Annotated in this window: 51 protein-coding genes (2 of these 51 running past the window's edge); 27 read left to right on the top strand and 24 right to left on the bottom strand. The window is 64.9% G+C overall.

Translation table 11 applies throughout. From position 1 onward, the window contains the following. Positions 1-506, bottom strand: partial view of a methyl-accepting chemotaxis protein gene (locus tag ACEN8U_RS11645; protein ID WP_310109464.1) — the 5' end (the start) only. 1,036 nt of this gene lie to the left of the window's left edge; only the first 506 of its 1,542 coding nucleotides appear in the window; its start codon is at positions 504-506; its stop codon lies beyond the left edge, outside the window. Positions 507-1,117: 611 nt separating this feature from the next. Here ACEN8U_RS11645 and aepX point away from each other — a divergent pair. Genes aepX through ACEN8U_RS11630 form a run of 3 tightly spaced genes read left to right on the top strand, consistent with a single transcriptional unit; the run spans position 1,118 to position 5,090 of the window. Next, entirely contained in the window at positions 1,118-2,842 is a 1,725-nt protein-coding gene (gene aepX, locus ACEN8U_RS11640) for a phosphoenolpyruvate mutase (protein WP_310109461.1), read from the top strand. Then, complete coding sequence (gene aepY, locus ACEN8U_RS11635; protein WP_310109458.1) at positions 2,839-4,002, top strand: phosphonopyruvate decarboxylase; 1,164 nt, start codon at positions 2,839-2,841, stop codon at positions 4,000-4,002. Before aepX ends, aepY begins: the two co-directional genes overlap by 4 nt. A 20-nt stretch (positions 4,003-4,022) precedes the next feature. Next, positions 4,023-5,090 (top strand): 2-aminoethylphosphonate aminotransferase, encoded by a 1,068-nt coding sequence (locus ACEN8U_RS11630; RefSeq protein ID WP_310109457.1) that lies wholly within the window; start codon positions 4,023-4,025, stop codon positions 5,088-5,090. A 356-nt stretch (positions 5,091-5,446) separates the two neighbouring features. On the opposite strand, the gene ACEN8U_RS11625 is transcribed toward ACEN8U_RS11630, so the two are convergent. From ACEN8U_RS11625 to ACEN8U_RS11595, 7 genes are all read right to left on the bottom strand, one after another. Then, complete coding sequence (locus ACEN8U_RS11625; RefSeq protein ID WP_013591672.1) at positions 5,447-5,599, bottom strand: hypothetical protein; 153 nt, start codon at positions 5,597-5,599, stop codon at positions 5,447-5,449. Between the two features lie 168 nt (positions 5,600-5,767). Beyond that, positions 5,768-6,472, bottom strand: a complete 705-nt coding sequence (locus ACEN8U_RS11620) for a PIG-L family deacetylase (protein WP_013591673.1) — start codon at positions 6,470-6,472, stop codon at positions 5,768-5,770. Positions 6,473-6,720: 248 nt separating this feature from the next. Further along, on the bottom strand, positions 6,721-8,274 hold the full coding sequence (locus ACEN8U_RS11615; protein ID WP_310109455.1) for a DUF4130 domain-containing protein: 1,554 nt from the start codon (positions 8,272-8,274) through the stop codon (positions 6,721-6,723). A 165-nt stretch (positions 8,275-8,439) separates the two neighbouring features. Then, positions 8,440-9,027 carry a nucleotidyltransferase family protein gene (locus ACEN8U_RS11610; protein ID WP_310109453.1) on the bottom strand — a complete coding sequence of 196 codons (588 nt, stop codon included), beginning with the start codon at positions 9,025-9,027 and terminating at the stop codon, positions 8,440-8,442. An 84-nt stretch (positions 9,028-9,111) separates the two neighbouring features. Continuing rightward, positions 9,112-11,334: a xanthine dehydrogenase family protein molybdopterin-binding subunit gene (locus ACEN8U_RS11605; RefSeq protein ID WP_310109451.1), complete on the bottom strand. Its 2,223-nt coding sequence runs from the start codon at positions 11,332-11,334 to the stop codon at positions 9,112-9,114. Beyond that, positions 11,331-12,332 carry a xanthine dehydrogenase family protein subunit M gene (locus ACEN8U_RS11600; protein WP_310109448.1) on the bottom strand — a complete coding sequence of 334 codons (1,002 nt, stop codon included), beginning with the start codon at positions 12,330-12,332 and terminating at the stop codon, positions 11,331-11,333. The genes ACEN8U_RS11605 and ACEN8U_RS11600 overlap by 4 nt, the downstream gene beginning before the upstream one ends. A gap of 13 nt (positions 12,333-12,345) precedes the next feature. Then, positions 12,346-13,083: a 2Fe-2S iron-sulfur cluster-binding protein gene (locus ACEN8U_RS11595; protein WP_310109446.1), complete on the bottom strand. Its 738-nt coding sequence runs from the start codon at positions 13,081-13,083 to the stop codon at positions 12,346-12,348. A gap of 156 nt (positions 13,084-13,239) precedes the next feature. Between ACEN8U_RS11595 and ACEN8U_RS11590 the strand changes: the two genes are divergently transcribed. The 3 genes from ACEN8U_RS11590 (at position 13,240) to ACEN8U_RS11580 (ending at position 16,553) form a co-directional block, all read left to right on the top strand. Then, on the top strand, positions 13,240-15,342 hold the full coding sequence (locus ACEN8U_RS11590; protein ID WP_310109443.1) for a D-(-)-3-hydroxybutyrate oligomer hydrolase: 2,103 nt from the start codon (positions 13,240-13,242) through the stop codon (positions 15,340-15,342). A 131-nt stretch (positions 15,343-15,473) separates the two neighbouring features. Then, complete coding sequence (locus ACEN8U_RS11585) at positions 15,474-15,719, top strand: hypothetical protein (protein ID WP_310109638.1); 246 nt, start codon at positions 15,474-15,476, stop codon at positions 15,717-15,719. 24 nt (positions 15,720-15,743) lie between these two features. Then, positions 15,744-16,553 (top strand): exodeoxyribonuclease III, encoded by an 810-nt coding sequence (locus tag ACEN8U_RS11580; RefSeq protein WP_310109441.1) that lies wholly within the window; start codon positions 15,744-15,746, stop codon positions 16,551-16,553. Positions 16,554-16,557: 4 nt separating this feature from the next. Here ACEN8U_RS11580 and motB read toward each other — a convergent pair whose 3' ends face one another. Together motB and motA are read right to left on the bottom strand one after the other, a co-directional pair. Then, positions 16,558-17,544 carry a flagellar motor protein MotB gene (gene motB, locus ACEN8U_RS11575; protein ID WP_310109439.1) on the bottom strand — a complete coding sequence of 329 codons (987 nt, stop codon included), beginning with the start codon at positions 17,542-17,544 and terminating at the stop codon, positions 16,558-16,560. Further along, positions 17,544-18,428 carry a flagellar motor stator protein MotA gene (gene motA / locus ACEN8U_RS11570; RefSeq protein ID WP_013591683.1) on the bottom strand — a complete coding sequence of 295 codons (885 nt, stop codon included), beginning with the start codon at positions 18,426-18,428 and terminating at the stop codon, positions 17,544-17,546. Before motA ends, motB begins: the two co-directional genes overlap by 1 nt. Before the next feature lie 296 nt (positions 18,429-18,724). Here motA and ACEN8U_RS11565 point away from each other — a divergent pair, with 296 nt between their 5' ends. Further along, positions 18,725-20,137 carry a DUF2252 domain-containing protein gene (locus tag ACEN8U_RS11565; protein WP_310109436.1) on the top strand — a complete coding sequence of 471 codons (1,413 nt, stop codon included), beginning with the start codon at positions 18,725-18,727 and terminating at the stop codon, positions 20,135-20,137. A gap of 21 nt (positions 20,138-20,158) precedes the next feature. Here the strand turns inward: ACEN8U_RS11565 and ACEN8U_RS11560 are convergent, their stop codons facing one another. Next, positions 20,159-21,013, bottom strand: a complete 855-nt coding sequence (locus tag ACEN8U_RS11560) for a polysaccharide deacetylase family protein (RefSeq protein WP_310109434.1) — start codon at positions 21,011-21,013, stop codon at positions 20,159-20,161. Between the two features lie 203 nt (positions 21,014-21,216). On the opposite strand from ACEN8U_RS11560, the gene ACEN8U_RS11555 reads away from it, so the two are divergent. The 6 genes from ACEN8U_RS11555 to ACEN8U_RS11530 all read left to right on the top strand — a co-directional run bounded on the left by ACEN8U_RS11555 (position 21,217) and on the right by ACEN8U_RS11530 (position 26,355). Further along, complete coding sequence (locus ACEN8U_RS11555; RefSeq protein ID WP_310109432.1) at positions 21,217-21,981, top strand: SDR family oxidoreductase; 765 nt, start codon at positions 21,217-21,219, stop codon at positions 21,979-21,981. Positions 21,982-22,085: 104 nt separating this feature from the next. Continuing rightward, on the top strand, positions 22,086-22,397 hold the full coding sequence (locus ACEN8U_RS11550; RefSeq protein WP_310109430.1) for an oxidoreductase-like domain-containing protein: 312 nt from the start codon (positions 22,086-22,088) through the stop codon (positions 22,395-22,397). A gap of 49 nt (positions 22,398-22,446) precedes the next feature. Continuing rightward, positions 22,447-23,334: an NAD-dependent protein deacetylase gene (locus ACEN8U_RS11545; protein ID WP_310109427.1), complete on the top strand. Its 888-nt coding sequence runs from the start codon at positions 22,447-22,449 to the stop codon at positions 23,332-23,334. A 62-nt stretch (positions 23,335-23,396) separates the two neighbouring features. Further along, the gene (locus tag ACEN8U_RS11540) at positions 23,397-24,032 is read left to right on the top strand and encodes a DUF938 domain-containing protein (protein WP_310109423.1); all 636 of its coding nucleotides are present in this window, start codon (positions 23,397-23,399) and stop codon (positions 24,030-24,032) included. Positions 24,033-24,343: 311 nt separating this feature from the next. After that, a complete protein-coding gene (gene gndA, locus ACEN8U_RS11535; RefSeq protein WP_310109421.1) occupies positions 24,344-25,753 on the top strand; it encodes an NADP-dependent phosphogluconate dehydrogenase in 1,410 nt (469 codons plus the stop codon). Positions 25,754-26,028: 275 nt separating this feature from the next. Next, on the top strand, positions 26,029-26,355 hold the full coding sequence (locus ACEN8U_RS11530) for a DUF4148 domain-containing protein (protein ID WP_013591691.1): 327 nt from the start codon (positions 26,029-26,031) through the stop codon (positions 26,353-26,355). 176 nt (positions 26,356-26,531) lie between these two features. On the opposite strand, the gene ACEN8U_RS11525 is transcribed toward ACEN8U_RS11530, so the two are convergent. Then, positions 26,532-27,371, bottom strand: a complete 840-nt coding sequence (locus ACEN8U_RS11525) for a DUF2968 domain-containing protein (RefSeq protein ID WP_310109418.1) — start codon at positions 27,369-27,371, stop codon at positions 26,532-26,534. 186 nt (positions 27,372-27,557) lie between these two features. After that, on the bottom strand, positions 27,558-27,875 hold the full coding sequence (locus ACEN8U_RS11520) for a hypothetical protein (protein ID WP_310109415.1): 318 nt from the start codon (positions 27,873-27,875) through the stop codon (positions 27,558-27,560). Between the two features lie 289 nt (positions 27,876-28,164). Between ACEN8U_RS11520 and ACEN8U_RS11515 the strand changes: the two genes are divergently transcribed. The 3 genes from ACEN8U_RS11515 (at position 28,165) to ltaE (ending at position 30,674) form a co-directional block, all read left to right on the top strand. Beyond that, positions 28,165-28,476, top strand: a complete 312-nt coding sequence (locus ACEN8U_RS11515) for a cupin domain-containing protein (protein ID WP_013591694.1) — start codon at positions 28,165-28,167, stop codon at positions 28,474-28,476. Positions 28,477-28,590: 114 nt separating this feature from the next. After that, positions 28,591-29,415, top strand: a complete 825-nt coding sequence (locus tag ACEN8U_RS11510) for a peptidoglycan DD-metalloendopeptidase family protein (protein WP_310109413.1) — start codon at positions 28,591-28,593, stop codon at positions 29,413-29,415. A 251-nt stretch (positions 29,416-29,666) separates the two neighbouring features. Next, positions 29,667-30,674 carry a low-specificity L-threonine aldolase gene (ltaE, locus tag ACEN8U_RS11505; protein ID WP_041746670.1) on the top strand — a complete coding sequence of 336 codons (1,008 nt, stop codon included), beginning with the start codon at positions 29,667-29,669 and terminating at the stop codon, positions 30,672-30,674. Positions 30,675-30,848: 174 nt separating this feature from the next. On the opposite strand, the gene ACEN8U_RS11500 is transcribed toward ltaE, so the two are convergent. Beyond that, complete coding sequence (locus tag ACEN8U_RS11500) at positions 30,849-32,216, bottom strand: MFS transporter (RefSeq protein ID WP_309586366.1); 1,368 nt, start codon at positions 32,214-32,216, stop codon at positions 30,849-30,851. An 825-nt stretch (positions 32,217-33,041) separates the two neighbouring features. Here ACEN8U_RS11500 and ACEN8U_RS11495 point away from each other — a divergent pair. Further along, complete coding sequence (locus tag ACEN8U_RS11495) at positions 33,042-35,495, top strand: glycogen/starch/alpha-glucan phosphorylase (protein WP_310109410.1); 2,454 nt, start codon at positions 33,042-33,044, stop codon at positions 35,493-35,495. A gap of 68 nt (positions 35,496-35,563) precedes the next feature. Here the strand turns inward: ACEN8U_RS11495 and ACEN8U_RS11490 are convergent, their stop codons facing one another. Both ACEN8U_RS11490 and ACEN8U_RS11485 read right to left on the bottom strand, forming a co-directional pair. Next, positions 35,564-36,673 carry a hypothetical protein gene (locus ACEN8U_RS11490; RefSeq protein ID WP_310109408.1) on the bottom strand — a complete coding sequence of 370 codons (1,110 nt, stop codon included), beginning with the start codon at positions 36,671-36,673 and terminating at the stop codon, positions 35,564-35,566. 354 nt (positions 36,674-37,027) lie between these two features. Beyond that, positions 37,028-37,429: a DUF6232 family protein gene (locus tag ACEN8U_RS11485; RefSeq protein ID WP_028360286.1), complete on the bottom strand. Its 402-nt coding sequence runs from the start codon at positions 37,427-37,429 to the stop codon at positions 37,028-37,030. 181 nt (positions 37,430-37,610) lie between these two features. Between ACEN8U_RS11485 and ACEN8U_RS11480 the strand changes: the two genes are divergently transcribed. The 4 genes from ACEN8U_RS11480 to ACEN8U_RS11465 all read left to right on the top strand — a co-directional run bounded on the left by ACEN8U_RS11480 (position 37,611) and on the right by ACEN8U_RS11465 (position 41,901). Further along, positions 37,611-37,958 (top strand): hypothetical protein, encoded by a 348-nt coding sequence (locus ACEN8U_RS11480; RefSeq protein WP_310109637.1) that lies wholly within the window; start codon positions 37,611-37,613, stop codon positions 37,956-37,958. 90 nt (positions 37,959-38,048) lie between these two features. Further along, positions 38,049-38,963 (top strand): LysR substrate-binding domain-containing protein, encoded by a 915-nt coding sequence (locus tag ACEN8U_RS11475; protein ID WP_310109406.1) that lies wholly within the window; start codon positions 38,049-38,051, stop codon positions 38,961-38,963. A gap of 179 nt (positions 38,964-39,142) precedes the next feature. Then, positions 39,143-40,441: a dicarboxylate/amino acid:cation symporter gene (locus ACEN8U_RS11470; protein WP_310109403.1), complete on the top strand. Its 1,299-nt coding sequence runs from the start codon at positions 39,143-39,145 to the stop codon at positions 40,439-40,441. A gap of 8 nt (positions 40,442-40,449) precedes the next feature. Further along, the gene (locus ACEN8U_RS11465; RefSeq protein WP_374725923.1) at positions 40,450-41,901 is read left to right on the top strand and encodes an aspartate/glutamate racemase family protein; all 1,452 of its coding nucleotides are present in this window, start codon (positions 40,450-40,452) and stop codon (positions 41,899-41,901) included. 30 nt (positions 41,902-41,931) lie between these two features. Here the strand turns inward: ACEN8U_RS11465 and ACEN8U_RS11460 are convergent, their stop codons facing one another. Beyond that, on the bottom strand, positions 41,932-42,903 hold the full coding sequence (locus ACEN8U_RS11460) for a LysR family transcriptional regulator (RefSeq protein ID WP_310109399.1): 972 nt from the start codon (positions 42,901-42,903) through the stop codon (positions 41,932-41,934). Positions 42,904-43,003: 100 nt separating this feature from the next. Here ACEN8U_RS11460 and ACEN8U_RS11455 point away from each other — a divergent pair, with 100 nt between their 5' ends. From ACEN8U_RS11455 to ACEN8U_RS11430, 6 genes are all read left to right on the top strand, one after another. Further along, the gene (locus ACEN8U_RS11455; RefSeq protein ID WP_310109397.1) at positions 43,004-44,077 is read left to right on the top strand and encodes an ABC transporter ATP-binding protein; all 1,074 of its coding nucleotides are present in this window, start codon (positions 43,004-43,006) and stop codon (positions 44,075-44,077) included. Positions 44,078-44,143: 66 nt separating this feature from the next. After that, on the top strand, positions 44,144-44,854 hold the full coding sequence (locus ACEN8U_RS11450; RefSeq protein WP_310109395.1) for an HAD-IA family hydrolase: 711 nt from the start codon (positions 44,144-44,146) through the stop codon (positions 44,852-44,854). 4 nt (positions 44,855-44,858) lie between these two features. Next, on the top strand, positions 44,859-46,208 hold the full coding sequence (locus ACEN8U_RS11445) for an FAD-binding oxidoreductase (RefSeq protein WP_310109393.1): 1,350 nt from the start codon (positions 44,859-44,861) through the stop codon (positions 46,206-46,208). Then, positions 46,205-47,116: an ABC transporter permease gene (locus ACEN8U_RS11440; protein WP_310087426.1), complete on the top strand. Its 912-nt coding sequence runs from the start codon at positions 46,205-46,207 to the stop codon at positions 47,114-47,116. Before ACEN8U_RS11445 ends, ACEN8U_RS11440 begins: the two co-directional genes overlap by 4 nt. After that, complete coding sequence (locus ACEN8U_RS11435) at positions 47,113-47,907, top strand: ABC transporter permease (protein WP_310109391.1); 795 nt, start codon at positions 47,113-47,115, stop codon at positions 47,905-47,907. Before ACEN8U_RS11440 ends, ACEN8U_RS11435 begins: the two co-directional genes overlap by 4 nt. 31 nt (positions 47,908-47,938) lie before the next feature. Continuing rightward, on the top strand, positions 47,939-49,366 hold the full coding sequence (locus ACEN8U_RS11430; RefSeq protein WP_310109387.1) for an aldehyde dehydrogenase family protein: 1,428 nt from the start codon (positions 47,939-47,941) through the stop codon (positions 49,364-49,366). 3 nt (positions 49,367-49,369) lie between these two features. Here ACEN8U_RS11430 and ACEN8U_RS11425 read toward each other — a convergent pair whose 3' ends face one another. The 7 genes from ACEN8U_RS11425 to ACEN8U_RS11395 form a co-directional block, all read right to left on the bottom strand. Further along, on the bottom strand, positions 49,370-51,070 hold the full coding sequence (locus tag ACEN8U_RS11425) for a GMC family oxidoreductase (protein ID WP_310109384.1): 1,701 nt from the start codon (positions 51,068-51,070) through the stop codon (positions 49,370-49,372). Between the two features lie 101 nt (positions 51,071-51,171). Then, complete coding sequence (locus ACEN8U_RS11420) at positions 51,172-52,182, bottom strand: ABC transporter substrate-binding protein (RefSeq protein WP_374725926.1); 1,011 nt, start codon at positions 52,180-52,182, stop codon at positions 51,172-51,174. 309 nt (positions 52,183-52,491) lie between these two features. After that, a complete protein-coding gene (locus ACEN8U_RS11415; protein ID WP_310109381.1) occupies positions 52,492-53,202 on the bottom strand; it encodes an RNA polymerase sigma factor in 711 nt (236 codons plus the stop codon). A 13-nt stretch (positions 53,203-53,215) separates the two neighbouring features. Continuing rightward, positions 53,216-53,590, bottom strand: a complete 375-nt coding sequence (locus tag ACEN8U_RS11410) for a cupredoxin family copper-binding protein (protein ID WP_310109379.1) — start codon at positions 53,588-53,590, stop codon at positions 53,216-53,218. Continuing rightward, positions 53,583-54,116, bottom strand: coding sequence for a DUF4142 domain-containing protein (locus ACEN8U_RS11405; protein WP_310109376.1), 534 nt, complete (start codon positions 54,114-54,116; stop codon positions 53,583-53,585). Before ACEN8U_RS11405 ends, ACEN8U_RS11410 begins: the two co-directional genes overlap by 8 nt. A 98-nt stretch (positions 54,117-54,214) precedes the next feature. After that, a complete protein-coding gene (locus tag ACEN8U_RS11400; protein ID WP_310109372.1) occupies positions 54,215-55,525 on the bottom strand; it encodes an MFS transporter in 1,311 nt (436 codons plus the stop codon). A 180-nt stretch (positions 55,526-55,705) separates the two neighbouring features. After that, positions 55,706-55,927, bottom strand: partial view of a tartrate dehydrogenase gene (locus tag ACEN8U_RS11395; RefSeq protein ID WP_310109369.1) — the 3' portion only. Its footprint extends 873 nt past the window's final position; the window shows 222 of its 1,095 coding nt (coding positions 874-1,095); its start codon lies off the right edge, out of view; the stop codon is at positions 55,706-55,708.

Here is a 55,927-nt window from a genome sequence, read left to right as displayed (position 1 = left end):
GTGACGAGATACCAGTCCCACGGCTGGAAGTGCAGCGAGTAGCTGGTCTTGGCCACCGGTTTGTCGCTGCCCGGCTTCGCCCACAGATAGTCGACAAAGCCGCCGCCTTCGCGATTGCCCGCGTTGACGATATCTACGAACAGATGGTTGCCGGCCGGATCCGCGAATTGTGCGAGATTCTTGCCGACCATCTCTTTCTTGAACGGATGCATCAGCATGACGGGCTGCGAGTCGTTGACGGAGATGTAGCCGTCCTTGCCGTAGCGCATCGACTCGATTGTCGCCAGCGCCTGCTTTTTCGCTTCGTCTTCGGTGATGGTGTGCTGTTGCGCCAGCGCGTAGTAGCGGCCGACCACGTGATTCGCCTGGTCGATCAGCGACGTGAGCTGATCGCGCCGGTCGGCGATCATCGACGCACGGGTTTGCCATGCGCCGAAACCGCCGATCAGAATCAGGCCGAACCAGAGGACAGCGATCATTGAGGCCAGTTTTTTGTTCAGAGTCATAGCAAGGTCGTGCTCGGCAAAGGGTCGATCGGATTCGCTGGGTGTGTCCCGCTGAGTGGGTTTACGGCAGCTTTCAGTTTCTTCCTGAGGCAGGGGAAACCCCTGCCGGCAAGCGCGTTTCGTCTGATTAAAGGGCGGCTCGCCGGGGGCGGGAGAGAAAGGAGGTTATCGAGACGGTTTGGCTGCGAGTATTAATGCATTAATGCGTGCCAATATAGTCAATTGCGTTAATGGTTATTATCTGCTTGATCTCGCTGCGGGCACGGAAAATAAGGCACGTTAATAATCCGAGTCATATGGTCCAGAATTAATTTTTAACGCCTGCATTCGGCCGGCTCGGGTAGCCTTCCCGCAGGCAAGGCTTTGTGTCACGAATCCACAAATTGCCACTGAACTCCAGAACGTCTGACTCGCCAATTTCGGCAAAAAACGACACATTTTTCCATTTAAGGGCAAGCCCGGAAAAGCGTAGCCGTTCAAATGACGAATAAATGAAAATTCCGCTATAGTCGCCATTTTCCAGTCGCCAGCCGGGCAATTAGAGCGCCGATAAGCCACTCAATAAGCCACCCGATCAGCCCGCCAGTAGGCCGTCACCAGGAGTACAGAAAATGAACGCCCGCGAACCCGCCTTTGTCTCCGCTTCACGCAGCGCACGCCTGCGCCAGATGCTCGTCAGCAACGAACTCGAATTCATGATGGAGGCGCATAACGGCTTATCCGCGCGCATCGTCCGCGAAGCCGGTTTCAAGGCGATCTGGGGCTCGGGCCTTGCGATCTCCGCGCAGTTCGGCGTGCGCGACAACAACGAAGCCAGCTGGACGCAGGTGGTCGACAACCTCGAATTCATGGCCGACGCGAGCGACCTGCCGATTCTGCTCGATGGCGACACCGGTTACGGCAACTTCAACAATGTGCGCCGCCTCGTGCGCAAGCTGGAACAGCGCGGCATTGCCGGCGTGTGCATCGAAGACAAGCAGTTTCCAAAGACCAATAGCTTTATCAACGGCGAAGCGCAGCCGCTTGCCGATATCGACGAATTCTGCGGCAAGATCAAGGCCGGCAAAGACTCGCAGTCGGATGAGCACTTTTCGATCGTCGCGCGCGTGGAAGCGCTGATCGCCGGCTGGGGCATGGACGAGGCGCTGCGCCGCGCGGAAGCCTATCGCCGCGCCGGCGCGGACGCGATCCTGATTCACAGCAAGCTCTCGCGCCCCGACGAGATTCTCGAGTTCGCGCGCGAGTGGGCGGGCCGCGCGCCGCTCGTCATCGTGCCGACCAAGTACTACAGCACGCCGACGGAAGTGTTCCGCGAAGCCGGCATCAGCACGGTGATCTGGGCGAACCATCTGATTCGCGCGGCGACTTCGGCCATGCAGGCCGTCGCGCGCGAAATCCACACGAGCGAAACGCTCGTCAACGTGGAAGACCGGATCGCCGCCGTCAACGAAATTTTCCGTTTGCAGGACGCGGACGAATACTCGGAAGCAGAAGAGCGCTATCTGTCGAGCGGCCGCGCGGCAGGCTCCGCGGTCGTGCTGGCGGCGAGCCGCGGCAAGGGGCTCGAAGCCGTCACGCAGGACCGCCCCAAAGTCATGCTGCCGATTGCCGGCAAGCCGCTGTTGCGCTGGCTCGTCGACGCGTTCAAGAAGCAGGGCGTCAACGACATCACGGTGGTCGGCGGTTATCGCGCCGACGCCATCGATAAAGCGGGCATCAAGCTCGTCGTCAATGAAAAGCATGCCGAGACGGGCGAACTCGCGTCGCTCGCGTGCGCGCTGGACAAGCTCTCGGGCGATGCAGTGATTTCCTACGGCGACCTGCTGTTCCGCAGCTATATCCTGCGCGATCTGGTGGAAAGCGAGGCGGCGTTCAGCGTAGTGGTCGATTCCTCGCTGACCGACGCGGAAAATGCGAGCGTGCGCGACTTCGCGTGGTGCTCGGCCGCCGACGACCGGGGTCTCTTCGGCAACAAGGTTCTGCTGCGCCATGTGTCGAGCGGACAGGAGGCGTCGTCGGCGATCGCCTCGCAAACGCCGCATGGCCGCTGGGTCGGCCTCCTGAATGTGCGCGGCGAAGGCCGCGAGCGTCTGCAGGCGGTCATGCGCCAGTTGCAGGCGCGCGCCGATTTCGCGTCGCTCGATATGCCCGCGTTGCTCAACGCGCTGATCGAAGCAGGCGAATCCATCGAAGTGCAGTATGTGCACGGCCACTGGCGCGGCGTCAACGACCTCGAAGACTTCCGCCGCGCGGGCGACTTCGCGCACGGCCAGACGCCGCTCGCGGCGTCTGTCGGCGGTGCGGGCTCCGACATGGCGAACGGAGCGGCGCAATGATCGAGGCTGCACAGTTCGTCGAGGCGGCGCGCGAACGCGGCTTCGACTGGTATGCAGGCGTGCCGTGCTCGTATCTCACGCCTTTCATCAACTATGTGCTGCAGGACGAGTCGCTGCACTACGTGTCGGCGGCGAACGAAGGCGATGCGGTCGCGTTGATCGCGGGCGTCGCTCTCGGTGCCCAAGGTGGACGCCGCGGCATCACGATGATGCAGAACTCCGGGCTCGGCAACGCGGTGAGCCCGCTGACCTCGCTCACGTGGACCTTCCGTCTGCCGCAACTGCTGATCGTCACATGGCGCGGCCAGCCGGGCGTCGCCGACGAACCGCAGCATGCGCTGATGGGCCCCGTGACGCCGGCCATGCTCGACACCATGGAAATTCCCTGGGAGACCTTCCCGACAGAAGTCGATGCAATCGGCCCGGCGCTCGACCGCGCCATCGCTCATATGGACGAGACGGGCCGCCCGTACGCGCTCGTCATGCAAAAGGGCAGCGTCGCGCCGTACGAACTGAAGGCGGGCGACGCCGGCGTGCGCCGCGTGCCCGTCGCGGCGCGCGCGGAATTCGTCGGCGCGGCGGAGAGCGAACGCGCGTCGCGTCACGACGCGTTGCAGAAGGTGATCGCGCACACGCCGCCCGACTCGACGGTGGTGCTGGCATCGACCGGTTTTTGTGGGCGCGAGCTGTATGCAATCGACGATCGTCCGAACCAGCTGTACATGGTCGGCTCGATGGGCTGCTTGACGCCGTTCGCGCTCGGTCTCGCGCTGGCGCGTCCGGACCTGCACGTGGTCGCGCTCGACGGCGACGGGGCGGCGCTCATGCGCATGGGCGCGTTTGCGACGCTCGGTGCCTACGGTCCGGGCAATCTCACCCACGTGCTGCTGGATAACGGCGCGCACGACTCGACGGGCGGCCAGGCGACGGTCTCGTCGCAAGTGTCGTTCGCGGGCGTCGCGGCGGCGTGCGGCTATGCGTCGGCGGTGGAGAGCGACGATCCGGCCGTGCTGGACCGGCTGTTCGAATCCGCGCCGCTCGACGGCCCGCGCTTCGTGCGCCTTGTCATTCGCCGCGGCACGCCGGACGGCTTGCCGCGTCCCACCATCACTCCGCCCGATGTGAAAGCGCGTTTGATGCGCCACATCGGCGCCGGCTGAAGTCAAAGGAACAAGCGCTCATGCTGCTGCTCAATCCCGGCCCGGTGACGCTCACCGAACGTGTCCGCCACAGCCTGTTGCAGACGGACCTGTGCCACCGCGAAAGCGAGTTTTTCGATTTGCAGGAAGAGGCGCGCACGCGTCTCGTCGAGCTTTACGGTCTCGACGCGACCGAATGGCAGGCCGTGCTGATGACGGGCTCCGGCACAGCCGCCGTCGAAAGCATGACGGCCGCGCTGGTGCCGCAACACGGCAAACTGCTGGTGGTGGAAAACGGCGTGTACGGCGAGCGCATTGCGCAGATCGCCGCGCAGTACGGCATCGCGCATGAGGCGTTGAAGCACGACTGGATGGAGGCGCCGGATCTCGCGAAAATCGCCGCACGTCTCGACGCGGACAAGGCGTTCACGCATGTCGCGGTGATCCATCACGAAACCACGACCGGGCGACTGAACGACCTGGCGGCGCTCGGTGCGTTGTGCCGCGCGCGCGGTCTGCGTTTGCTGGTGGACGGTGTCAGCAGTTTCGGCGCGGAAGCGATCGACTTCGCCGACACCAGTCTTGACGCAGTGGCCGCGACCGCCAACAAGTGCCTGCACGGCGTGCCGGGCGCGTCGTTCGTGTTGGTGCGCCGCGCGGCCCTCGCGCAGGCCGCGAGCCGTACTTACTACCTCGACCTCGGACGGCTCGCGCGTCTGCAGGATCAGCGCAACACGCCGTTCACGCCGTCGGTTCATGCGTACTACGCGCTCGTCGAGGCATTGCGCGAAATCGCCGACGAAGGCGGCTGGCGCGCGCGTCATGCGCGTTATGCAGCGCTCGCCGAACAGGTGCGCGCGGGGCTGGCCGAACGCCGCATCGGCAGTGTGCTGGCGCCGCAGGAATCGTCGGTGGTGTTGCGCGCGTACCGCTTGCCGGAGGGCGTCGCGTATGTGCAATTGCACGATGCGCTGAAGGCGCGCGGCTTCGTCATCTATGCGGGGCAGGGCGGGCTGTCGGCGGAACTATTCCGCATTTCGACGATGGGGAACATTCATGCTGCCGATATCGACCGGCTGTTGCAGGGGTTTGACGAGCTGGTGAGGTGAGGGGGTAAGGGCTGCTGCGGGGCTTGTGGCTTGCAGCGGTTGTGGTAGTTGCAGCGGTTGTGGTAGTTGCAGGGGTTGTGGTGCTTCGGGCTTTGCAGCAACTCAAGCAGGTTCAGCGCCTCGAGAGCGCTTGAAGCGGCTCAGCGGCGGCTTAGGTGCGGCTCAGCGGCGGCTAAGTGGCTCAGGCAGCCGGGCGGCTTCGGAGGCTAATGCGGCTCGGCGGCTCGGCGGCTCGGCGGCCCATCCGGTCCCATGGCGCAGCGCGCCGGTCTGCAAGTGACACGCAGCGGCTCAGCGACTTACGGCGGCCCCCGGCCACGCGGCGGGCGTCCGCCGAGGCACCACTTCACGCCCCTTCAAACCGGATCCTTGTCGGGCGGTCCTTCCGGGCGCTGCGGCTCCTCGTTGTGATGGCCGGGCGACGGCGGCGTCAGCGGATCGCCTTCCGGATCGCGGGTCGGGTCGGCGTTGGGATCGGGAATCGGGCTCGTATGCATGTCGTAGCTCATTGCATCACCTGCGGTTGAAAACTGTGCGATGGCGCGACGGCGGGTGCCGTTCTCCTCAAGCGTAGGCGCTTTTTGGCTCGGTGTCCCGGGCGGCTGTTCTTGCCTCGGCTTGCCTTTGCTTGCCTCTGCTTGCTTCTTCTGCCCGCCGCGTGGGTCGCGCTCCTTCTCCTACTTTTTCACGCGACGGCCTACGCTGAGCTGCCAATAGCGCTCGGTCGCGAAGACGTCGTCGTAATTGCCTGGGCCGAAGGCGCGCAACTGGCTCTGGTACGCATGCACGGCTTCGCGCTTGATCTGGGCGCGGCGCTGCATGTCGATGGTATGCCCGGCGCTCGGGTTGGCCGGCGTCGCGACGATGCCGCGTTGCGCGAGATCGGCGAGCCGAGCCTGCACCACGCCCGGCGTGCACCGGTGAATGGCTTCCTCGTAGCCGAACCACGCGAGGTGCGACAGGCGCGGCAGGATTTCGCAGCAGGCTTCGAATACGCGCACATGATCGTCGTGATGCAGGCCTAGCGGCATCAGCAACGTGTTCGCCGTGGTTCGATAAATGGTTTCCTCCAGTTCGGCCGCCATTTTGCTGATTGACGGCGAATCGGAATATTGGCTTTCGCGAAACGGCATGCGCAGCGGAATGGCGTCGAGCAGGTCGAGCGCGCGGTTGTCTTCGAACGTGCGCTCGTGGATCGCTTCATACGCGCTGCCGAACCCCGACTTCTCGTCCCATTCCGTATGCATCGTATGCTCGGGCGGCGCGGCGAACACGGTGCAGACCGCCGCGTCCGGATGGGCCGCGAGCAATGCGCCGCAACTGAAGACGGCATCGTCGAAATGCGGTGACACGATGAAGAGGCGCGGGCTGGTTTCGCTCATGGGCAATCGGTGGGTTCGAAACGTATGCGCCGTAATTGACGGCGTAACGTTGCGTGACAATCGCGGCGTCACATCAGCTTAGGCGGAATTGGAGCGAGTTGCGCGGCTGATTCGCAGTCGAGTGCTGTTGGGTGGCGGTGGCGAACAGTGCGAGTCTTTGCGCAAGCCATGTGCCTGTACCCGCGTGCGAGGCTTTTTGCATGCCTGATGGGTCAAGCGGGTCAAGCGAGGCCCCCGCGTCATGCGCGTCATGTGGGCTCGCCGCCGTCGCTGGCCAGCTTCGCTGCGTGCCTGAACGCTGCCACGATCCTTGTAACGATATCTTCGCGCAAATGGGCGTTGCCGGTTCGCAGCGCGAAGGCGGGATGCCAGGTGGGCACGATGATGCGCCCGCCATGATGGATGGCGCGTCCTGCATATTCCGGCAGATTGACGTGCGCGCCCGTCAGCGCTTTCAACGCGGTCGCCCCTAACGCGACGACCACGCGCGGCGCAAGCTCTGCGAGTTCCTTTTCGAGCCAATACTGACAAGCCTCGACCTCGCGTTGCGCGGGCGTGCGATGAATGCGCTCGTGCCCGACGATCTCCCACTTGTAATGCTTGACGGCATACGTCAGATACAGCGACGCGCGATCGAGCCCAGCACGCGCGAGCACGCTGTCGAGCAACCGGCCGGCCGGACCGGTGAAGGGCACGCCGAGCTCGTTTTCGTGTTCGCCCGGTTGTTCGCCGACGATCATGATGCTTGCGCTTGCGCCAACGTCCGCATCAAAGCCAACGTCCGCATCAAAGCCAACGCCCGCGCCGCAACTCGCGCCCATCCCCGCGCCGACGCCCGGCACAGCGCGCTTCGCGTTGCGCCACAACGCGCAACGCCTGCAGGTGTCGAGCGCACCGGCGGGCTCGCGCAGCGGTGGCGTTACCGCCGAATAGTCGAGCGGCGGCGCGGCCGGCACAGTCACGGCGGCGCCCTGCCCCAGCGGAAACAGGCGCTCGCGTGCGAGATGTCCGGGCAACGTCGGCCCTTCGGGCGGGGTTCGCCAATACCGCACCGGCACCGGCGGCCCCCCACCGCTGACGACCTCGGCATAGTAGGCCAGCCACAGCGCCTCAGTGGGTTCGCTGGTCACGGCCTCGCCCGCCATTGCGGTGTTGGTCGGAAGCTGCGCGGCGTCCTCCGGTTCGACCTGCGATGTGTGCAGCAACATGCCGTTCCACAGCGCGGCGCCTTGCGGCGTGGCCAGCATCCACGTGGAGTAGCCCATGCGTCCGGCGAAGCGGTCAGCGGCGTATTCGAGCAGGTCGTGATGCGGCTCATACCAGCCGACGAACTCCGGCGCGCCAAACGACGGATCGCGCCTTCTGAACAGCGTGAGGTTCAGCATGTCCTCGGTTTCGCGCTCGACGGCCCGCACACGCTGATCGAGCAGGGCGCCGTCGCTGTCGTTCGGGTCGAGAACTTCGCGTTCGCCGCGCGTCCAGCGCCACAGGATCCGATAGAGCAGCGCCCAGCGGTCGCGCGCGCGGAAGCACGCGGCCGCTTTCAGCCAGACGAGCAGCTCGCGGGGGACGGCCAGCGTGGCGGCGCGCGTCGCGGCGCTCGGGGGCCCGGCTTGCGACGCCTCACCGGGCGGTTGAGTCCCTGCCGCGGGCTGAGCGCGGCCGACAGGACCAGCGGGTTCCTCCGCGCCTTGCGGGCATTCCACCCATTCGATCTGCTCCGGCTGCGCGCCATGCCGCAACAGCGAGCGGGCCGCGTCGCGCCAGGCACGGAAAGACGGAGCAATGACAATGCGGTTCATGGGAAAGCGCCCTAGCCGGGCGAAACCCGGCAAGCGCCAGTTCACGGCTAGCTGAAATACTGTACGAATATACAGTATGCGCCCAGGCACGGGTTCGGATCAAGCCCGGCGTTTGTTGTGCACAGGCCTGAAATCTCCACTCTCGACGGCCCACCGCCAACACCTTTAAAACCCGCGCAAATCCTCCGGCGTATCCACATCCCGCAAGATCCCGGCGTCGTCGACGTCGAGCCGCATGACACGCTCCGATTTCAACAACGCGCGCGCGCCGCTGTCGCCGTCGAGCGAAAGCAGCGCCTCGCGATGCGCCGCGCCGAAGCCGACCGGATGCCCGCGCTGTCCCCCATAAAACGGCGCCACGAGCGACGCGCCGCCGTCGAGCGCGCGGGCCACCGCCTCGATCGTCGACGACTGGATACGCGGCATGTCCGCGAGCGCGATGATCCAGCCCTCGGCGTCCTCGCTTGCCCGAATGCCTGCCGCGAGGCTCGCGCCCATGCCGCGTTCGGCGGCGGGCGCGAACGCCACGTCGCAGCCGGCATTGTTTAGAAGACGCGCAAGCGCCTCGGCGCCCGGCCGCACCACGGCGAGCACCGTCGGCACGGCAAGCAGCAGCCGGTGCGCGGCTTCCTGAGCGACCGGCGTGCCGTCCGGCAGGCGGGCCAGCAGCTTGTTCTGCACGCCGTGCGGATCGAAGCGCGAGCCGACGCCGGCGGCGAGCAAGATGCCAGTGGCAAGCGACGCGTAAGCCATGGAGAGCACCGGTGGAAGAAAGTGCCCCCGATTGTGCGGCGCAACGCACCGCGAGGCAAGCGTCCACCTGCGGGCGCGCGTGCCTCAGACGCGGGTCGGCTGCATCACCTTGTCGAGCGTGATGGGAAGATCACGCACGCGCACACCGCTCGCGTGATACACCGCGTTGGCGAGCGCCGCGCACACGCCGGTAATGCCGATTTCGCCGATGCCGCGCACGCCGAGCGAATTGATATGCGGATCGGGCCGGTCGAGAAACGTTATGTCGATCGAGCCGATGTCCGCGTTCACCGGCACGTGGTACTCGGCGAGATTCGCATTCGTGAAGCGTCCATAGCGCGTATCGAGCCAGGATTCCTCCTGCAACGCCGCGCCTACGCCCCACACAATGCCGCCGAGCATCTGGCTGCGCGCGGTCTTTTCATTCAGCACGCGCCCCACGTCATATACAGCGACCACCCGCGGCACGCGAATCGTGCCGAGGTCGGCATCCACGTGCACTTCGACAAACACCGCGCCGAACGAGTGAAACGAGTACTTCTCTTTCTCGTCGCCGGGCTTCACGGTGGACGTCGCCTCAATTGGCTTGCCGCCCGCGCGCGCAATGACGGCCGCGGCCGGATCGCGCCGCGCCGGTTGCGAGCGGCTCGTCACCCAGCCGTTTTCCACGGTGATGTCGTCGAGCGCAAGGCCGTGCACGGGCGACGCGGCGTCCGCCAGCGCCAGCGCGATCAGCTGCGCGCGCGCGGCGTTCGCCGCTTCGCGCACGGCCGGCGTCACGCTCGCCGCCGACTGCGAACCGCCCGACACCGGCGCCTTTGGCAGCGACGAGTCGCCGAGCGCGACGCGGATGTTTTCGGGCGCGAATCCCAGTGCATCGGCGGCGACCTGGGTCATCACGGTGTAAGTGCCGGTGCCGATATCCTGCGTGCCCGAGGCCACCATCGCAGTGCCGTCCGGCAGAATCCGCGCGATCGCGCCGGCTTCGCTGCGATTGGCCGGATACGTCGCGCTCGCCATGCCCATGCCGATCAGCGTGTTGCCGTCCCGCATCGAACGGGGCGCCGGATGACGCCGCGACCAGCCGAATTTTTCGGCGCCGATCTGATAGCACTCGCGCAATGACTTATCCGACCACGGCTTGTTCTCCTGCGGATCGACCTCGGCGTAGTTCCTCAGGCGCAACGCTAGAGGGTCCATGTCGAGCGCGACGGCGAGTTCGTCCATCGCCGATTCGAGCGCGAACGAGCCGGTCGTCTCGCCCGGCGCGCGCATGAAAGTCGGCGTGCCGACGTTGAGCGGCACGAGCCGGTGCGTGGTGACCTGGTTGGGCACTGCGTACAACATGCGCGTGACCATGCAGCAGGTCTCGGTCCAGTCTTCGATCATCGACGTGTTCGAGAGGCTGTCGTGGCGCATGGCGCTCAGCGTGCCGTCGCGTTGCGCGGCGAGCACGAGACGCTGTTCCGTGTGCGGCCGCGCGCCGACCGGACCGAACATCTGCGGACGCTCGAGCACGAGCCGCACCGGACGCCCGGTCTGTTTCGCGGCCATCGCGCACAACGCGACATGCGACCATGACGAGCCCTTGCAACCGAAGCCGCCGCCGACGAACGGCGAAATCACGCGTACGTCTGCTGCGGAAATGCCGAATGTCTTTGCGACCGCCTGCGCTTCGCCGCTCACGCCTTGCGTGGAATCGTAGAGCGTGAGCTGCGGGCCGTCCCAGCGCGCCATCGTCGCGTGCGGCTCCATCGGATTGTGATGCTCGATGGGCGTGGTGTACGTCGCGTCGATATGCACGGCGGCGCGCTTCATGCCGTCCTCGATACGGCCGCGCTGCGTATCCGTTTGACGCCCTTGCGGTTTGTCGGGCGCGTGCGCGTTGGCCTTGGCGCGCGCGAAGTCGAGCGTGGCGGCGCTGGCCCGATAGGTGATGCGCAACTGCCGCGCGGCGTCGGTCGCATGTTCGAGTGTATCGGCGACGACGACGGCGACAGGCTCGTTGTTGTAATGCACTTCGTTGTCCTGCAGAAGCGACAGACGACGCCCCGCGGGCGGCGCCAATTGCGCCTTGCCGCCGTTCGGCAGACGCGGGGCATTCTCGTGCGTCATCACGAGCAGCACACCGGGCAGGGCCTCTGCGCGGCTCGCATCGATCGACGCAATCGTGCCGCGGGCAATGGTGCTGGTGACGAGCACGGCGTGTGCAAGACGCGCCTCCGGAAATTCCGCCGCATAGCGTGCTTCGCCCGTCACTTTCAGCAGACCGTCGGTGCGGTCGAACGGCTGGCCGATCAGATTCATGCGACACCTCCCGCGTGGCCGGCGGCTTCGTTCACCGCGCGCACGATCGCGCGTTGCGCGAGCTGGACCTTAAAGCCGTTGTGCGAGAGCGGTTTCGCGTCGTGCAATGCGGCGGCTGCCGCGCGGTCCAGCGTGGCTTGCGTGAGCGGCTGGCCGTTCAGCATCTGTTCCGCGGCACTTGCTCGCCACGGCTTGTGCGCGACGCCGCCCAACGCAATGCGCACGGCCTGCACGCGCTCGCCGTCCATCTGCAACGCAGCGGCGACCGACACCAATGCGAATGCGTAACTGGCGCGGTCACGCACCTTCAGATAATGCGAATGCGCGCTAAAAAGCGGCGGCGGAAGGTCGACCGCGGTAATCAGTTCGCCGGAACGCAGCGTGGTATCGGCGTCGGGCCTGTCGCCCGGCAGCCGATGAAATTCGGCGAACGGAATGGTTCGCTCGCCGGCCGGCCCCGCGACGCGCACCACGGCGTCGAGCGCTGCGAGCGCGACGCTCATGTCCGAGGGATTGACCGCGACGCACTGCGGGCTCGCACCGAGAATAGCGTGCATGCGGTTGTGGCCTTCGAGCGCCGCACAGCCGCTGCCCGGCACGCGCTTGTTGCACTGTGAAAACGCGGTGTCGTAGAAATAACCGCAGCGGGTCCGTTGCAACAGATTGCCGCCGACGGTCGCCATATTGCGCAACTGCGCTGAGGCGCCCGCAAGGAGGGCCTGCGACAGCAGCGGATACTGTTCGCGTATCAACGCATGATTTGCGGCGTCGCTATTGCGCACCAGGGCGCCGATGCGAAGGCCGCCGCCAGGCAACGTGGTGACGGTGTCCAGTCCGCCGATATGCGTGATGTCGATGAGCCGCACCGGCCGCTCGACACCGCCCTTCATCAGATCGAGCAGATTCGTGCCGCCGCCGATGAACACGGCGCCCGGCTGCTGGACTGCCCGCACTGCGCCGGCGACATCGGCGGCGCGTTCGTATGAGATCGCATCCATGGTCGTGCTTGCCTTACGCGGGATCGTGGCGCTCGACGCCGATTGCCGTCGCGCTCACGTTCTGATCGCCGCCCTCATGCGCGGCGCGTATCGCGGCCACAATGTTCGCGTAGGCGCCGCAGCGGCAAATATTGCCGCTCATGCGCTCGCGAATTTCGTCGTCGGAAAGTTTGATAGGACCTCTACGGACATCCGCAGTCGCGACACTTGCCGCGCCGCTGCGAAACTCCTGCAGCAGCGCGGTCGCAGAGCATAGCTGTCCCGGCGTGCAGTAGCCGCACTGAAACGCATCGTGTTCGATGAACGCACGTTGCAGCGGACTCAATGCGCCGTGGGTGGCGAGGCCTTCGACGGTGGTGATGGTTTCGCCTTCGTGCATGACGGCGAGCGTCAGGCACGAGTTGATGCGGCGTCCGTTCGCGATCACAGTGCACGCGCCGCATTGTCCGCGGTCGCAGCCCTTCTTCGTGCCCATCAGGCCCGCGTACTCGCGCAACGCATCGAGCAGGGTCACGCGCGGTTCGAGTTGCAGCGCATAGGTGCGGCCGTTGACGTTCAATGCGACGGGCCGAGGCGGTGCCGGCTCGGGCGTGCGCGCCGCGGGCGCGGCAGGCGTTTCGGTTTGCGCGCGAAGGTGCGGTGCCGCACCGACCGTAGCCGCCGCTGCGGCCGATTGTAGAAAACGGCGCCGCGAAGGTTGACGCAAGGCGGCTTCGTCGCCCGAATGTTCACATTCGTTATCTCTTGCCATGACGTTCTATTGACTCCGCTGAAAGGTCAATGCAGGCTGACGATGCGTCGGTATCCGAAGCGTCGCACGAGAACAATTGAGCGTAGCAAATCCGGCGCGGTTGCGTGTACAACGGTAACGCAAAAACGGTATTGCGAATAATGGAGACAAGCACAGATGACATCCGCCATTCGAAGCAGGTCGGCGCTTTCCATTGCAATCGTCGTCGCGCTCGCCTTGAGCGCATGCCACGGGGGACATGACGACGGTCCGCCACCACCGCAGGCGAACGCGCTGCCGAACTTCATCGTCGGCAGCACGGTCAAGACGCAGTCTTACGACGGCAATTCTGACGACCTGCTCACTGCGGGACTCGGTAAAACCGGGCTTGCCTCGGCCACTGCGCCGGCCATCGCCAACGCCGCGCAACCTACGGCAGCCGAGCTGCGGCGGCTCGCCATCTGGTCGAACTACCGCGCGCTCGTCGACATGACGAGCAATGGCGGATATGGGCGCTTCTGGGGCCCCAACGTCGATCTGAACGGCAACGACACGCTGGGCGAAGGCAAGATTGCGGGCAAGGAGTACCTCGCTTTCGCCGACGACGGCAGCGGTAAGAAGAACGTCAGCGTGCTCGTGCAGATTCCGGCCAGCTTCAATGCGGATCAACCGTGCATTGTCACGGCAACGTCATCCGGCTCGCGCGGCGTGTACGGCGCGATTTCCGCGGCGGGCGAGTGGGGCCTCAAGCGCGGCTGCGCGGTGGCATACACCGACAAGGGCTCGGGCAACGGCGCGCATGAACTGTCGACGAATCGCGTCACGCTGATCGACGGCACCTTGCAAGACGCGAATGCGGCGGGCAAGGCGAGCATTTTCACGGCGAATCTGGGCAACACCGACATCGCCACTTACAACAGCCAGTTTCCGAACCGCTACGCGTTCAAGCATGCGCATTCGCAGCAGAACCCTGAGCAGGACTGGGGCAAGAACACGTTGCAGGCCATTCAGTTCGCGTATTGGGCGCTCAACGATTCCTACGGCGCGTTGAACGGCTCGACCCGCACCGTGCGTTACCAGCCGGGCAGCATTCTGACGATTGCGGCATCGGTGAGCAATGGCGGCGGCGCGTCGCTTGCGGCGGCGGAACAGGACACGTCCGGGCTCATTACCGCCGTCGTGGTCGGCGAGCCGCAAATCAACGTGCGTGTGCCTTCGCAGGTATCGGTGATGCAGGGTGGCGCGCCCGTCGGCGCATTCGGCAAGCCGCTTGCGGATTACATGACGCTCGCGAACCTGCTCGAGCCGTGCGCGGCGCTCGCGCCTGCCGCTGCCGGCGCGCCGTATCTGACGGCTCTGCCGCTCGCGACCACCACCGCCATTCGCACCGCGCGATGCGCGACGCTCGCGGCCAACGGCGTGATCTCCGGTGGCGACACCGCGACGCAGGCGAGCAATGCGCTCGCGTTGTTGCATCAAAACGGCTATCAGACCGATTCGGACCTGCTGCATGCGCCGATGTGGGATTCGCAAGCCGTGCCGGCAGTCGCGGTGACTTATGCGAACGCCTATGCAAGAGCGAGCGTGGCCGACAACCTGTGCAACTTCAGCTTCGGCACCACGAGTTCGACGGGCGCGGCCGGCGTGACGCCCGCCGTGTCGCCGATGCTCACGGTGTTCGGCAACGGCAACGGCGTACCGCCCACTAACGGCATCAACCTCGTCTATAACGCGGGCACGGCGGGCGCATTCGACCATCGACTCGCCACGGTCGACGCAAGTTATGCCGGGGCTGCCTGCCTGCGGACGCTGTGGACCAACGGCGCGTTGAACAACAGCGTGGAAGCCATCAAGGTCAATGCGAATCTGCACGGCAAGCCGGCCATCATCGTGCAGGGGCGGGCCGATGCATTGGTGCCGATCAACCACGCTTCACGGCCCTACGTGGCGACGAATCAGCTCGTGGAAGGCGCCGCGAGCAAGCTGTCGTTCTATGAAATCACGAACGGCCAGCACTTCGACGCGTTCCTCGGCGTGGCAGGGTTCGATACGCGCTTCGTGCCGCTGCATTACTACAACATTCAGGCACTCAACCTGATGTGGAACCACCTGAAGAACGGCACGCCGCTGCCGCCGTCGCAAGTCGTTCATACCGTGCCGCGCGGCGGTACGCCGGGCGCTGCACCTGCATTGACCACTGCCAACTTGCCGGCGATTGCGACGAGTCCCGGCGGCAATGCGATCACGGTGGCCAACGGCGCGGTGAACGTGCCGAATTGATGCGGGCTGGCTGCCGATAGCGGGTCACGCGCGCGCGTAGTGCGTGACGCGCGTGGCCATGCATCGAACGCAAGGCGGCGGGAATGAACGATGCTACCGCTCATCGGCATCAAGCGTTCAGAGGTCAACCGATGCAGTTCGATTACAGGCATTTCCACATCGATTGCCGGGCACGCCATGCAGACGAAGGCGTCTACTACGCGCGTGCCCGGATCACGCGTATACCGCAAAAAAACGAGCATTTCCAGTCGCATGATTCCGGCGACATCGACGCCTTCTCGAATGAAGCCGATGCGATTTCATGCGCGCGCCTGTGGGCGATCGAGTGGTGCGATGAAGCGGCCTCTCAGATGTCGAACGAGGCGTCGTCGAAATAACTCGCGTTGCAGGAAGGAGGAGCCGTGGCGACGCTGCGCATTGCGACATTCAACATCAACGGAATCCGTTCGCGTCAGGCCGCGTTACTGCAATGGCTCGAGCGCGAGGCGCCCGACATTGTCTGCCTGCAGGAACTGAAGGCCGCAGACAGCGCATTTCCCGCCGACGCCTTGCGCGACGCGGGCTATCACGCCATCTGGCACGGCCAGAGCGCATGGAACGGCGTGGCGATTCTGTCGAAGGGCGAGCCGCCGCTGGAAAGCCGCCGCGGTTTGCCGGGTTTCGAGGACGACACGCATAGCCGCTATCTGGAAGCCGCCGTGGGCGGTCTGCTGGTCTGCTGTCTGTATCTGCCGAACGGCAATCCGCAGCCCGGTCTCAAGTTCGAGTACAAGCTGAAATGGTTCGATCACCTGATCGATCACGCGGCGAAGCTGCTCAAGAGCGGCCATCCGGTCGTGCTCGCCGGCGACTTCAACGTCGTGCCCACCGATGAAGACATCTACAACCCGCGCTCATGGCTGAAAGACGCGCTGTTGCAGCCGGAGAGCCGCGAGCGTTATCGGCGCCTCCTCGCGCAAGGCTGGACAGACGCGCTGCGCACGCACTTCGGCGACGAGCGCGTCTATACCTTCTGGGACTATTTTCGCCGTCATTGGGACACCAACTCCGGCTTGCGCATCGATCACATTCTGCTGAGCCCGGACCTCGCGCCGCGGTTGCGCGACGCCGGCGTGGACCGCTGGGTGCGCGGCGAGCCGCACGCGAGCGACCACGCGCCGACCTGGGTCGAACTGGACATGGGCGCGAAGCGCCGCAAGGCACGCGGCTGAACCGCTAGCGGACTACCGTCGCGCCGGGAGCCGGATGCATGCGCGCCGCGACCGCGGGAATCGCCGCACCGGCAGGCGAGTTTTCGTCGATGGAGGTGCGGCCGCCATCGTGGAAGAATGCCTGCTCGGCGGCTTTGTTCATCACGAGAATGCTGATGCGCCGATTGGTCGGTTCGTCGACGATATTGCTGTTGAGCGGCAGCACGTCCGCGAGACCGCGCACCTGCAACAGCTTTTCGCCATGCATGCCGCCCGAGACGAGCGCGCGGCGCGCGGCATTCGCGCGTTCCGACGACAACTCCCAGTTCGAATAGCCGACGGGTCCGCCGGTGTACGGCACGGCGTCGGTGTGGCCCGCAATCGAAATACGGTTGTCGACGTCGTTGAGCGCCGCGCCGATCTGCGTGAGAATCGCGACCGCATAAGTCTGCAGCCGTGGACTGCCGGAGGCGAACATCGGCCGGTTCTGCGAATCGACGATCTCGATGCGCAAGCCTTCATTCGTGATCGAAATGCGAATCTGATCCTTGAACGCCTTCAACGCCGGGCTTTGCTCGATTAGCGAAATGAGTTTCTCCTTCAGCTGCTGCAAGCGAGCCGCGTCAGCCGGCGCAACGGTCGGCACCACATTCACGGGCGTAGCCGCCTCGACCTGCGTCTTTTTGCCGTCGCCCGGACGGGTGTCGGAAATGTCGCGCCCGCCGCCTTGCACCACGCTCGGCCGTGCGGCGGCTGCGCCTTCATTGCCGCCCAGCAGGCTCGATAAAGGCGTGTTGAAGTAGTCCTCAATGCCTTGCTTGTCGAACTTCGACGTGGAGCCGAGCAGCCACATCAGCAGGAAAAACGCCATCATTGCGGTGACGAAGTCGGCGTACGCGATCTTCCATGCGCCGCCGTGATGGGCGCCGTGATCGTCGGCTTTTTTCGAGCGGCGCACGATGATCGGCGGCGGCACCTCCTGCTCCTCGCCGCGTGAGCGTCTTTGCGTCATTACGCTGCTCCGCTTGCGGCAGGCTTCGGCGTCTTGGTCGCGCGCACCGCGTCATCGAGTTCCTGGAAGCTCGGGCGGTCGGCGGTGAACAGCACCTTGCGGCCGAACTCCACGGCAATAGGCGGCGCGTAACCGGAGAGCGACGCGAGCAGCACGGCCTTCACACACTGGAACGGCTTTGCTTCAGCGCGTCCCTTTGCATTCAGCAGATCGGCGAGCGGACCGATGAAGCCATACGCGAGAAGAATGCCGAGGAACGTGCCGACGAGTGCACCCGCGATCATCTCGCCGAGCACTGCAGGCGGCGCGCCGACGGAGCCCATCGTGTGGACCACGCCCATCACGGCAGCGACGATGCCGAATGCGGGCAGCCCGTCTGCCATCTTCTGGATCGCGTTGGCCGCCACCGACGCTTCCGCGTGATGCGTGGCCAGCTCTTCGTCCATCAGGTCCTGCACTTCGAGCACGTTGACGTTGCCGCCGGACATCATGCGCAAATAGTCGACGATGAAATCAAGCAGATGGTGATCGGCGAGAACGTGTGGGTACTTCTGGAAAATCACGCTTTCCTCAGGGGCGAACACGTCGGCTTCGAGCGACATCATGCCTTCCTTGCGGGCTTTCTGAAGCAGCTCGTACAGCAGCGCGATCAGTTCCAGATACTTTTCCTTCGTGTAGCCGCCGTTTTTGAAGCACGACGGAATCGCCCTGAGCGTCTTCTTCAACGTCGAGATCGGATTGCTGACGACGAACGCGCCGATCGCCGCACCGAAAATGCATAGTAGTTCGAACGGTTGTACGAGCGCCGGCAAATGGCCGCCCACGCCGACAAAGCTCCCTATGACAGAGCCGATCACCAACACCCAGCCGATTGCGACAAACATGTTCTCTCCGTTATCTTGCGCGCCGCACGTCACGTAGCAGAAGAAGCCGTTTTGCAGGGCTTGTGCGTGCGTCGCTGAATTTCCGCATGTACTGGTAAACGGCGCGAAAGGCGATTGCTGAAGTGCTGGAAAACGCCAAATCGGAAATTCAGACGTGCGCGCGGGGCATGCAGTCGGCATCGGTAAAAGCGCCCGCACCTTTTTACCGATTGCTCTGCTAGCATGCATGCGACTAGCGAGCGGCGTGCGGTTGCTCGGAACGGGTCGTGACCGTCACAAGAACAACGGAGATCAGCATGAAAGCCAGCACCATTGCCGAGCGCGAGGCCCGTGGCCGGGCCGCGCGCGAAAAGTCGAAGCGCTCGAGCCATCGAACAGTGGGCGAGCTGCACCGCGATCCGATCGAACTGCTGAAAGCGAGCAGCGAAGGCCGCGTGAAGAACCTCATGCCGCTGCGCTATGGGCGCATGGCGGTGTCGCCGTTCACGTTCTTTCGCGGTACGGCGATTCTGCAGGCGCACGATCTGAGCAAGGTTCACGACACGGGCTTGACCCTGCCCATTTGCGGAGACGGACATCTGATGAACTTCGGCGGCTTCGCCACGCCGGAGCGGCAACTCGTATTCGACCTGAACGATTTCGACGAAGTGTCGATCGGTCCCTTCGAATGGGATCTGAAACGCCTTACCGCGAGTCTCGTAATCGCCGCGCGTCATATGCGCCTGAGCCGCGGCGCAGCGGAAGATCTGGTGATGACCGCCGTCGGCGAATATCGCAATCGCATGGCGCAATACGCGCAATATGGCGCGCTCGAGCTGTGGTACGAGCGCATTACCTTCGACCGCATGGCCGATACGGCGCTCACGCCTGAACGGCGTCGCGCCGTGCGTCGCGGCATGGAAAAAGCGGCGGGGCGCACGCACGAAAGCCTGTTCGAAAAGATGGCGGAGCACGACGGCAATCGTTGGGTGATTCGCGACGCGCCTCCAGTGCTTTTTCACGTGCTCGGCGCGAATACGCTCTTCGCCGCCGACGAAATCGACGAGCTCAAAGGCGCGCACGGGCACAAGGTGCTGGACGCCGTGTGGAGCGATTACATGAAGAGCCTGTCGCACGACCGCCGCGAACTGCTTGCGCATTTCAGCTTGCAGGACGTCGTGTTCAAGGTAGTCGGCGTGGGCAGCGTCGGCACGCGCTGCACGGCCATCCTGCTCGTCGACCCCGTGGGCAAGCCGCTTTTCGTGCAGATGAAGGAGGCGAGGCCGTCGGTCATCGCGCGCTATTTCAGGTCGCCGTCGGTCAAGCATCAGGGCGAGCGCGTGGTGCAGGGGCAGCGCATGTTGCAGGCCGCGAGCGATATCTTTCTCGGCTGGGCGACGAGTCCGCTCGGGCGGCACTATTACTTCCGTCAGCTGCGCGACATGAAGCTGTCGGCGAGCATCGAGCTATTCGACACGGATCTGCTGACCGGCTACGCGCAACTGTGCGGCTGGGCGATGGCGCGAGCGCATGCCAAGGCAAGCGGCCAGGCGGTCGAAGTGAGCGCGTATATCGGACGCGGCGATCAGTTCGCCGAAGCGCTCACTACCTATGCGGCGCATTACGCGGATCAGGTGGAGCGCGACTACGACGTGTTCGTCAAGGCATGCCGCAGCGGCGCGCTAGAGGCGCGGTCGGACGAAGATATGGCCGGGGACTTTCGTATGTGACGGCGTGCGAGGCGCGCGGCATCAACCGTCAACGCGCGCGTCGCGCAGCGTCACGAAACGCAGCTTGCGTTCGCGAGCCGCCTCGACGAGACGCGGCAGCACGGCAAGAATCAGCGGCTTGCCGTCGACGGTCAGCGCGGCGTTGCCGTCGTGCAGCAGCAGAATGTCGCGTGCCGCAAGACCGTCCAGCAGCCTTCGCGCGACGACCTGCGGATCGCGCTCGCGCGTGTCGTAGCCGCGCCGCGTCCATGCCGCGAGCCGCAGATCGAGCTTGCGCAGCACGGGTTCGAGGAAGATGTTGCGCAGGCCGGCCGGCGCGCGAAAAAACATCGGTGCCTCGCCGCTGAGTTCTTCGAGCGTGCGTTGCGCGGCATCGATCTCGCGCCGCAGCGCACCCGGAAAGGTGACAGAAAACGTATGCACGTGAACCTGCGAATGGTTTTCCAGCGCATGACCGCGCGCGACGATCTCGCGTGCGAGTTCAGGATAGCGCCGCGCTTTTTCGCCTATGCAGAAGAACGTTGCGCGCACGCCGAGGGCGTCGAGCAGGTCGAGCACCTGCGGCGTGACGACGGGATCGGGACCGTCGTCGATGGTAAGCGCGATGGCGTCCGCGTTGCGCGCGCCGGCGGGCAGGCGCGTCCAGTTGGGGCCCAGCAGCGACGTGCGCGGCAGCAGTCCGGCCACCGTAAAAACAGCATGATTCGCGAAGATTGCCGCGAGCCACCACGGCCAGGCGCGCGGCGCGAGGAGCCACGCGCCCAGCACGAGAACGTGCCAGGCGGCGGTGGCGGTGAGCATCGCAGGGTAGCCGGTTTGCGGCCAGCGGCGCAGCGGTGGTGCGTGAGCGTCGTGGGGCGTGGAGAGTGGGTTCATAAAACATGCATCCGATGATTGCGCGGATCGACCTGGCGCCGCGAAGGCGCCGCGCAACGTCGAACGATACCATTGATGCGCGGGCCGCCGCGCCTGCGGACAGGAAGAGCAATGAAAGTGCGCACCGGGATGGGTGACCCACGCTGTGCCGCGCTATGGTGCAAACAGTCGTTGGAGCGAGTCGGCTAACCAGGAGAGAGACAGTGACGGTAACGGGAATCGTAAAAGTGGCATTGGTGACGGGCGCGGGCAGCGGCATCGGTCGTGCCTGCGCGCTGCGGCTCGCGGAGCATGGCTATCGCGTGGTGCTTGCGGGCCGCCGCGAGGCGGCGCTCGCAGCGGTGGCGGACGAGGCGCGCGCGCTCGGCGGCGAGGCGCTGGCGGCGCCCTGCGACGTGACGGACGCAGCGAGCGTCGCTGCCCTGTTCGAGACGATCCGCGCGCGCTACGGGCGGCTCGACGTGCTGTTCAACAACGCGGGGCGCAACGGCTCGCCGGTGGATATCGACGAACTGGATATCGACGAATGGCGCTTGGTGGTCGACACGAATCTGACCGGCGTGTTTCTTTGCACGCGCGCCGCGTTTGGACTGATGAAAACGCAGAATCCGCGCGGCGGGCGCATCATCAATAACGGATCGATTTCGGCGCATGCGCCGCGGCCCAACAGCATTGCCTACACGGCGACCAAGCATGCGATCACCGGCCTCACGAAAGCGGTGTCGCTCGACGGGCGCCGATACGACATCGTGTGCGGCCAGATCGACATCGGCAACGCCGCCACGGAGATGGCCGAGCGCATGGCGCGCGGCGTGCCGCAGGCGAACGGTGAGATCGCGGTCGAACCGTTGATGGACGTCCAGCATGTCGCCGACGCCGTGCTGCATATGGCGCAACTGCCGCTGTCGGCGAATGTCCAGTTCATGACCATCATGGCGAGCAAGATGCCGTTCGTGGGGCGCGGGTGACGGCCAGCATGCAACAAGCGGGGCGCGGGCGATCCACCTATACTGGGCGCTTCCCGGCCCGCGCCTTGCTGGCTCTTTTGCATATTCAAACGATGTCACCCGCCGTGCCGCAATCCGCATCCGCATCCGCCGACGACCCGAAGCCGCAGCCGCCCGTGCAGCCCGACCTCGACGATTGCTGCCATAACGGCTGCAGTCCGTGCGTGTTCGATGTGTATGACGCGGCGCTCGAACGCTATGAAATCGCGCTGGCGGAATGGCAGAAGCGGCGGGAAAAGCGGCAGGTAACATCGCAAGAAGCGTCGCGCGAAGCGCCGCAAGTGCGCCACCCGCGGCCCGCGGTGCAAGCACCACGCGCGCGAGCCGCGAAGGAAACGCTCGCACCGCACAAGAGCCGCGCAGCCAAACCTCGCTGACAGGCCACCGCGTCCCACGTCTCACGCCGCAAGCCAACGCTCATCCGTCATGACCGACCTTCATTCCGCGCCTCTCAACGCCGCCGAGCCCATCGAGCCTTTCGGCGGATCGCACACGCTCGACGACCTTCACGACTTCGTGCAGCGCTATCCGCGGCTTTTCGTGCTGACCGGCGCCGGCATCAGCACCGACTCGGGCATTCCCGGCTATCGCGACGACAATGGTGCATGGAAGCGCTCGCCGCCCATCACGCTGCAGGAGTTTCTCGGCACCGAAGCGATGCGCCGCCGCTACTGGGCGCGCAGCATGGTCGGCTGGCCCGTCGTCGCGCAGGCGCAGCCGAACGCCGCCCATGCCGCGCTGGCGCGCCTTCAGGCCGCCGGGCATGTGCCGACGCTCGTCACGCAGAACGTCGACGGCTTGCATCAGCGCGCGGGCAGCCGCGATGTGATCGAGCTGCACGGCGGTATCGATGGCGTCGTCTGTCTGGATTGCGGAACGCAGCATTCGCGTGCCGCGATCCAGCGGACGCTCGAAGCGGACAATCCCGCGCTGCTGAACGTCACCGCCGAAACCGCCGCCGACGGCGACGCGCACCTCGAATGGCACGCGCTCGAAACGTTTCGCGTGCCGACGTGCGCGAACTGCGGCGGTCTGTTGAAACCCGCGGTGGTGTTCTTCGGCGAAAACGTGCCGCGCGAGCGGGTGGAAGCCGCTTCGCATGCGCTCGACGCCGCCGACGCCGTGCTCGTGGTCGGTTCGTCGCTGATGGTCTACTCCGGTTATCGCTTTTGCGTGTGGGCACAAAAACAGCGCAAGCCGATCGCCGCGATCAATCTCGGACGCACGCGTGCCGATCCGCTGTTGTCGCTGAAATGCGCGGCGCCGTGTGCCGATATGCTGACCGCTCTCGCCGGCCGTCTCGCGTTAGATTGAGCGGCGAGCGCCTCGCGAATCCCCGAAATCCAGCCCAACAAGTCATCCGCCAGACTGTTCCCATGACCGAACCTTTTTCGCCGATGCGGCAACGCTCGCCCTCTGCCGAACGCAACCGCGAACCGATACTCGCCGTGTTGCGCGCGGTGCTGCCCGCCACCGGCCGCGTGCTCGAGATCGCGAGCGGCACGGGGCAGCACGCCCTCTGCTTTGCCGGCGCGTTGCCCGGCCTCGACTGGCAGCCGAGCGATGCCGACGAAGCGGCGCGCGAGTCGATTGCCGCATGGATCACGCAGGATGCGCCGCCGAACGTGCGCGCGCCGCTTGCGCTCGACGTGCATGAGGCGGACTGGGGCGTCGGCACGGTCGATGCCGTGGTCTGCATCAACATGATTCACATAGCGCCGTGGAGCGCCGCCGAGTCGCTCGTCGCGGGCGCGAGCCGCCATCTGCGTGACGGCGGCGTGCTGTATCTGTACGGGCCGTTCAGGCGCGGCGGTGCGCACACGGCGCCGAGCAACGCAGCGTTCGATGATCAACTGCGCAGCCGCGATCCGTCGTGGGGCGTGCGCGACATGGAGGAGGTCGTGGCGCTCGCGGCGTCGGCGGAATTCGTGTGCGACGAGCCGGTCGCGATGCCGGCCAATAATTTCAGCCTGATATTCAGAAAGCGCGCGCAAGTCGGCCGGGCACGGTGACTGCGCGAAGCGACGCAGTAGCGACGCAGGATCGGCGCAAAACCCGAGGCAAAGCCCGAGGCAAAGCCCGAGGCAAAGCTCGAGGCAAAGCCCGAGGCAATTGCGACTCAAGTGACTGAAAAGCAAAGCGAAGGCGACCGAAAAGCGACGCAAAGGCACAGAAAAAGCACAGCGAAAGTTCAGCAAAAGCGGCCTTGCGTGCCCGCTAACAAGCGGCGAACCGGCATTTCTTTTATGCTTTCACCCTCGACGTCCGGCCGACGTTTATTCCGGCGCGGCGTCACGACACTTTTGGACACTGGAGAATTCACATGGGCAAACAGGCAATCGGCGTGGTGGGGCTGGCGGTCATGGGCCGCAATCTGGCGCTCAACATCGAGAGCCGCGGCCACGCGGTGTCGGTCTACAACCGTAGTCGCGAAAAGACCGACGAACTCATCGCCGAATATCCGGACAGAAAGCTGGTGCCGGCGTTCACGCTGGAAGAGTTCGTCGAGTCGCTCGAAAAGCCGCGCCGCATTCTGCTCATGGTGAAGGCCGGCGCGCCGACCGACGCCACCATCGCCGCGCTCAAGCCGCTGCTGGACCAGGGCGACATTCTCATCGACGGCGGCAACACGCATTTCACCGACACGATTCGCCGCAATCAGGAACTGGCGAAGGCCGGGCTGCATTTCATTGGCACCGGTGTGTCCGGCGGCGAGGAAGGCGCGCTGAAAGGCCCGTCCATCATGCCGGGCGGCCAACGCGACGCTTACGATCTCGTCGCGCCGATCCTCACCGAAATCGCCGCGAAGGCGCCGGACGGCGAGCCTTGCGTCGCCTACATGGGCCCGGACGGCGCCGGCCACTTTGTGAAGATGGTGCACAACGGCATCGAATACGGCGACATGCAGTTGATCGCGGAAAGCTATGCGGTGCTCAAGCAGGTGGTGGGCCTCTCGAACGAAGAGTTGGGCAAGGTCTACACGGAGTGGAATCAGGGCGAGCTCGACAGCTACCTGATCGAAATCACCTCCAGAATCTTCAGCAAGAAAGACGAAGAAACCGGCAAGGATCTCGTCGACGTGATTCTGGATCGTGCGGCGCAGAAGGGCACCGGCAAGTGGACGAGCCAGAACGCGCTCGATCTGGGCGCGCCGCTGCCGCTCATTACGGAGGCGGTGTTCGCGCGGGTGTTGTCGTCGCTGAAAGACCAGCGCGTGGCCGCGAGCAAGGTGCTCGAGGGCCCGAAGGCCAAGCCGCTCGGCGCCGAGCGCGACGCCTTCATCGAGTCGGTGCGCCGGGCTCTGTACTTCAGCAAGGTCATTTCGTACGCGCAAGGTTTTGCGCAGTTGCGCGCGGCGTCGGAAGAATATAAGTGGGATCTGGACTTCGGCACGATCGCGAAGATTTTCCGCGCCGGCTGCATCATCCGCGCCCGCTTCCTGCAAAAGATCACGGACGCCTACACGAAAGACAAGGCGATCGCCAATCTGCTGCTCGACCCGTATTTCCGCGACATCGCCAGCAACTACCAGGCGGCGCTGCGCGAGGTGGTGGTCGCGGCGATCAACGCGGGCGTGCCGGTGCCGGCTTTCGCGTCGGCAGTGGCGTATTTCGACGCGTATCGCTCGGAGCGCCTGCCCGCGAACCTCGTGCAGGCGCAGCGTGACTTCTTCGGCGCGCATACGTTCGAGCGTATCGACAAGCCCGGCAGCTTCCACGCGAACTGGAGCTAAGCGGTCGGCTTGCGTCAACCGCGCTGCAGCGCGCGCCGGCACCAAGGACGCGGGCCGCAGTGCGGGGATTGAGACGCGCCCGCGGCTATTGTTGCGCGCGCTGTTCCGGGAGTAGGTCAGGGCCGGTAGGAGCCACCGACTATTGCAATTTGCGGAATAGAGTTTCGTCGTTTTAGGGGTTTCCCCTAGATGTTCTCGCTCCTAAACTTCTGTTCAAGCGCTAGGGACAACCCAGCCCCGAAGCGAATCACAACAAGTTCTGGAGGTTATACATCATGAAGACGCTCATCTCTGCCGCTGTTATCGCCGCCGCTCTGGTCGCTCCCGTTGCTTCGTTTGCTCAGTCCAGCCAGCCGGTTACGCGCGCTCAAGTTCGCGCCGAACTGGTCCAGCTCGAAAAGGCAGGCTACAACCCGGCCAGCGACCGCATCGACTACCCGGCCAACCTGCAAGCCGCTCAGGCGCGTGTCAACGCGGAAACCGGCACGGCTCAAGCTTCGGCACAAGTCGCCGACAGCGGCTACGGTGCGCCGATTGCCGGCAGCTCGCAAGCAGGCCGCGCGGTCACGACCGACCGCAGCTCGGTGTATTTCGGCAACTAATTTCGGTAGCCGAGTCCGGTAGCCGGTTAGCCGAAGCAAGCCCAGCGCCCCTGCGCTGAATCACGCGGGCGCCAAAGTCAAAAACGCCGCCAAGGTTTTTCGCCTGGCGGCGTTTTGCCGTTTACCGCGTGCGCCGGTTGCGAGCGCGCAAGCCCGCAAGCCCGCAAGCCCGTCCATCAACGCGCCGGCAAGTGCGGAATGGCTTCGTTGCTGGTCATATTGAGCTGCTGCATCTGCCGATGTGCCTTGTTCAGATGCGCCTGCGCGGCCATGCGCTGCGCCTCCAGCTGCGACACCTCTTTGCGCACCTGATGCTGCCGGTTCGACGCCGCTTGCTCCTGCGCGCTGCGTCGCTGCAGATCGCTGCGCAGGCGCTCCGCCTCGGCTTCGGAGCGCGCGATCATGCGCGCCAACTGCTCGTTCTGCGCCTCCAGTTGGGCCCGGCGGGTTTCGCAGTCCGAGAGCCGCGTCGCCTGATCCTCGAAATGGCGGAAGGCGGCTTCGGCGGCTTCGAGATCGGCGGCTTTCAGCGCGCGCCATAGCGCGCCTTCCTGATATAGCGCGACGTAGTACACCAGCTCCTTCGCGTGAAACAGCAGGCTCACCGAGTAGGCAAAGCTGCGAAAGACGCGAAACGGCGTAAGCGCTTCTTCTTCGGCGAGCCATTCGACTTCGGCGGTGTTGGCGATCTGCACGCCGCGCGCGCTGACCTGCGACGGCACTGTCTGCACCGGCCGCAAGGTCAGCACCGGGCGCGGCGCGCCGCGGGCCACCGCGGCCTGTGCGGTCGCGGACATGGAGCTGGACGCCGAGCCCGACACCTCTCCGGACACCGCGTCCGGCTGGCGCTCCGTTCCGGGATTCGGCGCGGCATCAGATCCCGCTGTCGACGCGAGGTCCGGCGGCGCGTCGTCCGCATCGGCAGGCGAGGCGGGCATGGCGGCTCGGTTCTGCGGGATTCTCACGACATGCGACGGGCCGGTCAGCACGCTGCGGCGGTTCAGGAGACTTTTCACGGCGGTTCCTCCAGTTGACTCGCCCAAAAATGACCAGACGACACCGGCAATCAAGCGTTCCGGCTAACTGGCGGATGGGGCGGTGAGCGAAAAGCGAAGGCTCGGTGGCGTGTGCCGATCGGCAAGCTCGGCGGGGCCGGCCACGCCACGCTGCGCGTCGGGCGGAGTGGGTCCGCGCGCGCAGCCTCAATGCAGTGTGCGCTGCCGGCCGATGTCGTCGAAGAGCGCGCGGCTTGGTTCCAGCGCGAGCAGCCACGATTCGTCGTAGCCGCTCAGGTTCTCGAGCGCTTCGCGCAGCCGTTCGATGGCGAGCGCGGGAATCTCGACGCGGGCTTCGACGCCGCTCGCGAGTCCGGCAATGCTCGCGAGTTGCACGAGCGCGTCGGCGGCTTCGGCGACGTCGGCGGCAAAGATGAGGTGATTGTTCAGCAACTCGACCAGTCCCGGCGACGCGGCGACCTCGTCGACATTGAGCTGCACGGCCAGAAAGGTGGCTTTGTTCATCCTCAACTCCTTGCGGGATCCGGTGGTTTGGGTCCGCGCCGCCCGGGCGCAGCAAGGTTGAGTATAGGTGAGGGTCGCGAGGTTTCAATGGTCACACCATTGCGCCGCCCCGCCGCGCGTGCGCGAGGTGTGTCGGCGACGCGACTTATAATGAGCCTTCGACACTGCGGCGCGCGCAGCCGCCTGCGGCCGCGGTATCGCGTTCACGCTCACGCTCACGCTCACGCGAGCGGCCGGCGCGGCAGGGCGCCGCCTTCGCGCAGTCTTTACATCGAGTGCCTTTGGGACCATGAAGATCATTCGCAGCAAGAGCTTCACTGCGACGCGCGCCTGGGGCGCGCTCGACATCGCCAATATGGGCGGCATCACGACGCGCCTGCACTGGACCGATCAGCCGTACAAGTGGCACGTCAACGACGGCGAGGAAGTCTTTGCCGTGCTCGACGGCCGCGTGGAGATGCGCTATCGCGAAGACGGCGTCGAACAGGCGGCGATTCTGGAAACCGGCGATGTCTTCTATGCGTCGGTCGGCACGGAGCATGTCGCGCATCCGCTCGGCGCCGCGCGCATTCTCGTGGTCGAGGCGGAGGGCAGCGTCTGAGTCTTGCAGATGCCGGCATGCCGGCGCGGCCGCCGCGGCACGGCGCATGCTACGGGCATCGATTGAAGTCGATCGAAACACAAGATTGAATCAAAAAATGTCGAGGAAAATCACATGACGAGACCATGGCAACGGACGGGGACTGGAGCGGCTGCGACCCGTGTGCTCGCGGGGGGTGCGCTCTGCGCGCTGCTCAACGGCTGCACCAGCATGCCGTGGGACAGCACACCGTTTTACGGCAACACGCAGTCGCGGCCGACCACGCTCGGCACCGTGCCGGTTCCGGCGGGCTTCTATCGAGTGAATCCCGGCGATACGCTCGCCGGCATCGCCTCGGCATACGGCCACAGGACGCAGGATGTGGCGGCATGGAACGGCCTGCCCGTGAATGCGGCCGTCGCGCCCGGACAGGTGCTGCGCGTCGCCCCGCCGATGGCCTCGGGCAGCGTGCTCGCGCCGCCCGTCGGCGTCGCGCCCAATGCGGCCACGGCGCCCGGCGGCGCGACTGCGCCGGGGGGCCAGGTCAACCCGCAGGTCAACCCGCAGCTCAACCCGCAGGCCAGCCAGGGCGCCCAGCAGGGCGTGCTGCAATGGCCGTTGCGCGGGCCGATCCTCAAGACATTTGCGCCAGGCAGGTCGAACGGCATCGTGATCGGCGGACGTCCCGGCGATCCGGTCAAGGCGGCCGCCACCGGCCGCGTCGTGTATGCCGGCTCGGGCATCGAGGCCTACGGCCCGCTCATCATCATCAAGCACGACGATTCGCTCATTACCGCTTACGGGCAGAACAGCACGCTGCTCGTGAAGGAAGGCGATGCGGTCGCGCAAGGGCAGACCATCGGCGAAGTGGGCGTGGATAGCCGCGGCGTCGGCGCAATCCAGTTCGAGGTTCGCCAGAACGGCCAGCCCGTCGATCCCCTCGCCTGGCTGCCGAAGTAGCGCGCCCAGCCGGACCTGCCGGCTCATCCGGCGCGCACGCGGTTCTGCGAGGGCCGCGCAAATTGAATACACTGTGTGGCTCACGAGCCGGCGCCGCGCCTGGCAGCAAACTGAGCGGCAACCAAGCGGCAATTAAGCGGCAATTAAGCGGCAGTTAAGCGGCAACATCCGCAGCGAGCCAAGCACCAAGCCAAGCGGCGAGCCGGCCGACCGTCATGGCCTCTCACTCGAAAGACGCACTGGGATACACAATGATCGATTTGCGCAGCGATACCGTAACCCGCCCGACCCCGGCGATGCTCGCGGCCATGTCGGCCGCCGAAACAGGCGACGACGTCTGGGGCGACGACCCGACCGTGCTGCGTCTGCAAGCCACCCTCGCCGAACGCACCGGCAAGGAAGCCGGCCTCTTCTTTCCGAGCGGCACGCAGAGCAACCTCGCCGCGCTGATGGCGCATTGCGCGCGCGGCGACGAGTACATCGTCGGGCAGCTGGCGCACACCTACAAGTACGAAGGCGGCGGCGCGGCGGTGCTCGGCAGCATCCAGCCGCAGCCGCTGGAAAATGCCGCCGACGGCTCCATCCCGCTCGACAAGATCGCGGCCGCGATCAAGCCGATCGACAACCACTTCGCGCGCACCCGGCTGCTGGCGCTGGAAAACACCATCGGCGGGAAGGTGTTGCCCGAAGGCTATGTCGCCGAAGCCGTGCAGCTCGCGCGCGAGCGCGGCTTGTCGGCTCACCTCGACGGCGCGCGCGTCTTCAACGCGGCCGTCGCATCGGGCAAGCCTGTGGCGGCGCTGTGCGCCCCGTTCGATTCGGTGTCGATCTGCTTTTCCAAAGGGCTCGGCGCGCCGGTCGGCTCAGTGCTGGTCGGCAGCCGCGCGCTGATCGACGTGGCGCACCGCTGGCGCAAGGTGCTCGGCGGCGGCATGCGGCAAGCGGGCGTGCTCGCCGCGGCCTGTCTGTACGCGCTGGATCACAACGTCGAGCGTCTCGCCGACGACCATGCGAACGCCGCGCATCTGGCCGCAGGGCTGGAAAGCATCGATCAGGTGAAGGTGCAGTCCGTGGCGACGAACATGGTGTTCGCGCAGTTTCCGCAGCAGCATTGCGCGCCGCTCGAAGCGTGGCTGAAGGAGCGCGGCATTCTCACGCAAATGCTGTACGCGTCGCGCTTTGTCACGCATAAGGACGTGTCGCGTGAGGGCATCGACACGTTTATTGCGGCCGTGAAGGCGTATTTCGCCGCGCGTTGATGAGGGGCGGCGCGAACTATTCAGCGGGACCTGGAGCCATTCAGCGCGACTTATTGCGCGAGAGGTTTCCGTCACGTTGAGCGCCGCAGCGGACCGGCACGCCGGGAGAAGTTGCCAGACCGGTACCGACCCACGAAAAAAGCGGGCGCGCTGTGCGAACAGCGCGCCCGTTGTCTATTTGGCCGCTGCTTTCGCCGGCGCGCCCGCGCGATGCGACGGCGCGAGAAGCCGCAGCCCGCTTGCGAGGCTCGCCGCTCCCGCGAAGAACGCACCGGCGCCGAGCGCGAGCGTCGGCCCATGCCGGCCCGCAATGCCGAAGCTCAACGCGACGAGCGCCGCGCCGGTGGTCTGCCCGAGCAGCCGCGCCGTCGCCACAATGCCGCTCGCGCCGCCGCTGCGCTCGGGCGGCGCGCTGGCCATCAGCGCTTTCAGATTGGGTGACTGGAAAAAGCCGAAACCCGCGCCGCAAATGGCCATGCGGATGCCGATGTCGAGCACATGTGGATGCACCGGCAAGAGCGCGAGCGACGCCATGCCCGCCGACATCACCGCGAGCCCGACTGCGCCCAGCAGCCCCGGCGGATAGCGGTCCGACAGGCTCCCCGCGAGCGGCGCCGCCAACGCGACGACGACGGGCCACGGCGTCATCAGAAAGCCGGTTTCGACCTGACTGCGATGCAGCACGTCCTCGAAATAGAACGGCAGCGACACGAACGCGAGCCCCTGCGCGGCGAACGAGCAGACGGCCGTCACCGCGGAAAGCGCGAACACCGGCCGCCTGAACAGATCGACGGGAAGCATGGGCGCGGGGTGGCCGGCTTCACGGCGAATCAGCAGCACGCCGAAGACGAGCGCCACCGCCGCGGCGCCCCAGACCAACTGCGTGGGTGCACGCTGCGCGCCTTCGCCGAGCGCAAAGATCAGCGCGGCGAAGGTCACCACGTTGAGCAGCGCGGCAATTGGATCGAAGTGATGCGTGCCGCGCTCCGTGTGCGGCAACGCAGGCCACGCGAAGGTCAGCGCCAATAGGCCGAGCGGCACATTGACCGCGAACAGCCACGGCCACGAGGCAACCGACAGAATCAGCGAGGCCACCGTCGGTCCCACCGCAAACGACACGCCGACAATCAGCGCGTTCGTGCCGAGGCCGCGCCCGAGCCGGTGCGGCGGATAGAGAAAGCGGATCAGCGCGGTGTTCACGCTCATGATGGCGCTCGCACCCAAGCCTTGCAGCACGCGGGCGCCGGCGAGCATCGGCAGCGTCGGGGCCATCGAGCAGGCGAGCGACGCCAGCGTAAACAGCGCAATCCCGCCGATATAAATCCGCCGGTGTCCGACGATGTCGCCGAGCGCGGCAAGCGGCAGTAGTGTCGCGACCATCGCGAGCTGGTAGGCGTTGATGATCCACACCGACGCCGCGGGCGCCGCATGCAGATCCGCGGCAATGGCGGGCAGCGCGGTGTTGGCGATCGCGGTGTCGAGCGTGGCGAGCGCGACGGCGAGCATGATCGCTGCCATCGCGCGACGGTTGGCGGCGGACATGCGGGCATCCGCGGGGAAGGGCGGCGCGCAGGCGTCGCTGAGTCGATCGGACAAGGCGTGGCTCGTCGGGTCAATGCATGCCGAGGCGCCGCATCGACAGAAAGGCGGTGCGCGGGCGGCAAGCGGGGTGAACGGGAGGAAGCGCGGAGCCGGTTGGGCACACGCCCGGGCCGCCGCGCGGCGAATGAAGCGATTGTTACAGAGACGCGGCAATCGTGCAGGGCAGCGCACGCGTTGTAAGCGGCATGAAACCTGGGTCTATGTCCATGTATATGCAACTAACTGTCAGCCCCGCCGGGCGTGCTCGAACTGGGGACGCGCCGTCGCTCACGCACTGCGTCCGCTCTCGTTTGCCGGCGCGCCCGGTCGCTTGAAGTGCACAAGACCTGGCAGATGAACCGGTCCGATGCGATCACATCGAGCAGTCATGCGCGCGTCACCGGTCGAAAAAATAATTGCGGGGATGTCATGCGCTGTCCGATGCGCTGTGTCAGGTGCGATGTCACGCGATCCGCGTCGCATCATGTCACGCTCACTGCCGCCGTCTTCACACTTTGGCCCCACTGCCGAAACAGCCTGATGCACGCGCGCAGTGCCCGTTCACACGCCTCGTGCACCGCGCGCGTGCGCTGCCGCAGGCGTCGTCCCATGCGGCGGCGGACACAGGCGGGCACGGCATGTGCGTGAGGAGCACCCGCTCTCGCCGACATCCGGGAGTCGTAAAATGTCCTACTCTGATTTCTTAACCCGCCCGACCGGCACGCGCCTCCCGTCCGTCATCTGTGCGGTTCGCGTATGTCGCGGCGTTTTTACCCGGAGGCTTCGATGACAGCCGTCGATCTGGAATTCGACCAGCTCAACAGTACCGTCGACGCGCTACGGCGCTCAATTTCCAATCGCATGATGTACGGCGTCGGCAAGGACGCCGTCACTGCGCATCCCCATGACTGGCTGCACGCCGCGGCGCTCGCCGTGCGCGACCGGCTCGTCGCGCGCTGGATGAAAACCACGCGCCTGCAATACGAACAGGACGTCAAGCGCGTCTACTACCTGTCGATGGAATTCCTGATCGGCCGGACCTTTACGAACGCATTGCTCGCGCTCGGCATTCACGATCAGATGAAGGAGGCGCTTGCGAGTCTCGGCGTCGACATGGACGCGCTCATCGACATCGAGCCGGACGCCGCGCTCGGCAACGGCGGTCTCGGCCGGCTGGCCGCGTGTTTTCTCGATTCGATGGCGACCCTCGGCATTCCTGGCTTCGGCTACGGCATCCGCTATGAATACGGCATGTTCCGTCAGGAAATCGTCAACGGCGAGCAGGTCGAGGCGCCGGACTACTGGTTGCGCGCGGGCAATCCGTGGGAGTTTCCGCGGCCCGAGATCAAGTACACCGTGCATTTTGGCGGACGCACCGTGCAGCGCGGCGATCAGGTCGAATGGATCGACACCGAGCACGTGAACGCCACCGCGTACGACACGGTGATTCCCGGCTACGCGACCGACGCGACCAACACGCTGCGCCTGTGGTCCGCGCGCGCCACCGACGAACTCGACCTGGGCGCCTTCAACCGCGGCGACTATCGCAACGCGGTGGATACGAAGAACATGTCGGAGAACGTGTCGCGGCTGCTGTATCCGGACGACTCCACCCCGGCCGGCCGCGAGCTGCGGCTGCGCCAGGAATACTTCTTCGTGTCGGCGACCATGCAGGATCTGATTCGCCGCTATCAGCGCACGCACAGCACGTTCGGGCGCTTCTCCGAAAAGGTCGCGGTGCACCTGAACGACACGCACCCGGTGCTGGCCATTCCGGAACTGATGCGTTTGCTCGTGGACGTGCATCATCTGCCGTGGGACAAGGCGTGGAAGCACGTCACGCAGATCTTCTCCTACACGAACCACACGCTGATGCCCGAGGCGCTGGAAACGTGGGACGTGGAGATGCTGTCGCGGCTGTTGCCGCGGCATCTGGAGATCATCTTCGAGATCAACGCGGGCTTTCTCAAGCATGTGAGCGAGCAGTCGGGCCACGACGGCGAGATGATCCGCCGCATTTCGCTCGTCGACGAATATGGGCAGCGGCGCGTGCGCATGGCGTATCTGGCGATTGTCGCGAGCCACAAGGTGAACGGCGTGTCGAGGCTGCATTCGCAACTGATGACGCGCGACATCTTCGCCGACTTCGCGCGCATTTATCCGGAGCGCTTCACCAATGTGACGAACGGCATTACGCCGCGACGCTGGCTTTCGCAGGCGAGCCCGTCGCTGTCTTCGCTGATCGATCAGCGAATCGGCACGCATTGGCGCAGCAATCTGTTCGAGCTCGAGCAATTGCGGGAATTGCGCCACGACAGCAGTTTCATCGAGGCATTCCGTGAGGCGAAGCGCCACAACAAGCTGCGACTCGTGCAGCGGCTCGCGCATCACACGAAGCTGCATTTCAATCCGGACGCGCTCTTCGATCTGCAGGTGAAGCGCATTCACGAATACAAGCGGCAGTTGCTGAACGTGCTGCATGTGATCGTGCGCTACAACCAGATTCGCGCGAATCCGGAGCGCGACTGGGTGCCGCGTGTGGTGATGTTCGCGGGCAAGGCGGCTTCCGCTTACCGGATGGCGAAGACGATCATCAAACTGATCGGCGATGTGGCCCAGAAGGTCAATCACGATCCGCTGATCGGCGACCGTCTGAAAGTGGTGTTCGTGCCGAACTACGGCGTGAGCGTGGCTGAGCTCATCATTCCCGCCGCCGATCTGTCCGAGCAGATCTCGATGGCCGGCACGGAAGCGTCGGGCACGGGCAACATGAAGCTCGCGCTCAACGGGGCGTTGACTATCGGCACAATGGACGGCGCGAACATCGAAATCTGCGACGCTGTGGGCCGCGAAAACATCTTTATCTTCGGTCACACCGCGGACGAAGTGGACAACCTGCGCGCCGCCGGTTACCGCCCGCGCGAAGTGTACGAAGAGAACGCCGAGCTGCGCATGGCGCTCGACCAGATTCGCAGCGGCTACTTCTCGCCGGACGATCCACTGCGCTTCTCGGATATTTTCCACACGCTGGTGGATTGGGGCGATCACTACATGGTGCTCGCCGATTTCGCCGCGTTTGCGAAAGCGCAAAACGACGTGGATGCGCGTTTCCTCGACAAGCGGGCGTGGACCGAAAGCGCGATTGAAAACGTGGCGGGCATGGGTCAGTTTTCCTCGGATCGAACCATTGCCGAATATGCCCGCGATATCTGGCACGTGACGCCGCTCGACCTGAGCTGAGCGTCGTCTGCAGGAACCAGAGCCGTGCGTTTGCAGCGACGCACGGCCTTTTCATTGCACGAATGCGCTCAGGGCGTGAGCTTTTCGATGGTCTGGCTCGCGTAAAGGCCCAGTTGCGCGCGCGGGAAATCGAACAGTACGTCGATATTCTGCATGCCCATCAGACCGATCACGATGCGGTTCGCGCCCGGCTTTGCCTTGACGATGGCGACCTGCGCATCGTCGTAGCGGTGCACCCAGCCGCCCGAGCCGATCGCCGCGTTGTAATTGCCCTGCGCGAGCACTTTGCCGATGCTGTCGTCGCCGGTCCAGTTCGGCGCGGTGTCGGTTTCCACGCGGATCATGCCGGTGCTCGCGGTCGCGAACACGAGCGGCGCGCAGAACGTCATCTTGTCGCCCACGTTGATGCAGCCGCGCGGCCATTGCAGCGTGCCGTCTTTCGCTACCGTCATCGGCACCATCGTGTAGTCCTTCGTGATGGCGCTCGACGGGCTCAGCAGCACATACGGCTTGCCGAACGCGGCGTGCACCAGATAGCGCTCGCCGATGTGGCCGGCGAGCGCGCGCAGCGGCTGCGTGCAGCAGCTGTCGTCGGGCTGCGCCGCACCGACGCCGAAGAGTCCCGAAAACGCCCAGCCGAATTCGCCGGTGTAGCCGTCCATTGCGACGCAGCGTTTTGACGTGGGCTGGCAGCTCACGGTGTCCACGGCCTGGGCGTCGATCTGCACGGGTTTGGAGCCGGCCACGCGCATCGGCAGTTTGACGGCGGCGCCCGACACCTGCGCGCCGTTCGCGAGCAGCAGCGTGCTCGCCGGCGCGGCGCTCGCATAACTGGAGCCCGGCAGCACCGACTTCAGCACGCGCACGCCTTGCGTGCCCGTATCGAGGGCGACGTAGACCGGCTTGCCGTCCAGTTCGACGGGCAGGCCGAGACGCGCGTGGTCTTCATCGGCACGCTCGACGTGCAGCGGGATCAGCACGCCGTCCTGGCCGCCGTTGATAAGCGAAACGCTCGGGGCCGGCGGCGTGGGCGTCGGGAAATTGACCGCGCAACCGCCAAGCGAGGTCAGCGCGCCCGCCGCGAAGAGTGCGAGGGCGCTGAAACGGCGCCCATGACGACGTAAATGCCGGCGTAAATGCCGGCGCGCGGCGCAACCAGTGAGAGTAAGCAGGGACATGAGCACGCTCGCAAAAAGGGGCGCTCCCGTGCGAAAGGCGAGGCATGCGGCGGCTATGCGGAGAAAAGCGACGCATCGCGAGGCCTGCAGAAAGGGACGCGCGATAACAGGAGCGGCGACTCTACCCGCGCGTCGGGGGGCACTTGCAAAGATGTGTGAAGGGCAGGGCGTGGAGGCAGCGAGGTGCGTGGCGGGTGTCTCGCGCGCGGACGTTGCCGAGAGCTGTTGAATGAGCCCGCGGGTGCAGGCTCGGATTCGCTGATTGGACTCGGTGATTCAGCTCGTTGATTTAATTCGCTCAGTTCACTCGCCGGGTCAAGTCGCTTGTTTCGGCCGCTTGTTTCGGCCACTTACTCAAACTTTCTGCGCAGCGGAAGCCGCAGCCGCTGCGCCCTTGGCCTCGTTCACGGCCGCGCCGACGCGCTCGACAAAATCGCGATCCACGCTCGAGAGCGCCTCGCGCTCGCCGTCGGCCGTCTGCACCATCAAACGGTGCGTGATGTCCTGCGTGGCCCACGTGAGCCAGCCGACGACGACCAGCATCACGCCGCACACGAGGCCCGCGGGCACGCCCAGCACGCCGCCGACAATCGCGCCGACAAGTCCCACGACCGAGATCGTGATCGGCAAAACCTTGTTCTTTTGTATGGTGACGACCTGAACGCCGACAATGTCGCGCAGCGGAAAGACCTGCCCAGCGGATGAAAGCGCATTGCGGGTGACCGACACGCCGCGATCGTTGAAAGGGGTTTCCATCGAGTCGAATGCAAGCTGTTGCAAAGGGCGCAGCGTACCAGAAGAAACGGCATGGCAGCTCGCCGCGTTGCCGCAGGCCGCACCCATTGCGCGGCGCTCTGCGCGAAGGCAAGCCGAGCCTGCATCGACGAAACCGACGGCCGGGTGGTCTGGTCGAAGTGATGTGGCCGGAGTTCACATCGTGAAGCTGTTCCGCGTTACTGCTACCGCGACCGCCGCCGCTGCCCTGGCTTTACTGCTGGCCGCCTGTTCTTCGTCGGCATGGCCGCCGGCTGGCGAGCCGGTCGCGCAGCACGTTTCATCCGCCGCCGACACAGGCGCCCGCACAGACGCCGATACAGGTGCAATGCGCACCGCCCAAAACCCGCCGCGCGCCGCGCCGGCGTCGAAGCCGCCGGTACTGAGCGTCGGCGTCAGCGATCCCGACACGCAGTTGATTCTTCCCTGGTTCCTCACCGACATGATCGACGCGGTCAACAGCCATCAATCTTTCGGCGACTTTCTGAACGCGATGAAAGCCGGGCTGTAAGCGGCGCATTGCCGCTGAACGCGAATTTTGCCGGCGTAGAATGCCGGTACCGCCGAACCGGCCTGCTATTGCCACGCGCCGCCTACCCGTATGGAAATCAAGTGGATCGAGGACTTCATCGCGCTCGCGCAATATCAGAGCTTTTCGCGCGCCGCGGAATTCCGCAATGTCACGCAATCCGGATTCAGCCGGCGGATTCAGTCGCTCGAGCAATGGGTCGGCGCGGAGCTGATCGACCGCAGCAGTTTTCCGCCTGTGCTGACGCCGGCAGGCCAGCTCTTTCGCGAGGTGGCCGAAGACATGCTGGAGAAGCTCTTCAATACCCGAGCGATCATTCGCACCGAACAGCGGATCGCGGGCAAGAGCCTGCAGATCGCGGCGGGGCATACCATTGCGCTCAACTTCCTGCCGTCGTGGCTGAAGGCGCTCGCGGCGCGCTTCGGCGAGGTCCGCGCGCGCGTCGTGCCGACCAACGTGCACGATTCGATCCTGATGCTCGTGAACGGCAATTGCGAACTGATGTTCGCCTACCATCACCCGGAACTGCCGCTGCACCTCGACCCGGTGCGATATGAGCATGTCACCGTGGGTATCGACACGCTCATGCCCGTAAGCCGGCCGAATCAGCGGTTGGCGCCGTCTTTCCGGCTGCCCGGCACGCCCAAAGAGCCGCTGCCGCATATCTCTTACACGGAAACGAGCTACTTTGGCCGCTGCGTCGCGCTTCTGCTGAGCCGCGCGTCGGCGCCGCCTGCATTACGGCTTCATTACGAATCGGACATGGCCGAGGTCCTCAAGAAGCTGGTTCTGCAGGGCGAAGGCATTGCATGGCTCCCCAAAAGCGCCATTGCCGCCGAACTCGACAGCGATCAACTGGTAGCAGCCGGTCCGTCCGTCTGGAATCTGCAGGTCGAGCTGCGCGTGTATCGCGACGCCTCCAACCGCAATGAGTTTATCGAGGCGCTTTGGCAGTATTTGCGCGAAGTGTCGCCCGTCGCCGGCTAGGGTTATCCCGCGTTATGCGAAATTCGCATGACGACATGCAGGACCGGCATTAAGACATTTTTGTTCTTCTCTACCATCCGTTCCGACTGTGGCGCGGCGCCCATGCTGCCGCGCCCGATCGCTTCTCGCGCATCGCGCCCGCGCCGCCCGCGCGGCGCGTCACTCAAGGACGGATGGAAATGAAAAATCGCCTCACTCTGCACATTGCCGCCGGGATGGTGCTCGGCGTCATTGCCGGCTATCTATGTCATACGAGCCTGCCCGACGCCGCGACGGCCAAGGCCGTAGCCGGATACTTTTCCATCGTCACGGATATTTTCCTGCGCCTCATCAAGATGATCATTGCGCCTCTGGTGTTCGCGACGCTCGTCTCCGGGCTCGCCGGAATGGACAGCGGACAGGACGTGGGCCGGATCGGGCTGCGCTCCGTCGCGTGGTTCTTCTGCGCGTCGCTGCTGTCGCTCGGCCTCGGCCTCGGGCTCGCCAACCTGCTGCAGCCGGGCGCCGGCCTGCATCTCGTGGAGAGCGCCGGTGAAGTCAGCACCGGGCTCAACACGTCGGCATTGAACGTCAAGGACGTCATCACGCATGCGTTCCCGACGAGTCTGCTCGACGCCATGGCGCGCAACGACATTCTGCAGATTCTTGTGTTCTCCGTTTTCCTCGGCATCGCGCTCGGTGCGCTGAAGCAGGACAAGCGCGTGATGATCGTGATTCAGGCCATTGACGGAATGGTGCCGGTCATGCTGCGTCTCACCAACTACGTGATGCGCGCCGCGCCGTTCGGCGTATTCGGCGCAATCGCGTCCGCAGTGACGCTGCGCGGCGTGGACGTGCTCTACACCTACGGCAAGCTGATCGGCTCCTTTTACTTCGGCCTCCTGATTCTTTGGGCCGTGTTGATCGGCGCGGGCTATCTGTTCCTCGGGCGCCGCATCGTGCCGCTCCTCAAAGCCGTACGCGAACCCGCCATGCTCGCCTTTTCGACCGCGAGCAGCGAGGCCGCCTATCCTCGCCTGACCGAGCAGCTCGAGAAATTCGGCGTCGACAAGAAAGTGGTCGGCTTCACGCTTCCGCTCGGCTATGCATTCAATCTCGACGGCTCGATGATGTACCAGGCCTTCGCCGCGATCTTCATTGCACAGGCGTTCGGCGTCGACATGCCTGTGTCGCAGCAGATTTTCATGCTGCTCGTGCTGATGCTGAGCAGCAAGGGCATGGCGAGCGTGCCGCGCGGTTCGGTCGTGGTGGTCGCGGCGGTGGCGCCGATGTTTCATCTTCCCGTTGCAGGCGTGGCCATGGTGCTCGCCATCGACCAGATACTCGATATGGGCCGCACGATGACCAATGTGATCGGCAATAGCGTGGCGACGGCGGTGATCGCGAAGTGGGAAGGCAAGCACGTGACCGCCACGGCCGGGTCCGCGGCGTTCGAGGCCGTCGAGTCCCTCGAGCACGTCGAGGCTGCGGCGAAATGACTTCGGCCATGAGCGCCAGCTCGCGCAAATACGGCGTGGTCGGCGGACTCGGGCCGCTCGCGAGCGCGGATGTGTTCTTCAAGCTGGTGAAAGCCATGCCTGTTTCGGCCGATGCGGGCCATGCCGATGTGATCTTCCAGCAACATCCGTTTCCGGGCGCCAGCACGGCGAGCGCCGCCACGACGGAACGCAAGCTGTATATCTTCGACATGATCCGCGACTTCGAGAAGCGGGGCGTGACGACGGTGGTGCTGCCGTGTTTTCTGAGCCATACCTATATCGACGAATTGAAGGCGAACACGAACCTGCAAATCGTGGATATGGTCGACGCGGTGCTCGGATATGTGCGCCGGAAGTTCCCGGGGCTCACGCGCATCGGTGTGCTCGCCTCCGACTACACACGTGAAAAGCGTCTGTTCGAGCGCTACTTCTCACCGTGCGAACTGGAGGTGCTGCACCCGCGCCTGCAGGAGGGCGTCGATCGGGTGACGCACGCCGTGTATGGCCCCGAAGGCATTAAAAGCGGCAACTTGCGCGGGCTGCCGGTCGATCTGTTGCGCCGTGCCTGTGTGGACCTCGTCCAGCAGGGCGCGCAGGTGATCGTCCCGGGCATGACCGAGATTGCGCTCGTCGCCGAGCAGATCGGCGAGCTCGGCGTGCCGCTGGTCGACTCGAACCTCGCCTATGCGCAGCACGTGGTATCGGGGCAATACGACGCGCCCGCGGAGGTGTTCAAGCTCGGCGTGGTGGGCGGCGTCGGCCCTGCGGCGACGGTGGACTTCCTCGACAAGATTGTGCGCAACACGCCCGCCCGCCGGGATCAGGATCATGTGAAGCTGCTGGTCGAGCAGAACCCGCAAATTCCTGACCGCACGGAGAACCTGATCGGCGGGGGTGCGGATCCGACGGTGTCGCTGTATGCGACCTGCAAGCGGCTGGAAGAGGGCGGCGCGGACATCATCGCGATTCCGTGCAACACGGCGCACGCGTTTGTCGAACGCATTCAGCCTTATCTGCGCGTTCCGATTGTGAACATGCTGACGGAAACGGTCCGCTACGTGCGCGAGCATTATCCGGCTCAACGCAAGATCGGTGTACTGGCAACTTCCGGCACCATGGCGAGCGGCGTGTATGAAAAGGCGCTCGAAGCGCAGGGGCTTCAGCAAATTGCGCCCGAACCGGCTCTGCAGTCGCGCGTCATGCAAGCCATCTACGGAAAGCAGGGCGTCAAGGCGGGCTTTACTGCCGGTGCCTGCCAGGACGACATTGCGGCCGCCGTCGAAGGCCTGATCGACGAAGGCGTGGAAGTGATCGTGCTCGGCTGCACCGAATTGCCGCTGCTGCTGCCGCATGCCGAATTCGTCGGCAGTGGCGGCGCTCGAGTCACGCTGATTGATCCGACCGATGTTCTCGCGCGGCGCTGCATTGCGTATGCGCTGGCAGCGCGCGAAAAGCGGTAAGGCGCCGCAGCGCACCGATCGTTCGTAGCACTACACGATCGCCACGCCGCACTCCTTGAATGCTTTGCGCAATCCCAGCTGCGGATACGCGCTTTCCAGCGTGCGCATGTCGGCGCGCATTTCCTCGACGATCCAGTCGCGCACATTGGCAACGATGGGCCGCGACGGCCGGTTCGCAGGCGATACCAGACAGCAGCGCCGGTGCGTCACGATGATCTCCTCCTCGGCGGGCACCAGCGCGCGCTGCGAGAGCCAATGCGACACCACGTTCAGCCAGCCGAGCGCGATGCCCTGGCCGAGCAGCGCGGCCTGCACGACGATCGCATAGTCATTGAAGCTGAGCATGCCCGCCACGCGCCGGCCGTGCTGCTCGAACGCACCGAAGCGGTGATGCCAGCCGCGCTCTTCGTCGTCCATCACGATCACGGTGTCGCCGTGCTCGCGACCCGCTTCGCTTTGCGCCGTTTCCTGATAACGCGCGTTGCACACGGGCATGAGCGTTTCGGGCATGACCAGCACGCTGTTGTCGTCGATCTCGCCGGCGTGCTGAAAGCGCATGCCGAGATCGACGTCGACGAGCGGGCCGCCGATGCGCCCCGAAATGAGCTGAAACCTCAGATCAATCGACGGAAACGCCTCGTTCAGGCGGCTCATGCGCGGCATCAGCCAATGCGTGGTGAAACCCGTGGACACCGACAGCGTGACCGGTTCCACGCCCGTGGCGCGTGCCTCGATTTCGCGGATGGCGCTTTCTATGCCGTTGAAGCCTTCGGAGATCTTGCGATACAGGATGCGTCCGTTCTCGGTGAGCTCGATACCCCCGCGCACGCGTTCGAAAAGGCGCACTCCGATGTGATCTTCCATGCGCGCGAGCATGCGGCTCACGGCGGGCTGGCTCACATAGAGTTCTTGCGCCGCACGGGTGAAGTTGCCGCAGCGCGCGGCGGCTTCGAAGACGAACAGCGCATTCGCGCTCGGCAGTTTTTTGCGTAGATTCGGCATGACTTGATGTTATGCCTGATCCAACAATTTGGGAATTGCCGCCAAAAAGTTTGCCACCTATATTTTCCCTAACGCAGCCCCTTTGGCGAGAAAGAACGCAATGGACGCACGAGCGAAAACGGGAGTTTCCATCCGGTCGGCAGGCAAGCGCTACGGTCCGGTGGTCGCGCTGGACGACGTTTCGCTCGATATCGAGCCCGGCGAATTCGTGTCGCTGCTCGGGCCGTCCGGCTCCGGCAAGACGACGCTGCTCGGCATTCTCGGCGGCTTCGTCCAGCCGAGTTCCGGTTCGGTGTGGGTCGGCGAGCGTGACATTACATTTGCGCCGCCGCACAAGCGCAACATCGGCATCGTGTTTCAGAACTACGCGCTGTTTCCGCACATGACGGTCGGCGAGAACGTCGCGTTTCCGCTGCGCGCGCGTCGCGAGCCGAAAGCCGGCTGGGCGAAGAAGGTGGCCGACGCGCTCGCCATGGTCGAATTGAGCGGCTACGAGGGGCGCAACATCGCCCAGCTTTCCGGCGGTCAGCGTCAGCGGGTCGCGCTCGCGAGGGCGATGGTCTTCGAGCCGCAGCTGATTCTGATGGACGAGCCGCTCTCCGCGCTCGACAAGCAGCTGCGCGAAACCATGCAGATCGAACTGCGGCGCCTGCATCGCAAGCTCGGGGCAACGATTGTCTACGTGACCCACGACCAGCGCGAGGCGCTCACCATGAGCGACCGCGTGGCCGTGCTGAAGAACGGCAAGCTCGTGCAGATCGACACGCCTGAGCGTCTGTACGACAGGCCTTGCGACGCGTTCGTCGCGAGCTTTATCGGCGAGGCGACGCTGCTCGATGTGAGCCGCGCCGGCGAAGACGCCGTGCGGCTCGGCGACGCGGTGTTGCGCACGGCCCACCCGTTGCCGCGCGGCGAGCGTTTGCTGCTTGCGGTGCAAACCGAAAAGCTCGTGATTGACGGCGGCGCGGCTCATGACGCAAACCGGCTGTCGTGCCGCGTGACCGAAGTGCTGTATCAGGGCGAGAGCCTGCGCGTTTTCGCGGCGCTTGCCGACGGCACCTCCATCAGCCTGCGCCAGCCCGGCAATCACGACGCACGCCGCCGCATTCCGTCACCCGGCGAGCCGATGACCGTGGTGCTCGATCCGCAGGACACGATTGTCGTGCCCGCCTGATTTCTCCGCTGCCCACTCGAGGCATTTACGTCTTACGAAACTCGCGCAACCGCAAAGGATGATGCAATGAAGCTCACCGATTTCAAGGTCCTGACGTTCGATGTCGTCGGCACGCTGATCAATTTTGAAAAGGGCGTGCTCGCGTCCGTACGGCGCCTCGGCGGGGCGGCGGCGAAAGACCTCACCGACGACCAGATCTTCGAGCCGTATATGCGCGGCCGCGCGAAATATCCGGGCCGCTCGAGCCATGAGATGGCGAACGTGTATCTGTCGCTGGCAAAAGAGCTCGGCTTGTCCGACGACGCGCAATCCGCCGCGGCGTTCCAGCGCGACGTGCTGGAATGGCCCGCCTTCGAAGACTCGGTGGAAGCGCTCAAGCGCCTGCGCAAACACTACCGGCTCGTCGCGATGACGAATGCGGACCGCGTCGCGTTGTCGGCCTACGCGCACACGCTCGGCGATCCCTTCGACGATACCGTGTGCTGCGACGAGACCGGTGTCGCGAAGCCGGATCCGCAATTCTTTGCCTATAACCGTGGACGTCAGGCCGCGTTCGGCTTCAAGTTCAACGAGATTCTGCACACCGCGCAGAGTCAGTATCACGATATCGGCGTTGCGACGAAGCTCGGTTACGCGACGTGCTGGATCGAGCGCCGCCAGGGCATGAAGGGCTTCGGCGCGACGCCGGTGCCGGAAGCCGTCACGACGCCGACCTTCAAATTTGCGACGCTCGGCGCGCTCGCCGACGCCGTCGAAGCCGAAGCGCGCGCCGCTTAACGCCATGCTCGCGCCCGCCGTTCACAACCCGTCGCAGCGCCCGCAGCCGGACTCGTTATGGCGGGCGATGGCGGCGCGCTCGGCTCACAAGCTCGCGCCCGTCAGCATGGGCGCGCCGCTCGCGCGCGATCTTTCCGTCGACGTAGCCGTGATCGGCGCGGGCTACTCGGGCCTCGCGGCTGCTTACGCGCTGCAAAAGCGCGGCGTCGACTGCGCGGTGTTCGATGCGAACCCGGTCGGCTGGGGCGCGAGCGGACGCAATGGCGGCGTGGTGTCGTCGAAATTCCGCTTGTCGTTTCCGCTGATCGACAAACTGCACGGACTGGACACCGCGAAGCGCATGCACCGTCTCGCGCACGAAGGCGTGCGCGTGGTTGAATCGTTCGTCGACGAATTCGGGCTGGAACGCGCGCATTTCGAGCGTACCGGCAGCCTGCGTTGCGCGCATACCGAACGCGCGTTCGCGGCGATTCGCGCGGAGGCGGATTGGGTGCGCACGCAACTGGGCGACGCGTCGATGAGCGTGCAATCGCGCGAGGAAGTGACGCGCGAGACGGGATCGGCGGGATTTGTCGGCGGCGTGCTGAGCGCCGACGCCGGCACGATCCTGCCGCTCGAATATGTGTGCGGTATCGCGCGGGGTCTCACGGCGCGCGGCGTGCCGATTTACGAAGCCACGCCGATCGTCGAGATCGCACGGTCGCTGCGTGGCGCCAGCGGCGCCGTGCTGCGCACGCCCGGCGGCATTTTGCACGCGAAGCAGGTGATCGTCGCGACCAATGCGTATTCGGATCTCACGTCGGCGACCGCCGCTTATCAGCGTGAACTCGTGCCGTTTCGCAGCGCAATGATCGCGACCGCGCGGCTCCCCGCAGAACTCGATGCGCGCCTGATGGTGCAACGCCGCAGCTATACGGAAACGCGCCGCATGATGAAGTGGTTCCGCAAGGTGGACGGCCGCATGCTGTTCGGCGGACGCGACGCATTCGGCAAGGAAGGACAGGCGACCGGCTTCGTCGCATTGCGGCGCGCCATGGTCGCGCTGTTTCCCGATCTCGCGGATGTGCAGATCGAATACAAATGGTCGGGCTATGTCGGCATGACCTTCAATGCCTTGCCGCATGTCGGGCGAAGCGACGACATCACGACCTTCTGTCTGGGATATAACGGCGCCGGCGTGGCCATGGCGAGCCTGCTCGGCCAGCATGCGGCGGCGCTCGCGCTTGGCGACACGCCGGAACTCGCATTGCTTGGCCAGCAAGGCTTGCGGCCTGTGCCGTTTCATTCGCTGCGCGCGCCGGGCGTTCGTGTGGTGGCCGCGTGGTATCAGTTTCTCGACGCCGTGGGTGCATGATGACGACAGCCAAACGGATTTTCCAGGAACCCGCCTTGATGCAGACGACCGCGACGGACCCGTCGGTGCGCCATCAGCAACGCGAAGATCGCGCGATGCTGCTCTTGCTCGCGCCTGCGCTTTTCGTCGTTGTGGTGCTGCTGGTCGTACCGCTCGCGTGGCTGTCGTGGCAGTCCATCTGGCAAGACGGCGGCTTCACGCTCGTCAACTATCGGCGCATCTTCACCGGCACCTATCTCGACACGTTCCTGCTCACATTCAGGCTTAGCGTGATCGTGACCGGCGTGACGCTGCTGCTCGGTTATCCCGTTGCCTATTTTGCGTCCTCGGTCTCGCCGCGATGGAGCGCGCTGATACTCGGCATGGTGATCCTGCCGTTCTGGACCAGCGTGCTCGTGCGCACCTACGCGTGGCTCGTGCTGTTGCAGCGCACCGGGCTCATCAACAAGGCGCTGCTGGAAATGGGGCTCGTGGATCGCCCGGTGCAACTTGCGTACAACCAGTTCGGCACCATTCTCGCGATGGTGCATATTCTGCTGCCGTTCATGGTGCTCCCGCTTTATTCAGCCATGCAGAAGATTCCCGCGAATCTTTCGCAAGCCGGCGCGAGTCTCGGCGGCTCGCCCTGGCACGTGTTCTGGCGCGTGTTTCTGCCGCTGTCGATGAGCGGCGTCGTCGCCGGCGTCACGCTAGTCTTCGTGCTGTGCCTCGGTTTTTACATCACGCCCGAACTGATGGGCGGCGGCAAGTCGATCATGGTGTCCATGGTGGTGAGCCGCAATGTCGAGATATACAACAGTTGGGGCGCGGCGAGCGCGGTCAGCGTCGTGCTGCTAGTGTGCGTGTTCGCGATCTTCTATGCCGCGAGCCGCGTGATTCCTCTCGAAAAGACCCTGGGCGCAAAATGAACAGGATTCCGTTCGGCAGAGTCGTGCTCGGTGCGGTCGTCGTGCTGATTCTCGTGTTCCTGATGCTGCCGGTGCTGATTGTCGTGCCGCTGTCGTTTTCGGACACGCGCTTCATGACGTTCCCGCCGCCCGCCTATTCGTTGCGCTGGTATCACGCGTTCTTCGATAACCCCGCGTGGATCGAAGCGGCTCGCGTGACGCTCACGGCATCCGTGTGTGCGGCGCTCCTCGCCACACCGCTCGGCGTAGCCGCGGCCTACGCGATCCAGCACGGCACGCACTGGTCGATGCGCTATCTGCGCACGCTGCTGATGTTGCCGCTGATGGTGCCGATCATCATCGTCGCAGTGGGTGTGTTCTTCGTGTTCACGCAGGCGGGGTATGTGAACACGCTCGGCGGGCTGATCGTCGCCGATACGATGCTGGGGTTGCCGTATGTGCTGATTTCAGTCGGCGCGGACTTGCGCACGTTCGACCGCACGCAGGAGATGGTGGCGCGCAGTCTCGGCATGAATCGCCTGCGCAGCTTCCTCACGGTGACGCTGCCGCAGATCAAGGCGAGCGTGATTTCAGGCGCGGTGTTCGTGTTCATTCAGGCGCTCGACGAAACCGTGGTCGCGCTGTTCATTTCCGGCGGCACGAATCAGACGCTCACGCGCCGCATGTTCGTCACGCTGCGCGACGAGATCGATCCCACCATCGCCGCGATCAGCACCATGCTCACTGCGCTCACCTTGTGCCTCGTGATGATCGTCGTCGTGAGCCGGCGTTCGGCGAACGCGCGCGCGTGATCTTTCGTCACCTCATCGGATTGGAAAGCGGATGTCGAATGCACTGAAGTTTTATATCGACGGCGCCTGGGTTGCGCCGTCCGGCGAGGCGCGCCTCGCCGTGGTCGATCCTTGCACGGAAGAGCCGTTCGCCGAAATTGCCCTGGGTAATGCCGACGATGTGAACCGCGCGGTCGCCGCGGCAAGACGCGCTTTCGCGTCGTTTTCGCTGACGTCGCCCGCTGAACGCGTCGCGCTGATTCGCCGCGTACTCGATGCCTACATGGCGCGCTACGACGACATGGCCGACATCATCTCGCGTGAAATCGGCGCGCCGAAAAAGCTCTCGCACGCGTGGCAGGCGGCGCTCGGCAAGCGTCACCTGGAAGAACTGCTGCATACCTGCGAGCGCTTCGCGTGGCAGCGCAAGAAGGGCACGACGCTCGTCAATCATGAGCCTATCGGCGTGGTCGCTCTCATTACGCCGTGGAATTGGCCCATCAATCAGATCGTCTGCAAGGTTGCGCCCGCAATTGCCGCGGGCTGCACGATGGTGCTCAAGCCGAGCGAGGTGTCGCCGCTGAACGCCGTGCTGTTCGCCGAGATACTCGACGCCGCGGGCGTGCCGCCCGGCGTGTTCAATCTTGTGAACGGCGACGGCCCGACTGTCGGTGCGGCGCTATGCGGCCATCCGGACGTCGATATGGTGTCCTTTACAGGCTCCACACGCGCGGGCGTCGAAATCGCGAAGCTCGCGGCGCCGACCGTCAAGCGCGTGCACCAGGAACTGGGCGGCAAATCCGCCAACATTCTTCTCGACGATGTGGACTTCGAAGCCGCCGTCACCTCGGGCGTGAATTCGTGCTTCAGCAACAGCGGCCAGTCATGCAACGCGCCGACGCGCATGCTGGTGCCCGCGGCGCGGCACGACGAGGCCGTGCGCATTGCCGGGCGCGCGGCGGCCGCACACCGCGTCGGGCCCGCGAACGACGACGCCACCACGATGGGTCCGGTGGTCAGCGACGTGCAATACGCGCGCGTGCAGCGGCTCATCGCAAAGGGTATCGAAGAAGGCGCGCTGCTCGCCGCCGGCGGTCTGGGCCGTCCCGAGGGTTTGACGCGAGGCTACTATGTACGACCCACGGTATTCGCAAACGTCGACCCGTCGATGACGATTGCCCGCGAAGAGATCTTCGGTCCGGTGCTCGCCATCATGCCGTATCGCGATGAGGAAGACGCCATCGCCATGGCCAACGACACCCCGTTCGGTCTCGCCGCGTATGTTCAGTCGGCAGATCAGGCGCGCGCCCGCCGCGTGGCATTCCGCCTGCGCGCGGGCAGCGTGTATCTGAACTATCCGTCGTGGGACGCGGGCGCGCCGTTCGGCGGCTACAAGCAATCCGGCAACGGCCGCGAATACGGCGAGTGGGGCCTCGAAGCGTTTCTCGAAGTGAAGGGCATTGTCGGTTACGGCGACTAGGCACTAATCGACGGCATGGCCGCGGCCGCGCAACAGATCGGCGATGCGCTCGGCGATCATGATGGTCGGCACGTTGGTGTTCGCGCAGGGAATGGACGGCATCAACGATGCGTCGCACACATGCAGGCCGTCCACGCCGTAGACTGCGCCGCATGCGTCGGTGACCGCGAGCGGGTCGTCGGCGGCGCCCATGCGGCAGGTGCCCGATGGGTGCCATGTGCCGCCCACCGAACGCGTGACGAACTGCGTGAGCGCGGTATCGTCGGCGAGCAGCTGGTCGAGCGTCACGCCTTGCGTGACCACGCGGCGCACGAGCGACGCGCGCAGCGGCCCCGCGATGTCCAGCAGCGCCGACAGCGCGCCGCGTTGCAATGCGTTCCAGGCGCCAGGCACCGCCACGGCCGCGACGCGCGGCGAATAGCTCGATGGAAACAACGTGTCGCGATGCGCGGCCATTGTGGGCGCGGCGAGTGTCTGTGCGCCGAAACGCAGCGCGAGCTTCAGCCGTTCGAGATCGCGCGCATCGGACAGCATGGCGAAATCGACGTCGGGCTCGTCCAGTGCGCTCGCCGATTTGAGCTTCAGACGTCCGCGCGAATACGATTTGTTGACCCAGAAGAACAGGGTGCCCAAGCGACAGCCGACCGAATGCCAGCCCGAGCGCGACAGGATGGCGCCGTGCATGTCGCCGGGCACGGTGCCGGCGAGTCCCGATGAAAAACGCACGATAGCCTGCTCGTGATGCTCGTCGGGAAACGGCGTGCGTGCGGCACGGGGCAGAAACGCCGACACCGCGATGGACGGATGCTCCATCAGATTGCGGCCCACGCCTTCGCGATGCACGAGGACGTCGATGCCGAGTGCGGCGAGCTCGTTGGCTGGACCAATGCCGCTTCGGAGCAACAGCGCGGGCGAGTGTATGGCGCCCGCGCTGACGATGACGCAGCCGGCCCGCAAGTCATGATGCGTGCCGTCAGGCCGCAGCACGCGCGCGCCCACCGCGCGCCTTTGGTCGAACAGGATGCGCTCCGCGATCTCATCCGTGCGGATGATGAGATTGGGCCGTGCTCGCACGGTGTCGTCCAGATAACAGACGGACGTGGGGATGCGCTCGCCCTGGGCGCTCACCGCAATGGAACCGATAAAGGTGCCGTCCTGCCACGGGCCGTTCTGGTCGTCGCGCAGCGGATAGTCGTGCTTTAAGGTATCCAGCACGGCTTTCACGAAGGGCGAGACACGCGGCCATGCCGTTCGCTGGATGCGTAGCGGGCCGTGCGCGCCGTGCAGGTCCCGATGGTCCAGGCCGTCGAAGTCACAGTCGGTTTCGAGCTTGCGAAAATAAGGCAGACACGCTTGCCAGTTCCAGCCTTGTGCGCCGAGAGCTTCCCATTCGTCGTAGTCGGCGGGCGCGCCGCGGTTGGCCATGAGCGCATTGATCGCCGAGCCGCCGCCCAGAAGCCGCGCCTGTTCATAGCGGCGCAGCGCGGCAGGCGCGCTCATGCGCGCTTTCAATTGCTGCCAGAGGTTGGCCGTATCCAGGTACGCACGGCCCGGATAGCGGCTGCGAATTTCGGCGGGCATGGTCGCTTGCGAGATATCGCGCCCTGGTTCGACGAGGCACACGCGCTTGCCCGCATCTTCGGAGAGCCGCGCGGCAAGCACGCAGCCCGCCGAACCGCCGCCAAGAATCAGATAGTCGATCACGTCGGATGAATGAAGACCGCGTTAAAGCAAGCCGAAAAAAGCAGAACGCCCGCGATGAACCGAATCCCGCGGGCGCATGAATGCTAATAGAAGGCCGACCGTTACTGCATGAACTTCAGCCAGCGCGCTTTGGCCTGAATGCCTGCATCGGACGCCCACCAGTCTTCGGACATCAATGCCTGCTTTGCAGCATTCTCGGGCGAGCTTGGCAATTCGCTCGCGCGCTTGGGCGTGATCTTGCCGGTCTTGAACGCAGCCGGATTGCCGGGGCCATAGTCGATGTAAAGCGGCAGATTCGCTTGCAGTTCCGGCGAAACGGCGGTGTTCAGGAAGCGCATGGCGTCATTCAGATTCGGCGCGTTCTTCAGCACGCACAACTGCGTATTTTGCAGAATGCCGTCGTTGAAGGTGAAATCGACATCTGGATTGTCCTTGCGCACTGCGCTCGCGCGGCCGTTCCAGATCATCGTCATGTCGACTTCGCCGTCGTGCAGCAATTGCGCGGACTGGCCGCCGGAGGTCCACCACACCGTAATGTCGGGCTTGATCTGCTGCAGCTTCCTGAACGCGCGGTCCACGTCGAGCGGATAGAGCTTGTCGCGCGGCACGCCGTCCGCGAGCAGCGCGGCTTCAAGTACCGTTTGCGGGTCGTTGCGCAGCGCCCGCGTGCCGGGGAAAGCCTTTACGTTCCAGAAGTCGGCCCAGCTTTGCGGCGTCTTTTTCAGCGTCTTCTTGTTGTAGCCGATCACCGTCGAATAGAACTCGTACGCAACCGAATAAGGCGTGCGGTATTTTTCCGGCATCGCGGCGGCGTTGGGGAGCTTCGCGAAGTCGAGCTTTTCGAGCAGTCCCTCGCGGCCGCCTCGCAGACAGTTCGAGGTGGGCGTGTCCACCACATCCCAGATCGGTTTGCCGGTCGCCGCCTGCGCCTTGATCTGCGGCCACGCATCGGGAATGCTGTCCTGATTGATGGTGATGCCCAACTCCTTCGCCGCTGGGTCGAGAATGGCTTTGGTCTGGGCTTCCTGATACGTGCCGCCTTGCGACACGAAAGTGATTTTTCCCGCGGCGAGCGCGGGCGCCATGCTCGCGACGCTCAACACCAGAGTCATGGCAAACGGGCGCAACCTTGGCATGCTGATCACGACTTCTCCTCGATACGGTTGAAGCGAAAAGACATCATCCAGGTCGGCGCTTTCACCGCTGCGGCTTGAAACCGAAGGAGCGAAGAGCGCGGGCTTGAATGGAAATATAGTGAGCCAATTCGAGCGGAGCAACGCCGCAATTGTTGGAGTGGTCATGACATGGTGTTATGTCAGACCCTTTGCGGTGGGTGTGGCGGTGGTCGCCGTGGGGGTGCCGTTGGCTCGCCGCGCCGTCGAGTTGTTGCCGGCGCGGCGCCAGGCGCGCGCGGTGCCTGCCTAGCCTTGATTGCTCTCGCCGTGCTTGTCGATGCGCGCCATCACATTCGCGACGATCCGGTCGCAGCGCGCCCCCGCGAAGCCGAAGATTTCGCTGCTGGCCAGGTCGATGTCTCGCGCGAGCGCCTCGCGCAGCAGGCTCCTGGCGCGAAAGTGCCGGCTGCGCACGGTGGCTTCGGCAATGTCGAGGCACTGCGCGGTTTCCTCGACGCTGAGCTCTTCGACGGTGCGCAGTATGAACACCGTGCGAAAGGAGTCCGGCAGTTCGTCGAGCTTGCGCTCGATCAGCGCGCGCATTTCCGCACGCGCTACTGCGCTGTCGGGCGGCTCGGAGTCGGAAGGGCGCATGGCTTCGATATCGATGTCGGCGGTGTTCGAACTGACCATAGGGACGACGTTCTCGCGGCGGGCGTGGCGGCGCATCCGGCCATAACATTCGTTCAGTACGAGCCGCGAGAGCCACGTCGTCAACGCCGCGTCGCCGCGAAACCGGCCGAGTGAGCGATAGGCATGGAGGTACGCGTCCTGCAGCGCGTCTTCGGCCTCGGCGTCGTCGCGCAGTGTGGCCCGCGCAAGCCGGTACAGCCGGCGGTTGTGGCGCCGCATCAGCAGTTCGAACGCCGCGCGATCGCCCGCGACAATGCGCTGTACCAGGGCAAGGTCGTCCTCCGCGGCGCTGCGCGTGGACGGCAGGTTCGCTGTTTCGGTCATCGTCTGCGGGCTCTCACTGGACGTTCAGCGCGCCGCGCATGGTCGGATGAAACGTGCAGCCGTACGCATAGCTGCCGGCCTTGGCCGCCTCGTAAGACCAGGAAGCGTGGGCAGCAATGCTGCGCGAATCGAACGCATGCGTGTCGGCGGTTACGGTATGCGCAAACAGATCCTTGTTGATCCATACGACGCGGTCTCCTCGCTTCACCGTCAATGTTGACGGATTGAACTGCATATTCTCGATCGTGACGACATAGGTCTTCGGCGCGGCAAGCGCATGGCTCGAGGTGGCCGCCCACACCGGCATGAACATCGCAGCCGGCATCGTGCAGGCGAGCAGCACGCGCGCGAGCGTGCGATTGCGCGGCCCAGCGCGTCGGCTAGCCACTGCTTTTCTCCAGCGACGCCTGCAAATGCTTCGCATGCTCCAGATGCGCGACGAAGGCAGGCCGCACTTTGACGAGCAGCGCTTTCAGTTCCTCGTTCTTCGCACTGGGAATCAGCGTTTTATCGAGGGCGTCGAGCACGCTTTCATGGTAGGTCACTTCGTGATCGATGTAGGCGCGATCGAACGCGGCGCCTTTCAGTTTTTTCAGGGCCGCGAGGTTCGCGTCGCCGCCTTGCTTGAGGCTCTGGCTGGTAGCGTTGTCCTCGGGCGTCACGTTGAGTTTGTGCACGAGGTCACTGGCGGATTGATTGACGGCGCTGTGGTCGGTGACCATCTGTTTGGCGAACGCCTTGACGTCGCTCGATTTCGAACGCGACTCGGCGAGCTTGCCCGCGTCGATATCGACCTGATTGGCCGTAACGACGATGGCCGCGATCTGCGGATCGCTCGGACCGGCGCTTTGCGCCCAGCTACTAAGACTGACGAGCGCCAGTGCGGCCAACCAGTGTGGATGGATCAGTTTCATGCGGATTCTCCCGTGTAGTCAACGTTATGTTGCATACGACGTTGGATGTCACGACGGAGAATCCCGTTCCCGGATGAAATGCGAGCGGGCGCTCGGTTTCAGTGGCTATGCCGCTCGCCGGCTGCGACGGGCGTCTGTTTCGATTGCCGGCTCAGCATCAGCGTCACGACGGCGGATACGGCGAGCGTCGCGCCGACCACGTACAGCCCCGCCGAATAGCCGCCCGTCACGTTCTTGAGCCAGCCGATCGCGAACGGACCGACGAAGCCGCCGAGATTGCCGATAGAGTTGATCATCGCGATGCCCGCCGCCGCGCCCGCGCCCGACAGGAACATGCTGGGCATGGCCCACAGCGGCGCCTTGGCCGCGCTGATGCCGACGTTCACGACCACGAGAGCCAGCACGATCATCAGCGCGGTCGCCGCGTTGCCCGCGAACACGAAACCGAGGCAGGCCAGCACGCACGGAATCACGACATGCCACGTGCGCTCTTCGGTGCGGTCGGAGTGCTTCGCCCACAAGATCATTGCGATGACGGCGACGATGCTGGGTATGCCCGCAAGCAGTCCTGTTTCGAACGAGTCGAAACCATACTGCTTGATGATGAGCGGAGCCCACAAACCGAGCGTGTACAAACCCGCCGACGTGCCGAAGTAAATCAGCGCGAGCGCGAGAACACGCGGATCGCGCAGCGCGCTCAATGCGCCGGCCGTGTGGCCCGCGTGCGATTCACGCGCGTCGGCTTCCGTCTTCAGTTTCGCGATCAGCCAGTCGCGCTCTTCCGGCGCGAGCCATTGCGCTTTGGAAGGTGTGTCGGTCAGATACTTCAGCACGAAAAAGCCGAGAATGACCGCGGGCAGTGCTTCGAGGATGTAGAGCAGTTGCCAGTCCGCGAGACCTGCGATGGGCGGCAGCTTCATGATGGCGCCGGAAATCGGCGAGCCGATTGCCGTGGAAATCGGCGCGGCGGCCATGAACCAGGCGGCGGCGACGGCGCGCTGACGCGTCGGAAACCACAGGCTCAAGTACAGAATGATGCCGGGAAAGAAGCCCGCTTCGGCGACACCGAGCAAAAAGCGCAGCGCGTAGAAGCTGTTCGGCCCGACGACGAACGCGGACGCCAGCGAGACGATGCCCCATGACACCATCACGCGGGCAATCCAGCGGCGCGCGCCGACCTTGTGGAGAATCAGGTTCGACGGAACCTCGAACAGGAAGTAGCCGATAAAGAACAGGCCGCCGCCGAGCCCGAATGCGGTCGGCGAAAGGCCGATGGCCTTGTTCATCGTCAGCGCGGCGAAGCCCACGTTGACGCGGTCGAGGAAGCTCACGAAATAGAGCAGCATCACAAACGGGATGATCCGCAGCATGAGCTTGCGGGACACCCGGCTTTCGAGGTCGGTCATCATTGTCTCCTCCTTGGGAGGCCTAAACGGTGCACGCTTGTGAAAGGCGGCAAAGCGAAGCGCGCCGCAGCCGTCGAATGCGGCTGTTGTCCGGGTGTTTTCCGGCTGCAGGCCGGGGGGCGCGTCTCGCGCGGCGAACCTGTCGTGAAAGATCAGGCTGATTTTGCAGCTTGATTTGCAGACCTACGCGGCGTTCGCGGCGGGCGCCGCGGCTCGCTCGATGAATGCACACACCGCGGCAGTCACCTGCGCGGTGGTCGCTGTGCCGCCGAGGTCGCCCGTATGCAGCGACTTGTCCGCAGTGACGGCTTCCACCGCTTGCATCACGCGTTGGGCTGCGTCGAATTCGCCGAGATGTTCGAGCAGCATTACAACCGACCAGAACGTGCCCACCGGATTCGCGAG

It is taken from the genome of Paraburkholderia phenoliruptrix (assembly GCF_047325075.1).
Taxonomy (GTDB): Bacteria; Pseudomonadota; Gammaproteobacteria; order Burkholderiales; family Burkholderiaceae; genus Paraburkholderia; species Paraburkholderia phenoliruptrix.
This window is presented reverse-complemented; position numbering and strand designations above follow the sequence as displayed.

Excerpts from the sequence above, each read along its gene's own strand:
- aepX (WP_310109461.1), top strand. The coding sequence starts at position 1,118 with ATGAACGCCCGCGAACCCGCCTTTGTCTCCGCTTCACGCAGCGCACGC.
- aepY (WP_310109458.1), top strand. The coding sequence starts at position 2,839 with ATGATCGAGGCTGCACAGTTCGTCGAGGCGGCGCGCGAACGCGGCTTC.
- ACEN8U_RS11630 (WP_310109457.1), top strand. The coding sequence starts at position 4,023 with ATGCTGCTGCTCAATCCCGGCCCGGTGACGCTCACCGAACGTGTCCGC.
- ACEN8U_RS11625 (WP_013591672.1), bottom strand. The coding sequence starts at position 5,599 with ATGAGCTACGACATGCATACGAGCCCGATTCCCGATCCCAACGCCGAC.
- ACEN8U_RS11620 (WP_013591673.1), bottom strand. The coding sequence starts at position 6,472 with ATGAGCGAAACCAGCCCGCGCCTCTTCATCGTGTCACCGCATTTCGAC.
- ACEN8U_RS11615 (WP_310109455.1), bottom strand. The coding sequence starts at position 8,274 with ATGAACCGCATTGTCATTGCTCCGTCTTTCCGTGCCTGGCGCGACGCG.
- ACEN8U_RS11610 (WP_310109453.1), bottom strand. The coding sequence starts at position 9,027 with ATGGCTTACGCGTCGCTTGCCACTGGCATCTTGCTCGCCGCCGGCGTC.
- ACEN8U_RS11605 (WP_310109451.1), bottom strand. The coding sequence starts at position 11,334 with ATGAATCTGATCGGCCAGCCGTTCGACCGCACCGACGGTCTGCTGAAA.
- ACEN8U_RS11600 (WP_310109448.1), bottom strand. The coding sequence starts at position 12,332 with ATGGATGCGATCTCATACGAACGCGCCGCCGATGTCGCCGGCGCAGTG.
- ACEN8U_RS11595 (WP_310109446.1), bottom strand. The coding sequence starts at position 13,083 with ATGGCAAGAGATAACGAATGTGAACATTCGGGCGACGAAGCCGCCTTG.
- ACEN8U_RS11590 (WP_310109443.1), top strand. The coding sequence starts at position 13,240 with ATGACATCCGCCATTCGAAGCAGGTCGGCGCTTTCCATTGCAATCGTC.
- ACEN8U_RS11585 (WP_310109638.1), top strand. The coding sequence starts at position 15,474 with ATGCAGTTCGATTACAGGCATTTCCACATCGATTGCCGGGCACGCCAT.
- motB (WP_310109439.1), bottom strand. The coding sequence starts at position 17,544 with ATGACGCAAAGACGCTCACGCGGCGAGGAGCAGGAGGTGCCGCCGCCG.
- motA (WP_013591683.1), bottom strand. The coding sequence starts at position 18,428 with ATGTTTGTCGCAATCGGCTGGGTGTTGGTGATCGGCTCTGTCATAGGG.
- ACEN8U_RS11565 (WP_310109436.1), top strand. The coding sequence starts at position 18,725 with ATGAAAGCCAGCACCATTGCCGAGCGCGAGGCCCGTGGCCGGGCCGCG.
- ACEN8U_RS11560 (WP_310109434.1), bottom strand. The coding sequence starts at position 21,013 with ATGAACCCACTCTCCACGCCCCACGACGCTCACGCACCACCGCTGCGC.
- ACEN8U_RS11545 (WP_310109427.1), top strand. The coding sequence starts at position 22,447 with ATGACCGACCTTCATTCCGCGCCTCTCAACGCCGCCGAGCCCATCGAG.
- ACEN8U_RS11540 (WP_310109423.1), top strand. The coding sequence starts at position 23,397 with ATGACCGAACCTTTTTCGCCGATGCGGCAACGCTCGCCCTCTGCCGAA.
- gndA (WP_310109421.1), top strand. The coding sequence starts at position 24,344 with ATGGGCAAACAGGCAATCGGCGTGGTGGGGCTGGCGGTCATGGGCCGC.
- ACEN8U_RS11530 (WP_013591691.1), top strand. The coding sequence starts at position 26,029 with ATGAAGACGCTCATCTCTGCCGCTGTTATCGCCGCCGCTCTGGTCGCT.
- ACEN8U_RS11520 (WP_310109415.1), bottom strand. The coding sequence starts at position 27,875 with ATGAACAAAGCCACCTTTCTGGCCGTGCAGCTCAATGTCGACGAGGTC.
- ACEN8U_RS11515 (WP_013591694.1), top strand. The coding sequence starts at position 28,165 with ATGAAGATCATTCGCAGCAAGAGCTTCACTGCGACGCGCGCCTGGGGC.
- ACEN8U_RS11510 (WP_310109413.1), top strand. The coding sequence starts at position 28,591 with ATGACGAGACCATGGCAACGGACGGGGACTGGAGCGGCTGCGACCCGT.
- ltaE (WP_041746670.1), top strand. The coding sequence starts at position 29,667 with ATGATCGATTTGCGCAGCGATACCGTAACCCGCCCGACCCCGGCGATG.
- ACEN8U_RS11500 (WP_309586366.1), bottom strand. The coding sequence starts at position 32,216 with ATGTCCGCCGCCAACCGTCGCGCGATGGCAGCGATCATGCTCGCCGTC.
- ACEN8U_RS11495 (WP_310109410.1), top strand. The coding sequence starts at position 33,042 with ATGACAGCCGTCGATCTGGAATTCGACCAGCTCAACAGTACCGTCGAC.
- ACEN8U_RS11490 (WP_310109408.1), bottom strand. The coding sequence starts at position 36,673 with ATGTCCCTGCTTACTCTCACTGGTTGCGCCGCGCGCCGGCATTTACGC.
- ACEN8U_RS11485 (WP_028360286.1), bottom strand. The coding sequence starts at position 37,429 with ATGGAAACCCCTTTCAACGATCGCGGCGTGTCGGTCACCCGCAATGCG.
- ACEN8U_RS11475 (WP_310109406.1), top strand. The coding sequence starts at position 38,049 with ATGGAAATCAAGTGGATCGAGGACTTCATCGCGCTCGCGCAATATCAG.
- ACEN8U_RS11470 (WP_310109403.1), top strand. The coding sequence starts at position 39,143 with ATGAAAAATCGCCTCACTCTGCACATTGCCGCCGGGATGGTGCTCGGC.
- ACEN8U_RS11465 (WP_374725923.1), top strand. The coding sequence starts at position 40,450 with ATGAGCGCCAGCTCGCGCAAATACGGCGTGGTCGGCGGACTCGGGCCG.
- ACEN8U_RS11460 (WP_310109399.1), bottom strand. The coding sequence starts at position 42,903 with ATGCCGAATCTACGCAAAAAACTGCCGAGCGCGAATGCGCTGTTCGTC.
- ACEN8U_RS11455 (WP_310109397.1), top strand. The coding sequence starts at position 43,004 with ATGGACGCACGAGCGAAAACGGGAGTTTCCATCCGGTCGGCAGGCAAG.
- ACEN8U_RS11450 (WP_310109395.1), top strand. The coding sequence starts at position 44,144 with ATGAAGCTCACCGATTTCAAGGTCCTGACGTTCGATGTCGTCGGCACG.
- ACEN8U_RS11445 (WP_310109393.1), top strand. The coding sequence starts at position 44,859 with ATGCTCGCGCCCGCCGTTCACAACCCGTCGCAGCGCCCGCAGCCGGAC.
- ACEN8U_RS11440 (WP_310087426.1), top strand. The coding sequence starts at position 46,205 with ATGATGACGACAGCCAAACGGATTTTCCAGGAACCCGCCTTGATGCAG.
- ACEN8U_RS11435 (WP_310109391.1), top strand. The coding sequence starts at position 47,113 with ATGAACAGGATTCCGTTCGGCAGAGTCGTGCTCGGTGCGGTCGTCGTG.
- ACEN8U_RS11430 (WP_310109387.1), top strand. The coding sequence starts at position 47,939 with ATGTCGAATGCACTGAAGTTTTATATCGACGGCGCCTGGGTTGCGCCG.
- ACEN8U_RS11420 (WP_374725926.1), bottom strand. The coding sequence starts at position 52,182 with ATGACTCTGGTGTTGAGCGTCGCGAGCATGGCGCCCGCGCTCGCCGCG.
- ACEN8U_RS11415 (WP_310109381.1), bottom strand. The coding sequence starts at position 53,202 with ATGACCGAAACAGCGAACCTGCCGTCCACGCGCAGCGCCGCGGAGGAC.
- ACEN8U_RS11405 (WP_310109376.1), bottom strand. The coding sequence starts at position 54,116 with ATGAAACTGATCCATCCACACTGGTTGGCCGCACTGGCGCTCGTCAGT.
- ACEN8U_RS11400 (WP_310109372.1), bottom strand. The coding sequence starts at position 55,525 with ATGATGACCGACCTCGAAAGCCGGGTGTCCCGCAAGCTCATGCTGCGG.